Genomic DNA, 57,671 nt, shown 5'->3' with positions numbered 1-57,671 from the left:
GACGCCAGCCCTGCGGGACCATCTGTTTTAAGTCGTGAAAGAGATCAGGTCTCGGGTTCCTGATAAACCCCCTGCTCCTTCAGTGCGTCCATGACTTCCTTGGGCATATAGGTTTCGTCATGTTTCGCCAGGATTTCAGTGGCTTCGAACACTCCGTTCACGTAGCTGCCAGTGCCGACCATGCCCTGGTTCTCTTCAAACAGGTCGGGCAGAACGCCGGTATAGGCCACCTGCACCGTGGCGCCGCCGTCGGTGACGGCAAAGCGCACGGTCTCGCCCTGGCCGCGTTGCAAGGTGCCCTCTGCGACCAGCCCGCCGATGCGGAACACCTCGGACGGTTTCGGCGGTGCCTCGGCCACCTGGCTGGGCGAGCGGAAATAGTTGATCCCGTCCCGCATGGCATAGCCGATCAGGGCGGTGGCTACGATCAGGGCCACCGCGGCTACCGCGATGACCTGGATACGGCGCTGTTTCTTCAGGTTCTTCATGGTGTCCTCATATCAGGCCCAGGCCAGCGCCGCCCCCGTTTACGGGAACAGCGGCGCCATCATCAGGCCCTCGGTTTCTTCCTCACCTAACATCAGGTTGGCGTTCTGCAAGGCCTGGCCGCTGCTTCCTTTTGTCAGGTTATCCAGTGCCGCAAAGACGATGGCGCGGCCTTCGATCCGGTCCTGCGCGACGCCGATATGGCAGAAGTTGGAGCCGCGCACGTGGTGGGTGCTCGGCGCTTCGCCAAAGGGCAGCAGCTCGATGAAGGGCTCATCGGCATAGGCCTTGGCAAAGGTGTCATGAATCGCCCTTGCATCGCCCTTCACATAAACGGTCGCCAGGATGCCGCGGTTGGCGGGCAGCAGGTGCGGGGTGAACTGCACCTTGACCGGCCGGCCTGCGAGTTTGCTGAACTCCTGGTCGAATTCGCCCAGGTGCCGGTGGGTGCCGCCGATGGCATAAGCGTTGTAGCCTTCGCTCAGCTCCGCATGCAGCAGGTTTTCCTTGAGCGACCGGCCGGCGCCGGAGACGGCGCATTTCAGGTCCAGGATGATCTCGTCCAGGTCGATGACGCCAGCCGCGATCAGCGGCCGCAGGGCAAACTGGCCGGTGGCGGCGTTGCACCCCGTTCCGGCAACCAGGCGCGCGGCCTTGATCTCTTCCCGGTAGAACTCGGTCAGGCCATAGACGGCCTCTTCCTGCTGCTCCAGCGCGGCGTGCTTGTTGCCGTACCATTTCTCGTACTCCGCCGGGTCGCGCAGCCGGAAGTCCGCCGACAGATCAACGACCTTCAGGTCTTTGGGCAGCGCCGCGATCACTTCCTGGCTGGTCTTGTGCGGCAGCGCGCAGAAGCAGAGGTCGATACCCGCAAAGTCGATCTCGTCGATCTTGCACAGCACCGGCAGCTCCATGTGGCGCAGGTGCGGGAAAACTTCGGCCATGGTCATGCCGGCCTTGCGGTCGGCGGACAGCGCCGCGATGTCGATGTTCGGATGCTGGGCGATCAGCCGCACCAGTTCGGCGCCGGTGTAGCCGGAAGCGCCAAGAATAGCCACTTTATGGGTCATGTCAGACCTCGTCTTTCGATGTGATATGCCGGTTCCGCAGCCATCTGCGGAGAGAAATAGGGAAAACTGCGCCTGCGCACTTTGACCTGGAACAAGGTTCCGGACGGATGCGGTCAGGCTGCCTGAAAGGTGATTTCCCGTCGGAGAAACTGGGTCGCGCGGTCGCTGACACGGCCCGGGTTTCCGGTGGTGAAGAACCCGCCCGCGCCGTTGCCGTACATGTCCGGGTGGCGGGTCAGATAGTCCGCCAGGCTGTCGGCCACCAGGCTGCCCTGGCTGAACACCTTGACCTCCGGCCCCAGCGCCTCCTGGAAGGTCTGCTCCATCAGCGGGTAATGGGTGCAGCCGAGGATCGCGGCCTCCGGATGCGGCATCTTGCGTTTCAGCGCATCGACGTGGGAGCGCACCAGCGCCTCGGCCAGGATCATGTCGCCGTCCTCGATCGCGTCGACGACGCCGCCGCAGGCCTGCGCCTCGACATCGACGCCGATGGCGCGGAACGCCAGCTCCCGCTGGAAGGCGCGGCTGGCGACGGTGGCCGGGGTGGCAAACAGGGCCACATGCTGCACCGCAACCTCGCGCGGCGGCGAGTTGTCGCCCCACTGCCGCTCGGTCAGCGCCTCGATCAGCGGCACAAACACGCCCAGAACCCGCTTGCCCTGGGGCAGCCCGCCCTCCTGCATCCGGCGCAGAGCGGCGGCAGAGGCGGTGTTGCAGGCGAGGATCACCAGATCGCAGCCCTTGTCCCACATGTCCTGCACCGCTGCCTTGGTCAGCTGGTACACATCCTCGGCATCGCGCACGCCGTAAGGCGCGCGGGCGTTGTCGCCGTAATACAGGAAATTCACATCCGGCAGCCGCTGCTGCGCGGCGTTCAGGACGGTCAGCCCGCCCAGGCCTGAATCAAAGATGCCTACAGCCATTCCGATTTCTCACGCGCGGTGTTTCTCTTCGAACTCAAACCCGTAACCGTAGGATTTGAGAGGTACTGGAGAAAGCTCATACGTCGCTTTGCGCAGGAAATCCATCATTGCTTTTGTGTCTTTTGCCAGCGGCGCCAGAACGTCGCGGCCTATGGGCTCGCCGATCACCACCCGGACCGGCGTATCGACACGCTTGCGGAATTCCTGGATCAACAGCCCCATGCGCAGGGTCGCGTGCAGGTGGCTGGCGATCTGGAACAGGCGCGAGGTGTGCCCGTCAAAGAACACCGGCACCACCACCGCATCGGATTTGGCGATCATCCGGGCGGTGAAACCGCGCCAGCCAGGGTCCATCGGGTGGCCCAGCGGGTGCGCCGCGGTGGACACCGTGCCGCCCGGGAAGATGCCGATGGCGCCGCCCTGCGCCAGATAGCCGAGGGCGTCCTTGCGGGTCTGAAGGTTGGTCTGCACGGCCTCGCGGGTTTCGGCGAAATCAACCGGCAAGATCATCTTGTTCAGGTCCTCGGCGCGGCGGAACACCTGGTTCGCCAGGATGCGGAAATCGCCGCGGGTCTCGGCCAGGATATGCCCCATCATCAGCCCGTCGAGGATGCCGTAGGGGTGGTTGGCAATCAGGATGACCGGCTTGTCCCGCGGGATATTGCTCAGCGCGCCGCCGGCCACGTCCAGCGTCAGCCCGTAGCGCTCTGCCATGACCGACCAGAAGCTGCGGCCAGCCGCCACCTCTTGCTCATAGCCTGCGGCGCGGCGGATCAGCTTCAGCCGCCCGGTGGAGTTCTCCATCAGCCGGATCACCGCGCGGCCTGCGCGGGTGGAGGCCGAATGGGCATAGGAAATATCACGGGCGAGGCGGTGTTGCGCGTGCATCTTGGGGGGAGACTCCGACTGGCATTCACCGGCGGTATAAGGCCGGGAGCGCAGTGTGCAAGACGGCTGTAACAGCCGCGTGACAGGCCGGTTCCCGGCAGACGGCCGACCTGTTCTGGCAGTTCAGGCTGCGGCAGTCCGCTTGCCGCCCATCAGCGGCAGGCCCGCCAGCCCGGCACCGCGCCACAGGACATAGGTCAGGATCGGCTGCGCGCTGGTATTCATCGCATGCGGCTGCCAGCCGCCGTGCAGGCGCGTGGCGCTGGCGCCCAGCCAGCTTTCATCCCCTTCGGTCAGGAACTGCGCGCCGCCGCCCAGCACCACGTACAGTTCCTCGGCCTCGTGGCTGTGCCAGTCGTATTTTAACCCGGCGCCCCAATAGGCGATATAGCCGCGCAGCTGGGTGGTGCGGAAATGGCCGGTTGGTCCGAACAGCTCGAAATAGCCGTAGTTCTGCAGGAAATGCGCCCCCACCTCTGCCTCGGTGTAGGTCTGCGTCCAATGCGCCTGGCCCGCCGCGCTGCGCAGCGCGTCAATCAGGGGTTGGGTCTCGGGCGTGCCCGGCTGGCTGAACCCCGCCACCTGGTCTTGCGCAGGCATCGCCGCGGGTGCCAGCGCGGCGGGCTCCAGATCGCTGGGCCAGGGCGCGAACTCCTGCAAGGCGGGCAGTTTTGTGTGCAGGTCGCGGGCAGCCTGCAAGGCCTGTGAGAGGGACATCGGGCGGCTCCTTTCCGGTGCAGCAAGGACATGCAATCCGGGCAAAGCCTAGCGTCGGCACGCCAAAGCGCGCGCCGCAATCGCTGAAAAATGCGCTGAAAACGACCGCTGCAGCAGAAATCTGCAGACTGCGGCGCAAAATGCTGGCCGCCGCACCCCGGCCGGCCAGAAGCAGCGGAACGGCAAACGCCGCGCGTCAGCGCGGCGCCGGGCCCAACTGTCTTGGGCCTTTCTTCGAAAGGATCAAGGCGGGCGGGAGTACCCGCCCTGCCCCGGTATTACTCTGCAGTGTTATTCTGCGGCCTGCTTGACCGGCACGCCGCCCTGGCGCAGTGCGGCCAGCAGCTCCTCGCGGCGCTTGGCGGCCTTCTGCTCGTTGGCCAGCTTGACCGGGCCGAATCCGCGGATCTGCAGCGGCAGCTCTGCCAGCGCCATCAGCGGCTCCATGATCGCCGGGCTGGCCTTGGGCAGCCACTCCTGCATGTCGGCCTCATACTGCTTGATCAGCGCGCGCTCCATCTTGCGCTCGTCGGTGTAGCCGAAGACGTCCAGCGGCGTGCCGCGCAGGGACTTCAGCTTGGCCAGCAGGCGGAACCAGCGCTCCATGCCCGCGCCGAACTTGCGCTTCTTCGGGCGGCCGTCAGGGTCGGTGCCTGTCATCATCGGCGGCGCCAGGTGGTACGAAAGCTTGAGGTCGCCCTCGAACTCCGCCTCCGCCTTGGCGCGGCTGTCGAGCAGCAGCCGGGCTACTTCGTATTCGTCCTTGTAAGCCAGGAGCTTATGGTAGCCCTTCGCCACCGCCTCCTTCAGCGCGGGATCGCTGATGCCGTCCAACAGCTTGCCATAGCGCTTGGCCAGGCCCTTGCCCTGGTAGGCGACCAGGTGATCGGCGCGGAAGGCGATTTTTTCCTCCAGCGTCTTCGGCGCTGCCGCGGCCTTGGGCTGGATCAGCCTGGCGGCCTCTTCCGGGTGCAGCACCGCCCAGCGGCCGATGTCGAAGGCGCGCTTGTTGCGTTCCACCGCGGCGCCGTTCATCTCGATTGCCTGTTCGATCGCCTCGTGGCTGACCGGGACCAGCCCCTTCTGCCAGGCGCCGCCGAACACCATCATGTTCGAGAAAATCGAGTCGCCCATGGTGGCGCGGGCCAGCTCGGACGCATCGAACAGGTCCAGCCGGTCGCGCAGACGCGCCTGCAGCGCCACTTCCAGACGGTCGACCGGCACCTTGAACTCGGTGTTCTTGGTGAATTCGCCGGTGATGATCTCGTGGCTGTTCACAACCGCGCCGGTTTGGCCGGAGGTGGTCAGGCCCAGGGTCTTGGCGCCGGCGCTGACCACCAGGTCGCCGCCGATCAGCGCATGCGCCTCGCCGGTGGCGACGCGGATCGCCGAGATGTCCTCGGGGTTGTTGGCAATCCGGCAGTGGATATGCACCGCGCCGCCCTTCTGGGCGAGGCCGGCCATTTCCATCAGCCCGGCGCCCTTGCCGTCGATCTGCGCCGCTTGCGCCAGCACCGCGCCGATGGTCACCACGCCGGTGCCGCCGACGCCGGTGATCACCACATTGTGGGTGCCGCTGATCTGCGGCAGCACCGGCTTGGGCAGATGCGGCAGGTCGATGTCGGCGGTTGCTTCCTTGCGGATCTTGGCGCCTTCGACGGTCACGAAGGACGGGCAGAAGCCGTTGAGGCAGGAGAAGTCCTTGTTACAGGACGACTGGTCGATGGCGCGCTTGCGCCCCAGTTCGGTGTCCTTGGGCACGATGGAGACGCAGTTCGACTGCACCCCGCAATCGCCGCAGCCCTCGCAAACGTCGGTGTTGATGAACACCCGCTGGTCCGGATCCGGGAACTGGCCTTTCTTGCGGCGGCGGCGCTTCTCGGCGGCGCAGGTTTGGATGTAGATGATGGCGGAGACGCCTTCGACCTGTTCGAACTCGCGCTGGATCTTCATCATCTCGGCGCGTTCATGCATCCGCATGCCGGCCGGGAACAGGGCGGCGTCCACGTCCTCCTTCTCGTCATAGACCACGGCCATGGTCTTGACGCCCATCGCCTTCAGCTCATGCGCGATCTGCTGCGCGGTGAGGCCGCCCTCGGCCTGCTGGCCGCCGGTCATCGCCACCGCGTCATTGTAGAGGATCTTGTAGGTGATGTTGGTGCCCTCGGCGAGCGCGGCGCGGATCGCCTGCACGCCGGAGTGGTTGTAGGTGCCGTCGCCCAGGTTCTGGAACACATGCTTGCGCTTGGAGAACGGTGCCTCGCCGACCCAGTTAACGCCCTCGCCGCCCATATGGGTGAAGCCGGTGGTTTCGCGGTCCATCCACTGCACCATGAAGTGGCAGCCGATGCCGGCATAGGCGCGGGAGCCGTCCGGCAGGCGGGTGGAGGAATTGTGCGGGCAGCCGGAGCAGAAATACGGCAGGCGGGTGGCGATTTCCTCGGCGTTGTCGGCGCGGCGGGCTTCGCCGAGCGCCTCCATCCCGGCGCGGATCGCCTCGGTCTCGCGGCCCTCCTCGATCAGGATTTCGCCCAGCTTCTCGGCGATCATGATCGGGTCCAGCGCATAGCGGGTCGGGAACAGCTCCTCGCGGTGCATGCTGCCGGCGCCGCCCTTGTACCAGCCATAGACGCGGCGGCCCTGGCGGTCGTCAAAGATCGCTTCCTTGATCTGGATCTCGATCAGCTTGCGCTTTTCCTCGACCACGACGATCAGGTCCAAGTCCTGGGCCCAGTCGTGGAAGCCCTTCATGTCCATCGGCCAGGTCTGGCCTACCTTGTAGGTGGTGATGCCCAGACGCTCGGCCATGTTTTCGTCGATGTTCAGCAGCTTCAGCGCGTGCACCAGGTCGAGCCAGTTCTTGCCCGCGGCGACAAAACCGATCTTGGCGCCGGGCTTGCCCCACATGCGCTTGTCCATCTTGTTGGCATGGCTGAACGCCTCTGCCGCAAAGCGCTTGTAGTCGATGATGCGGTTTTCCTGGCGGAAGCGGTCGTCATCCAGGCGGATGTTCAGCCCGTCGGCCGGCATGTCGAATTCCGGGGTGACCAGCTGCATGCGTTCGGGGCGGGCATCGACAACCGAGGTCACCTCGATGGTGTCCTTCATGGTCTTGAGGCCGACCCAGAGGCCGGAGAACCGGCTGAGCGCGTAGCCGTAGATGCCGTAGTCCAGGATCTCCTGCACGCCGGCCGGGCTGACGATCGGCAGGTAGCAGTCCAAGAGCGACCATTCCGACTGGTGCAGCACGGTGGAGCTTTCGCCGGTGTGGTCGTCGCCCATCGCCAGCAGCACGCCGCCGTGCTTGGAGGAGCCGGCCATGTTGGCATGGCGGATCGCATCGCCGGAGCGGTCGACGCCCGGACCCTTGCCGTACCACAGGCCGAAGACGCCGTCGTATTTGCCTTCGCCGCGGACCTCGGCCTGCTGCGCGCCCCAGAGCGCGGTGACGGCCAGATCCTCGTTCAACCCGTACTGAAAGGTGACGTCAGCCTCTTTCAGCTGCTTTTCGGCGCGGGACATCTGCAGGTCCACTGCCCCCAGGGGCGAACCGCGGTAACCGGTAACAAGCCCGGCGGTATTGAGACCCGCCGCCATGTCGCGGTGCTTCTGCATCAGCATCAGCCGCACCAGCGCCTGGGTGCCGTTCAGCAGAACCGGCGATTTAGTCAGGTCGTATTTGTCGTTCAGCGAGATTTTCGGCGTGCTCATCGTGGCCTCCTCAACCGGGATTAGCTTGCACTTTCTGGCCGCAATAATAGGTCATAAATGCTGACCTGAATAGCCGCATTTTTTTCGATTTTGCTCGCTTGCGCCGCGAAAACTGATACATAACTAAGATTTCATACAGTCGGCCCCGAACGGACAGAAAGTAACGCATATGGATTGGGATAAGCTCAGAATATTTCACGCAGTGGCCGATGCGGGCAGCCTGACCCATGCGGGCGACAAGCTGAATCTGTCGCAGTCGGCGGTCAGCCGCCAGATCCGGGCGCTCGAGGAAAGCCTCAATGCGACGCTTTTCCACCGCCATGCGCGCGGACTGATTCTTACGGAGCAGGGCGAGCTGCTGTTTGACGCCACCCAATCCATGTCCGCGCGGCTGGAGGCGGCCTCTGCCCGCATCCGCGACAGCGAAGAGGAAGTGTTCGGCGAACTGCGTGTGACCACCACCGTGGGCTTTGGCACCCTGTGGCTGGCACCGCGGCTGACCAAACTGTATGAGCAGTACCCCAACCTCAAGATCGACCTGATGCTGGAGGAACGGGTGCTGGACCTGCCGATGCGCGAGGCCGATGTGGCGATCCGCATGAAGGAGCCGAGCCAGGCCGATCTGGTGCGCAAGCGGCTGATGACCGTGCGCATGGGGCTCTATGCAACACCTTCTTATCTTGAGAAGCACGGCAACCTGGAAACCTCCGCCGACATTTCCAATCACCGTCTGATCTGCCAGAACCAGCGCTCCGCGCAGGTCGGCTCCGCTGCGGTGCTGGGCAAGAAGCTGATGGCGCAGGACCCGGGATCGCTGCTGACGGTCAACAACTACTTCGGGGTGCTGCAGGGGGTGTTGCACAATCTGGGCATCGGCATTCTGCCGGATTATGTGACGGAAGAGTTCCCGCAACTGGTCGAGGTGCTGCCGGACGAGGACCAGAACGAGGTTCCGGTCTATCTCGCCTACCCCGAGGAGCTGCGCCACTCCCAGCGCGTGGGCGCCTTCCGCGACTTCGTGCAGAGCGAAATCATGGCCCACCGCAAACACATGAAGGAACTCGGCAAGCTCTGAGTTTTCGGCTTCATAGTGTGCAGCCCGCCGCCTTCCGGCGGCTGCGCCGCAGGCCCGGCGCGCGGCAGGGGATTGCGCACTGCGCGAGCCATGCAAAAACCGCATAGCAGCATTGATGGTCTTTTAGCGTTAATCCTCTTGAAGGGTCAGGCCCGGAGCCCTAAATGATCCTCATGAAGGCGGCGGCGCTGCCCCCCTTCATACCTCCCTGTTGGACTTCGGCCGAGCTTAGTGCTCGGCCTTTTTTTTGGCCGGACGGCAACCTTTGGGGCAACGTCCGATGCTGCATCCTGCACTGAAAACACGATTTTCTTTGACCTGAATACAACTCGCCGGTTCAATTGGCCCAGGGATTTTCCCTGTCTGGCCTGTTTTTTTGGTGCGCGAGGTTAATATGAAGTCCTTTTTCCACCGCTTTGCCCGCATTTTCGGCATCGTTTTGACGGTTGTCCTTCTTGGAACCGCCTGGCAGGCGCCTGCAAGGGCGCAGACTACTGAGGCACCTGCCCTGCCCGACCCGCTGACCGAGGAGGCCATACACGAGATGGTTGCCCGGATGTCCGACGATCAGGTCCGGGCACTGCTGCTGGAGCGGCTGGATGCGGTGGCAGCCCGTCAGGAGGCTGAGGCGCAGCCTGCGACGCTGACAGGGCGGGCCGTGCAGCTGTGGACCGCCTTCACGCTGCCGGTCACGGATGCGGTGCGCAAGTTGCCGGTGCTGCCGGAGGGCCAGTCCCGCGCCATTGGCAATTTTGTTCAGAAACACGGCGGACTGGGCGGCGTGCTGACGATGTTCGGTCTGATAGCCCTGACGCTCGCCATTGGCCTGGCGGCGGAATACGCCGTGCGCCAGCTGATCGCCCGCTGGCGCAACCTTGAAGTGGTCAGCGGCGATGCGGACACGCTGGCCGGCGCGCTGAGCTTTCTGGGCCGCCGTTTTCTGCGCGAGATGGTCGGCCTTGTGGTGTTTTATGTGGTGATCCGCGCGGTGGGCCGGACATTGCTGGACGCGCAGATGCTGCAATTTGCGGCGCCGATGGTCACCTATCTGATCTGGCTGCCGCGGGTTGGCGCGGCGGCGTCCCGCTTCATCATGGCGCCGGAGCGGCCGGACCGGCGGCTGGTCAACGCCAGCGACCGCTGGGCCGATTTCCTGCATTTGCACACCATCGGCCTTATCTTTCTTGCCGGCCTGGCCATCTTCTCGGTCAGATTCAACACGGCCAACGGCGTGCCGCCGGAATCGATCCGCCTGGCCTATTGGCTGGACAGCCTGGTTTATGTCTACATCATCTGGATCGCCTGGACCGCGCGCGAGGGCCTGACCGACATGATGCGCGGCACCGATCCGGACCGCACCCGCTATGACGAGGTGGCGGCCCATTACTATCCCTATTTCGCGATGGCAGTGGCGGCGCTGACCTGGGTTGCGGTCGGCACGCTTGTCGGCCTCGGCAAGGTGGCGCAGCTGATCCACGGCGCCCATTACATCACCATGTTCTGGCTGCTGGCCGCGCCGGCCCTGGACACGGCGATCCGCGGGCTGGTCAAGCATCTGGTGCCGCCGATGTCCGGCGAGGGGCAGCTGGCAGCGGAGGCTTACAAGTCCACCAAGCGCAGCTACATCCGGATCGGCCGCGTGCTGGTGGCCGGGATCGTGCTGATGATCATTTCCAACGCCTGGGATGTGGACCTGATGGCCATTGCCTCCGGAGCTGAGGGCATTGCAGGCAATATCATCGGCTGCCTGATGACCATCGCGGTGGGCTATGTGGTTTACGAGGGCGTGTCGCTATGGATCAACCGGCGGCTTGCCAAGGAGCAGACCTCCGGCGAAGAGGGCGAGGTTGGCGGCGAAGGCGGCGGCGCTGGCGGCTCGCGGCTGGCGACGGTGCTGCCGCTCTTGCTGGTCACCGCGCAGATCGCCATCGTGGTGATCTTCGGACTGCTGGCGGTCGGCGCGCTGGGCATCGACATCACGCCGCTTCTGGCCGGTGCCGGGATTCTGGGCCTCGCCATCGGCTTCGGCGCGCAAAAGCTGGTGTCGGACGTGGTCTCCGGCATCTTCTTCCTGGTCGACGATGCCTTCCGGGTCGGCGAATATGTCGAGGTCGAAGGCACCCGCGGCACGGTCGAGAAGATCTCGATCCGCTCGATGCAGCTGCGCCACCACCGCGGGCCGATCAACACCATTCCCTACGGCGAGATCCCCAAGCTGACCAACTACAGCCGCGACTGGGTGATCATGAAGCTGCGCTTCACGGTGCCGTTTGATACCGACCCCAACAAGGTGAAGAAGATCTTCAAGAAGATCGGCGCCTCGATGCTGGAGGATGAGCTTTACAAGGACGACTTCCTGCAGCCGTTCAAGAGCCAGGGCGTCTTTGACTTCGACGATGTCGGCATGATCATCCGGGGCAAGTTCATGGCCAAGCCGGGCACCCAGTTCACCATCCGTAAGGAGATCTACAACCGGGTGAAGGCGGCCTTTGCCGAAAACGGCATCGACTTTGCCCGCCGCGAGGTCCGGGTGGCGATTCCGGGGCTGGAGGATACCGACCAGCTGAACGACACCGAAAAGGCCGCCATCGCCGCCGCCGCCGGCAGCGCCGCGCAGCAGCAGGCAGCCGAAGAGGCCGAAGACGGTGCCGGGCAGAAGAAGTAACTGCCTGTGCCGTGCCATCAGGTCCGCCGCCCTGGCGGCGGGTGTGGCGGTGCTTGCCTCTGCCGCGCTGGCCGCTGGGCCCGAGCAAACCGAGCGGCACCTCGGCCATATCGAGACGGCGCAGAAGGCTGAGGGCTATGGCTTCCGCAACGGCTCCGTCGTGGTTGCGCCGGTGCCGTTTTCCAGCCCAATGATCGGCTCCGGTCTGGCGCTGGGCGCCGGGTATCTGTTCAAGACCAGCCCCGATGCCAATACCTCGGTGATCGGATTGGGCGGGCTCAGGTCCGACAATGGCAGCCAGGCGGCGGCTGGTATGGTCAGCCTCGCCTTGCCCGGCAACCGCTGGCAGATCAAGGCGCTCGCGGCGCGGGCAGATGCGGCTTATGACCTGTATACAGGAGTGGGCGTACTGCCGGTCCGCCAGGACGGGTCACTGGTGCGGATCAATGCCGCCTACGGGTTTACGCCAGATCTGTCGGCCGGGATCGTGCTGCGCTATCTGGAAACGGAGGTCATGCCGGATGCCGGCCTGCTGCCGTCCGAGCTGCAGCCCGATGCCAGCCTGGAGATCGGCACCTTCGGCCTCAGCCTGGACTGGGACCGCCGCGATGACAGCGACTATCCGACCCGGGGTACCCGGCTCACCGCCTTTGCCACCCGCTCCCATGCGCTGGGCGGGCTTAGCCGCCGGTACGACAGGGGCTATGCCATTCTCGACGGCTATCGCCCGCTGGGGCGCCGCGGCGTCCTGGCCCTGCGCGGCACCATCTGCGCCGCCTCCGCCAGCACGCCGTTCTTCGACCAATGCTCGATCGGCGCCACCGACAACATGCGCGGCTTCAACAGCACCCAGTTCATCGGCCCGCGGTCCGCCTCACTGCAGGCCGAGTACCGCAGACGGTTCAGCAAGCGCTTGGGCGGCGTGGTCTTCGCAGGCACCGGCTGGACCGGGGCGGAGTTCGGCGATTTGACGCAGGGCGGCAGCCACAGCGCCGCCGGTGCCGGCATCCGCTACCGGGTGTCCAAGAAGTTTCCGGTCGATTTCTCCATTGATCTCAGCCGCAACAACCAGCAGGAAACCCAGCTTTATGTCTATGTCGGGCAGCGGTTCTGACCCTGCGGCCACTCTGCGTGCATCCGTTTGCGCAACCCCTCTTTCCCAATGGCAAAGCTTGCTCTAAAAGGCGCGCAATCGCAGCCATTGGGGACGTTTACGGATGCAGGAACCCGCCATCACGCCTGAACTGATCGCAAACCACGGGCTGAAGCCCGATGAGTACGATCTGATCCTCGAAATTATCGGGCGGGAGCCGACCTTCACCGAGCTGGGCATCTTCTCGGCGATGTGGAACGAGCACTGCTCCTACAAGTCCTCCAAGAAATGGCTGCGCACCCTGCCGACCGACGGCCCGCAGGTGATCTGCGGCCCCGGCGAGAACGCGGGCATCGTGGACATCGGCGACGGCGATGCCGTTGTGTTCAAGATGGAAAGCCACAACCACCCCTCCTACATCGAGCCCTACCAGGGCGCGGCAACCGGGGTTGGCGGCATCTTGCGCGACGTCTTCACCATGGGCGCGCGCCCCATCGCCTCGATGAACTCGCTGTCCTTCGGCGAGCCGTCGCACCACAAGACCCGCCAGCTGGTCAACGGCGTGGTCGAGGGCATCGGCGGCTACGGCAACTGCTTCGGCGTGCCTTGCGCGGGCGGCGAAGTGCGCTTCCACCCCGCCTACAACGGCAACTGCCTGGTGAACGCCTTTGCCGCGGGCCTCGCGCGCACTGACGCGATCTTCTACTCCGCCGCATCCGGCGTAGGCATGCCGGTTGTGTACCTAGGCGCCAAGACCGGCCGGGACGGCGTTGGCGGCGCCACGATGGCGTCGGCAGAATTCGACGACACCATCGAGGAAAAGCGCCCCACCGTTCAGGTTGGCGACCCCTTCACCGAAAAGCGCCTGATGGAAGCCACGCTGGAGCTGATGCAGACCGGCGCGGTGATCTCGATCCAGGACATGGGCGCGGCGGGCCTCACCTGCTCTGCCGTGGAAATGGGCGACAAGGGCAAGCTGGGCGTGCGCCTGGACCTGGAAAAGGTGCCGCAGCGCGAAGAGAATATGACCGCCTACGAGATGATGCTGTCGGAATCCCAGGAGCGGATGCTGATGGTGCTGAAGCCGGAGCTGGAAGCCGAGGCGCGCGCGGTGTTCGAGAAATGGGACCTGGATTTTGCCATCGTCGGTGAGACCATTGCCGAGGACCGCTTCCTGATCATGCACAACGGCGAAGTGAAAGCCGATCTAGTGCTGTCGAAACTGTCCTCCACCGCGCCGGAATACGACCGCCCGTGGGTGGAAACCCCGGCAGCGGAGCCGCTGACCGACGCGGATGTGCCGACCATTGACCCGATCGACGGGCTTAAGGCGCTGCTGTCCTCGCCGAACTATGCCGGCAAGCAGTGGGTCTATGAGCAGTACGACACCACCGTGATGGGCGACACCCAGCGCCGTCCGGGCGCAGGCTCCGGCATTGTCCGGGTGCACGGCACCGACAAGAAGCTGGCCTTCACCTCCGACGTGACCCCGCGCTACGTCAAGGCAAACCCGTTTGAGGGCGGCAAGCAGGCAGTGGCCGAGGCCTACCGCAACCTGACCGCCGTGGGCGCCAAGCCGCTGGCCACCACCGACAACCTGAACTTCGGCAACCCCGAAAAGCCGGAAATCATGGGCCAGTTCGTCGGCGCCATCAAGGGCATCGGCGAGGCGGTTGCCGCGCTCGACATGCCGATCGTCTCCGGCAACGTGTCGCTCTACAACGAAACCGACGGCAAGGGCATCCTGCCGACCCCGACCATCGGCGCCGTGGGCCTGATTGCCGCGGGCGAGGAGCCGATCATCGGCGAGGCGCGCGACGGCCATGTGGCGCTGCTGGTGGGTGAAACCACCGGCCACCTGGGCCAGTCGGCGCTGCTGGCAGAGGTCTTCAACCGCGAGGACGGCGACGCCCCGGCGGTGGACCTGGAAGCCGAGAAGCGCAACGGCGAATTCATCCGCGCAAACCGCGAGCTGATCAAGGCCTGCACCGACCTCGGCGACGGCGGCCTGGCGCTGGCCGCGTTCGAGATGGCCGAAGAGGCCGGCGTCGGCGTGCAAATCGACGCAGGCGACACCCAGACCGTGTTTGGCGAGGACCAGGCGCGCTACCTGATCGCCTGCAACTTCGACCAGGCCGAGGCGCTGATGCTGGCCGCAGGCCAGGCCGGCGTCCCGGTCGCCACTGTCGGAAAATTCGGCGGCGACATGGTGAAGATCGGTGGCTCCGAGGCGCCGCTGGCAGAGCTGAAGGACATCTTCCGCTCCAGCTTTGCCGCTGCCGTGGCTTGACCAACAGCGCAAAGCGTTGAGACTAAACGGGCGGGATGGCGCAGCTGTCCCGCCCTTTCCTTTGACCGGAAACCGGCCGATGACTTTTCCTGAGCTGACAGAGGATTGCAGCCGCTGCGCGGGCCTTTGCTGCGTGGCCTATCCGTTTGAGGCGCATGAGGATTTCGGCCTCTTGAAGGCGGCAGACACGCCCTGCCCCAACCTCGCCCCCGATTTCCGCTGCTCCATTCATTCCGATCTTGCCAAATGCGGCTTTGGCGGCTGTGTGGCCTATTCCTGCGCCGGCGCCGGCCAGCGGGTGACGCAAAACCTGTTCGAGGGCGAGACCTGGCACGACGACCCGGATCTGCTGACCCATATGACTTATGCCCTGCGGGTGCTGCGGCCGATCCACGAGGCGCTGTTGGTGCTGCAGGAAGCCGCCGCGCTGCCGCTGCCCCAGGACCTGCGAAACCGCTGCGCGGAGCTGACCGCGGCGCTGTGCCCCGACGCCCCGTCCTCGATCTGGGATTTCGAGGAAGACAGCGTGCAGGAGGCCCTGGCGGCAGTGCCGGATTTTGTCGAGGCCATCGCGCCTTTTGCGCCGGACAGCCGGTAATCCTGCTTGCACAGCCCCAGCCGCCCACCTACATTTTTGGCAAACAAGACAAAGGACTTCTCCGGATGCCCATGCAAGCCCACGAAATCGAAGAACTGCTGCGCGAAAGCTTCCCCGACGCCGAAATCCAGGTGGCTGGCACCGACGGCGTGCACATGTCGGCGATGGTTGTCGACGAAAGCTTCCGCGGCAAAAACCGCGTCCAGCAGCAGCGCGCCGTCTATGCCGCGCTGAAAGGCAAGATGGACGGCCCCGACGGCGAATTGCACGCGCTGGCGCTGACTACCAAGGCGCCGGAATAACCCGCTGCACCGGCTGCTTGAGTTTGCGGCAGAACAAGTTTCTCCTGCTGCGGCCCTTTTAATGCTGCCCATTGTAACGTATCTCGCACTCAAAGACTTCCTGCCGGTCCATCCACGGCGGCACGACGAAAAGGACCTGAGTAAATGACCGACGCAAAGACCCGCATCGACGAAACTGTCAAAGCCAATGACGTGGTGCTCTACATGAAAGGCACCAAGGAAATGCCGCAGTGCGGCTTCTCCTCGCGCGTGGCCGCGGTGCTGAACTACATCGGCGTGGACTACACCGACGTGAACGTGCTGGCGGATGAGGAAATCCGTTCGGGCATCAAGGAATACTCCGACTGGCCGACCATTCCGCAGCTTTACGTCAAGGGCGAGTTCGTCGGCGGCTGCGACATCATCACCGAGATGGCCCTGTCGTCGGAGCTGGACACGCTGTTCGAGGACAACGGCATTTCCTTCAACAAGGAAGCCGCCGACAAGATCCGCGAAGCCAACGCCTGACCCCAGGCGCCATCCGCGGCAACAAAAAAAAAGGCGCCCCAGCGGCGCCTTTTCCTTTTTCTGCAGCGACTTGCGGGACTTCCCTCAGCTTGCCGCCTGTTCCTCGACCTGCTGGGCCAGCGCCTCGGTGCGGGCGGCCAGCTCGGCCAGGCTTTCCGTGACCTGCGGAGGCACCACAGGGATTTCGATGCGTTCGGGCTCCGGCGCCGGGGCGTTTTTCAGCGCTTCCAGTTCCTGCATGCGTTCGGCCAGTTCGGCCTCCACTTCCTTGATCCGGTCCTCGACCGCGGCGGTCTTGTCCGCCAGCATCAGGCCGGCCATCAACAGCATCCGCGCCTCAGGCATGCGGCCGATCTGGTCCGACAGCACTTGTGCCTCGTCGTCCAGCATCTTGGCGGCGGAATGCAGGTAGTCTTCCTCGCCTTCCTGGCAGGAGACCTCAAAGCCGCGGCCGCCGATATGAATGGTCACTTCGGGCATCAGACTTCCTCTCCTTCCGGCAGGTTGCGGGCATTGGCCAGCAGCGGCTCCAGCTTGGCCAGGACGGCGTTGACCTGGGCCTGATCGCTGGCCTGGGCCGCGCGCAGGCCCTGAATTTCAGCTTCCATGGAGGCGTTGATCAGCCCGGCGTCGCCAAGGCTCTGGGCATTGGCCTCGCGCAGCGCCGTGTTGGAGGCGCGCAGCTCCTCGTTGGCCATACGCAGCTCCTGTAGCTCTGCATCGAGCTGCACCAGGGCATCATTCTGGCGCGCAAGCTCTGCGGCGGTGTCCTGCATCCCCGGCGAACCGGCGCCGTCGCCGCTGTCCGCTGCGGCCAGCTGCGCTTTCAGGGTGTCGTTGGCGGCCTGCGCTTCGGCAAGCTGATCCTCCAGCGCCTCCCGGGCATTGGCCGCATTGTTGGCCGCCACTTCCAGCTCGCCCTTGAGGCGTGCCACTTCGGCCCGCAGCGCCTGCTTTTCAGCCGGGTCGCCGGCCTCGTTGCGCAGCAGCTCCAGTTCCGCCTGCATCGCGGCGACGTCTTCATCGCTGGCAGTGCCTGCGGGGGCGCTGCTTTCCGCTTCCTTGAGACGCGCGTGCAGCACCTTCACCCGCTCTTCCAGCTGGGCATTGGCGGTGCGCTCCTCGTCAAGCGCCTGTTCCAGCTCCGCATTTGCAGCACCTGCCGCGGCCGACTCTGCAGCCTTGGCGGCTTCTGCAGCCGCGTCCTCCGCCCGGGCCTTGTCCGCTGCGCGCGCCTCCTGCAGCGCCGCAGTGCCGGCGCTGATCCGTTCCAGCGCGGCCTGAATGCGGCCTTGCAATTCTTCAATTTGGTTCATGCCTGTTCCTCACCCGCACCCTGCCGTTCCGTTATCTGCCCGCCGCCCGCCCGAATCGTGCAGACGCCGCCGGCATGGGCCAGTTCTTCCCTTTCAGGGATAAAACACCCCCCTTTGCGTTTCAACCACTTGCCACGCCTACTTCGTGCTGATTGACGGCGATCGGCGCAACCACGCTTGATCTTTGGCTCATCGCTGTTATTGAGCGCAGCAATTGCCTGTAACGCCAAAGGAACAATCCCAGTGGACCTGACAGCCCTGCGCACCGCCAACCCTGAGCATTGGAACAAGGCCGCCGCCATCCGCGCGCTCGCCCTCGACGCCGTTGCCGCCGCCAACTCCGGGCATACCGGCATGCCGATCGGCATGGCCGATGTGGCTACCGTGCTGTTCGAAAAACACCTCAAATTCGACGCATCCAATCCGGCCTGGCCGGACCGCGACCGGTTCATCCTGTCGGCGGGCCACGGCTCGATGCTGATCTACTCGCTGCTCTACCTGACCGGCGACAAGCAGGTCACCCTGGATCAGATCAAGAACTTCCGCCAGACCGGCGCGATCACCGCGGGCCACCCGGAGAACTTCCTGATCGACGCGGTCGAAGTCACCACCGGCCCGCTGGGCCAGGGCATCTCCAACGCTGTCGGCTTCGCCATGGCAGAGGAAATGCAGCGCGCCCATTACGGCAAGAAGGTTGTCGATCACTACACTTATGTGATCGCCGGCGACGGTTGCCTGATGGAAGGCATCAGCCAGGAAGCGATCGGCCTGGCCGGCCGCCACCAACTGGGCAAACTGATTGTCTTCTGGGACAACAACAACATCACCATTGACGGCACCGTTGATCTGTCCGACCGCACCAACCAGGTGCAGCGCTTCAAGGCGTCGGGCTGGCAGGTGCTGGAAATCGACGGCCACGACCCCAAGGCCATCGACGAGGCCATCACCGCGGCGAAGAAATCGAAGAAGCCGTCGATGATCGCCTGCAAGACCCACATCGCCCTAGGCCACGCAGCGCAGGACACCTCCAAAGGCCACGGCGCGCTGACCGACAAGGACCAGCTGCAGGCGGCCAAGGACGCCTACGGCTGGACCGGCGGCGCGTTCGAGGTTCCGGCAGAGATCAAATCCCAATGGGAAGAGATCGGCGCCCGCGGCAAGTCCGAGCGCGAAGCCTGGGAAGCCCGCTTTGCCGAGCTGTCGCAGCAGAAGCAGGACCGTTTCAACCGCGCCTACAACCTGGACGCGCCCAAGAAGCTCTCCGCCGCCATCAAGGCGCTGAAAAAGCAGGTGAGCGAGGAGCAGCCCAAGGTCGCGACCCGCAAGTCGTCGGAAATGGCGCTGGCCGTCATCAACCCCTTGATGCCCGAAACCGTAGGCGGCTCCGCTGACCTCACCGGCTCCAACAACACCAAGACCGGCGACCTGGGCGTGTTTGACACCGACAACCGCAAGGGCCGCTATGTCTACTGGGGTATCCGCGAGCACGGCATGGCCGCGGCGATGAACGGCATGGCGCTGCACGGCGGCATGCGCCCCTACGGCGGCACCTTCTTCTGCTTCACCGACTATGCCCGCCCGGCGATGCGCCTGGCCGCGCTGTCGAAGATCCCGACCGTGTTCGTGATGACCCACGACTCGATCGGCGTCGGCGAAGACGGCCCGACCCACCAGCCGGTGGAGCATCTGGCGATCTGCCGCGCCACCCCGAACACCTATGTGTTCCGTCCCGCTGACACCGTGGAAACCGCCGAGGCCTGGGAAATCGCCCTCACCGCCAAGGAAACCCCGTCGGTGATGACGCTCACCCGTCAGAACCTGCCGACCGTCCGGACCGAGCACAAGCTGACCAACATGGTCGAAAAAGGCGCCTATGTTCTGGCCGAGGCCGAGAGCAAGCGCCAGGTCATCCTGATCGCCACCGGCTCCGAGGTCTCTGTCGCGATGGATGCCAAGGCCAAGCTGGAAGCCGAAGGCATCGGCACCCGCGTCGTCTCCATGCCCTGCATGGAGCTGTTTGCAGCACAGGACGAAGCCTACCGCCGCAAGGTCCTGCCCGCAGGCCCCGTCCGCGTCGGCATCGAGGCCGCTGTCCGCGACGGCGGCTGGGACCGCTGGCTCTTGGGCGAGCGCGGCCAGGAGAAGAAAGCCGGTTTCGTCGGCATGGACCGCTTCGGCGCCTCTGCGCCTGCAGGCGAGCTGTTCGAACGCTTCGGCATCACCGCCGAGGGCACCGTGGCAAAGGTGAAAGAGCTGCTGGGCTGAACCCGCCGTTCAAACAAACACAAAGGGCACCCAACCGGGTGCCCTTTTCGTTTCAGTTGCTACGCGGGACAAGCGGACGTACGAACCATTCTGCTCGGATTCGCAGCCGCGCGGCTCTTGCCGATAGTTTGCAAGCTGCCCTTTTCAGCGGGGTCCATTTCGCGATCGCCTATACGGACGTTTGTCCGAAAATTCCTAATCTGACCTTCTCGGCACCTTCGACATTTCCCGAATAACCAACTGTAGATTATGCTGAATTTCTGGCGGTGAAGGGTCTATTTCTGCGGCACGCTCAAACGCTTTCCTGGCGCCTGCCAGATCGCCTTGCTGGTACCGGGTATTGCCTAGACCATATGCCCAAATCCAATTTCCGGGCCAACGAGTCCCTCCATTGACATACACTTTTGCCGCAGCCCGGGTGTGGCCCAGTTGTTCCAGCGCCGCTGCTGCCCTTAGAATTTCCCACTGATTATCTGTCACTGGCAATTGGCTTGGCGGCAAAACGGCCATCGCCCAGTAATCCCCCCGCTTCCATGTTCGCATGAACAGACGAAGGCCCATCGTCATTTGCTGGTGTTCACCTGAGTGGAGGGTGATTTGGCCGCTGTTCAAATCATAGCCAACGACAACCGCATAGTGCCATCTCGGCGCCCATTTCAAGCCGAGGTTTTGGAAGATGATAACGGGGTTTCCCGCGGCAACCTCCTCGAGCACCTCTTCCAAAGTGGAAAGGCGCACAGCAAGCATTGCATGCCTGCGGGCGGCCCCAGCCATATCAGCGAGATAGGTTCCTTTCGCACCAGGCGTAAAGGATTGAGCGGCGACCTCGGCCTGGGTGACATTGAGCCCCGACCATTGAAAGACCATTGCCAGCGATGCTGGTCCGCAATGGAATTCGTTTTGTTTGATAAGCGGAACCCCGGCCACCATCGCACGCTGCGGGGCATCAATTCGGGGTGGTATTTGCCCCTGTGGCTGCGAGCAAGCAACCAGTAGAACTGGCAAAAGGGCGGTAAGCCAAACAGGACAACGAAGACCGCGAGTGAAGATCAGCGGCCGGCGCACCGCGTAAAGGGAAACGCTTTCGTCAGGCACAAAAGATCCGTTACAAGCAAGATGATGAACACGGTTAGCAGTGCGCCTACAACCCCGTTGCCGCCGGCGGTGTCGCTTTCCATTTGTGCAATTACCGACGCAATTTCCTCATTCGATAGCGCCGCAAGACGCGTTTCGGCTTCATTCGGGTCTACCCCCCTCGCGACAAGTTCGTCATGAACTTCTTGTTTCTTGAGTTCACTCAACAAAAAATCGCGGTCGGCATGTGCCGCATATCTTGAAATTACCTCTCCTGTACTGAGCATCTCTGCCTGCGCCATCGTGCTCATTTGCATCGACAGCAGCATTTGCACGGCCGAAAACGTCACCAGGCTACCCCGCACTATTCGCTGAAAGCACATCCTTTGGCATCCTCCTCGTTACGACGTCGTTTGGGCCACCCCTTAGGCAAGCACCTCAATGCTCATTGTTTAGTAGCAGGCAACTGAATGCAACCGTCCGAAATCTTCTCTGAAATCTTGGATGCACGCAAATTTCGGATGCAGGTAAAAAGGGTGATGGACTGCGTAGAACGCCTGGTGCCCTTTTTAAGAAGGCCAAGGTATCGCTGAAGTGCCCGCTCTGGTCAGGAATTGTCATTCAGCCAGTTCGGCACACGCTGGTTCAGCCCCCGGCTTTTTCGCCCGCAACAGCCGCGATCACCTTGGTCGCCAGCGGGATCAGCATCAGCCCCAGCGCGACGCCGAACACCCCGTCCATCGCCGCCTTGGCGGTCCACTCGGCAAAGCCGGTCCAGCCCTCAGGCACCGCATGGCCCACGGCATAGGCCCAGTCGTGGATCAGATGGCCCAGCCAGCCAAAGCCCAGCACTTCCAGTCCGTGGATGATGATGGAGCCGCCCACCCACAGCATCGCTGCGGTACCGACCACCGACAGGATTTTCATCAGCACCGGCATGAACTTGACCAGCCCGCGCCCCAGCCCGCGCCCCACCGGTGTCGGTGCATTCTGCGCCAGGTAGAGGCCCACATCGTCCATCTTAACGATCAGCGCGACAGAGCCGTAGACCGCCAGCGTGACGCCGATCGCCACCACCGCCAGGGTCGCTGCCTGCATCCACACCGTCGGCGCCTCGATGGCGGCAAGCGCGATGGTCATGATCTCCGCCGACAGGATGAAATCGGTCTTGATCGCACCCCTGACCTTCTGCTCCTCCAGGTGGCCGGGGTCCTTGATGCTCATGTCCTCGTCGATGGCGTGGCTGGCGTGGGGGAACAGCACGTGAAAGACCTTCTCTGCCCCCTCGAAACACAGATACCCGCCGCCCAGCATCAACAGCGGGGTGATAAGCCAAGGGGCGAAATTCGCCAGCAGCATCGCCACCGGCATCAAGAGGATCAGCTTGTTGAACAGCGATCCGCGGGTGATGCGCCAGATGATCGGCAGCTCGCGGGCAGGTGCGAACCCCTGCAGGTACTTGGGCGTCACTGCCGCATCATCGATGATCACGCCCGCGGTCTTAGCGCCGGCCTTGCCCGCCGCCGCCGCCACGTCATCGACCGAAGCCGCCGCCACCTTGGCAATTCCGGCCACGTCATCCAGCAGCGCCAGCAATCCGCTCATGCCAATTTCCTCAATCCCTGTTCGCGTCTGAGTGGCAATCTGCCCGCTTCCGCGCCGCAGCACAAGCGTTAGCGCCACCGCGCCGGAGGCGCGGATTTCCGTTACCGCCACCGGCTGAAACCGTTACCGCCACCATGCGCTTTTTGCGCTAACAGTTTCATTTAATGACGCTTTTACCCCTTTAGACCACAGGGCCTCCGGTCTATATGGCGGCCAAAGGTTTTGCTCGCTTGGAGACGTACTCATGACCATCAAAGTCGGGATCAACGGTTTTGGCCGCATCGGCCGCTGCACCCTGTCGCACATCGCCGCCTCGGGCCGCGACGACATCGAAGTGATCAAGGTGAACGCCACCGGCCCGCTGGAAACCGCGGCGCATCTGATCAAGTACGACTCCGTGCATGGCCGTTTCCCGGGTGAAGTGACCATCGGCGACGGCACCATGAACCTGGGCCGCGGCGACATGCAGATGTTCTCCACCTACGACATGAACGAGCTGGACTGGTCGGGCTGCGACGTGGTTCTGGAATGCACCGGCAAGTTCAACGATGGCGAGAAGGCCAAGGCGCACCTGGAGCGCGGCGCCAAGAAGGTGCTGCTGTCCGCCCCCGGCAAGAACGTCGACAAGACCATCGTGTTCGGTGTCAACGACGACCAGCTGGAAGCCGGCGACACCATGATCTCCAACGGTTCCTGCACCACCAACTGCCTGGCGCCGCTGGCCAAGGTGCTGGACGAGGCGTTCGGCATCGAGCACGGCATCATGACCACCATCCACGCCTACACCGGCGACCAGCCGACCCTGGACCGCCGCCACAAGGACCTGTACCGCGCCCGCGCCGCTGCCATGTCGATGATCCCGACATCGACCGGCGCCGCCAAGGCCCTGGGCGAAGTGCTGCCGAACCTGAAAGGCCGCCTGGACGGCTCTGCCATCCGCGTGCCGACCCCGAATGTTTCCGCCGTGGACCTGACCTTCCGCGCCGGCCGCGACGTGACCGCCGAGCAGGTCAACGCCGCCGTCAAGGAAGCCGCCGAAGGCCCGATGAAGGGCGTGCTGGGCTATGAGCCGGCGCCGCTGGTCTCCACCGATTTCAACCACACCCCGGAAAGCTCCATCTTCGCGCCGGACCAGACCCGCGTGGTCGAGGACCGCATGGTGCGCGTGCTGGCCTGGTACGACAACGAATGGGGCTTCTCGGTGCGTATGGCCGATGTGGCCGTGGCCATGGGCAAGCTGGGCTAAACGCCCTCACCCCCTTGAGAATTCACGCCCGCTCAGGTTATCTGGGCGGGCGTTTTCCTTTGCGGCGGAGCTTTCATGACCAACCGGATTGCACTCTATTTGGGACTGTTCCTGATTGCCGCTGCCGTCATCGACATTGCCCTGGCGGGCGACCGCCACATGATTTTCCTTGGCAAGAAACTGTTTGCCCTGATCGACTGGCTGGCGTTCTGGCGCTGACCCGCCCTTCCCCGGCCGCCGCTTCGGCGGGCTCCCGGCCCCTTCTCTGAAATTTTCCGGCGGCGCCAGCCGCCGCCTGCGCGCGCAGCGCGCCACCGAAAGCACAAAGCCGGGCGTCAGCCCGGCTTTGCCTGTGTCCGTCAGTGCGAAGGCGGGTGTCAGCCGGACTTGCCCAGCCGGTGCAGCAGCTTGTCCTTGACCAGCGGCGTCACGAATTTCGACACGTCGCCGTCCAGCCGGGCGATTTCCTTGACCAGCTTGGAGGCAATCGCCTGATGCCGCGCCTCGGCCATCAGGAACACCGTCTCGACCGAGCTGTCCAGGGCCCGGTTCATGCCGACCATCTGGAATTCATACTCGAAATCGGCCACCGCCCGCAGGCCGCGCACGATAATCTGGGCGCCGACATCATGGGCGCAGTCGATCAACAGGTTTTCGAACGGATGCGCCACGATTTCAGTGCCGGTCTCATCGCTCAGCTTGGCGCATTCCGCTTCGATCATCGCCACCCGCTCCTCGAGGCCGAACAGCGGCCCCTTGTCACGGTTGATCGCCACGCCGATGACCAGCTTGTCCACCAGCGCGCTGGCGCGGCGGATGATGTCGATGTGCCCGATTGTGATCGGGTCGAAGGTGCCGGGATACAGACCCACGCGCATGGGCGGCCTCCTGCCTTGTCAGAAATTTCTGCACACGCAAACATATTTGCTGCCGCCAATGCAAGGGGGCAGAAATACGGACGCCGCGCCTGCGGCTCAGTGCCCCATGATCATGTCTTGCAGCGCGTCTTTCTCCATCGCCACCTGCGCCAGCTGCGCCTTCACCGCGTCGCCCAGCGTCACGATCCCGACCAGCTTGCCGTCTTCGACCACCGGCATGTGGCGGAAGCGCCCGTCTGTCATTTGCTTCAGAACCTCGCCGACATTGGACTGGTTGGTGCAGGTGACCAGTTTCCGCGTCATGTAGCTGCTGACCGGCTGATCCAGGCAGGTGGCCCCTTCCTTAGACAATTCCCTTACAATGTCGCGCTCTGACAGGATGCCATCCGGCGTTTCGCCATCTGCGGAAATAACCACGGTGCCAAAACGGTTGTCCGACATCACTTTTGCCGCCTCGGCCACGCTTGCATCCGGCTTGACTGTCACCACACCGGAGCTGGCCTTGGACTTCAAAATGACCTGAACAAGCATACAGCAAACCTCCGAAATTTTATTGCGTTACAGCAAGGTTTGCCGCAACGCAGCTTCAAGTCAAGGCTTCCAGCCGGGCCACCTCGTCGCGGATGCCTTTCGACAGCGCCTGGGCAAAGCGGTTCAGCCGCTCGCTGCGCTGGTCGCCCTGGTGCCGCACTAGGTGGAAACTGCGCGTCAGGCTGACCTTGTCGGTCAGGATCTTGCGCAGCATCCGGTGGGCCGGCAGGCTGAAATCATGCGCCACGCAGATCGCGGTGCCCTGTGCTGCCATCTTGATCTGCACCGAGACGGAGTTGGACGCCAGCGCCACCCGCTCGACGCCGATATCGTTCAAATAGTCCAGTTCCTTGTCGAAAATCATGTCGGGAATATAGCCGATCATCTTGTGGCCCTTCAGGTCCTCCAGCGTCTCGATCTCCGGGTGTTCTTTCAGGTAATGGCGCGAGGCGACAAGGTGCAGCTTATAGTCGCAGATCTTTTGCACCAGCAGTTTGCCCGCGGTCGGCGCACTGACCGTGACCGCCATATCCGCTTCGCGGCGGCTGAGGTTGATCACCCGCGGCAGCGCCACGATCTGGATGTCAAGATCCGGATTCTCCTCGGCGATCTGGGCGCAGACCTGCGGCAATATGTAGTTGGCGCTGCCGTCCGGGGCGCCGATGCGGATCTGCCCGGACATAGTGTCGCTGGGGCCGCTCAGCGCTTCGGTCCCTGCCCGCATCGCCTGTTCGGCCGCCTCGGCATGCACCAGCAGCCGGTCGCCGGCCGCGCTCAGCGCATAGCCTTGCGGCGATTTCACGAACAGCGGCGTCTCCAGCGCCGCCTCGAACCGGGCAATACGGCGGCCGACGGTTGCAGGATCCATTTTCAGGATACGGCCCGCGCCGGACAGGCTCGCCTCCCGGGCCACCGCCAAAAACACTTTCATATCATCCCACTGCGGATCCATTGGCCCCGGGTCCTCCGTTTTCCTGCGAACGCCGCGTTAACCTTTTGCGTTCCTGCAAAGCCTCTTTGAAATGTTTCCTCTTTTCCGACGTTTTTTGCAAGCCTACGATAAGGGCAAGATGAACAGAGGAGGATCCGATGAAAGAACTCGGCCACTTTATCAACGGCAAACTGGTTTCCGGCACCTCGGGCCGCTTTGACGATGTTTTCAACCCCGCAACCGGCGAAGTGCAGTACCAGTGCCCGATGGCCAGCGCTGCCGAGACCACCGATGCGATCGAAAAGGCCGCCGCGGCGCAGCCCGCATGGGGCGCAACCAACCCGCAGAAGCGCGCCCGCGTGATGATGGCGATGGTTGGCCTGATGAACCGCGACATGGACAAGCTGGCCGAGGCGCTGTCGCGCGAGCACGGCAAGACCATCCCGGACGCCAAGGGCGACCTGCAGCGCGGCCTGGAAGTGATCGAATACTGCGTCGGCGCGCCGCAGATGCTGAAGGGTGAATTCACCGACAGCGCAGGCCCCGGCATCGACATGTACTCCATGCGCCAGCCGCTGGGTGTTGTCGGCTCGATCATGCCCTTCAACTTCCCCGCCATGATGCCGCTGTGGCACGTCGGCCCGGCGCTGGCCTGCGGCAACGCCGTGGTGCTGAAGCCCTCCGAGCGCGACCCCTCCGTGCCGCTGATGCTGGCCGAGCTGTTCATCGAGGCAGGCCTGCCCGAAGGCGTGTTCCAGGTCGTGAACGGCGACAAGGAAGCTGTCGACACCATTCTGGACAGCGAAATCATCCAGGGCGTGTCCTTCGTCGGCTCCACCCCGATTGCGCAGTACATCTACTCCCGCGCCACCGCCAACGGCAAGCGCGCCCAGTGCTTCGGCGGCGCCAAGAACCACATGATCATCATGCCCGACGCCGATCTGGACCAGGCCGCTGACGCGCTGGTCGGCGCAGGCTTCGGCGCGGCCGGCGAACGCTGCATGGCGATCTCGGTTGCGGTGCCGGTCGGTGAGGAAACCGCCGACAAGCTGATCGAGAAGCTGATCCCGCGCATCGAAACCCTGAAAGTCGGCCCCTACACCGCCGGCGATGACGTGGACCTGGGCCCGGTTGTGACCGCGGCCGCCAAGGAGCGCATCCTGGGCCTGATCCAGTCCGGCGTCGACCAGGGCGCCAAGCTGGTGGTCGACAACCGCGACTTCAAACTGCAGGGCTACGAGGACGGCTTCTTTGTCGGTGCCCACCTGTTCGACCATGTCACCACCGACATGGACATCTACAAGCAGGAGATCTTCGGTCCGGTGCTTTCCACTGTGCGTGCAGGCACTTACGAGGAAGCCCTGAAGCTGGCGATGGATCACGAGTACGGCAACGGCACCGCGATCTTCACCCGCGATGGCGACACCGCGCGCGACTTCGCATCCCGCGTCAACATCGGCATGGTGGGCATCAACGTGCCGATCCCGGTGCCGCTGGCCTACCACACCTTCGGCGGCTGGAAGAAGTCGATGTTCGGCGACCTGAACCAGCACGGCCCGGACAGCTTCAAGTTCTACACCCGCACCAAGACCGTGACCTCCCGCTGGCCCTCGGGCATCAAGGAAGGTGGCGAGTTCAACTTCAAGGCAATGGACTAACCTACTGCTCCTTAACAGTAAAAGGCCCCGGGAATCCCGGGGCCTTTTTCATTTCCTGCCGTTCTCCGTTCGGTCGGCAGCACCGCCGCTAGCAGGCTGTCCAGCCAGATCCGGCGGTTTTCCGGGTGATTCATGCGTTGTTCGAACTGCCGGTACGGCGCCGCAACCGGCAGCTTCGGATTGACCGGATTGCCGTTTGGGCCGCTGGCAAGGCCAACTTCAGGTTCCTGGCAACAGGGAACGCCAGCGGCTTGTGACTCGCTGCCGCCAAAAGCGGCCTGCGCCCTGGGGGTGCGCTGCGGCCATTTCCGCAGAGCGCCGGCGCAAAAGGACCGGGAATGATGGCGATCCTGCAATGGCACCGGATTTTTGCCGGAAAAGCGGCGGTGGAAGCCGGTTTTTGCTTGTTCCGCGGCGTAACTCGTCTATCCGGTCTGCAACAGACAGACAAACGGCAGGCGCATGAGCAAGACTTCCGAACCGAACCAGCCGCTGGCGGCGGCACGACCCGCGCGCGACTGGGTCAAGATCCTGGCCCAATACCGCGATCCCAGCCCACTGCGCAGCAGCTTTGAGCTGGCGGTGACTGTTGTGCCGTTCCTGCTGCTCTGGGCGCTGGCCTGGTGGTCGCTGTCGGTCAGCTACTGGCTGACGCTGGCCATTTCGGTGCTGATCGCCGCCTTCCTGTTGCGCCTGTTCACCATCCAGCACGATTGCGGCCACGGGTCCTTCTTCAACAACCGCCATGTCAGCGACTGGGTGGGCCGCATCATCGGGGTGCTCACCCTGACCCCCTATGACGTCTGGCGCCGCACCCATTCGATCCACCACAGCACCCACGGCAACCTCGGCAAGCGCGGCATGGGCGACATCCACACGATGACCGTGGCCGAATACCGCGCCGAAAGCCGCTGGGGCCGTCTGATGTACCGGCTCTACCGCCACCCTGTCACCCTGTTCGGCATCGGCCCCGGCTACCTGTTCTTTCTGCAGAACCGCATCCCCTACGGTTTGACGGGGCAGATGCGTTACTGGGTCAGCGCCATGGGCACCAATGCCTCGATCCTCGCGGCGCTGGGGCTGATCTGGTATTTCGGCGGGCTGATGCCTTTGCTGCTGATTTTCCTGCCTGCCACGCTGATCGCCGCCACCGCGGGCCTGTGGCTGTTCTATGTCCAGCACCAGTTCGAGAACACCCAGTGGCAGCAGGACAGCGAATGGCAGCTGCATGACGCCGCCCTGCACGGCAGCTCGCACTACGTGCTGCCGCCGGTGCTGCAATGGCTCAGCGCCAATATCGGCATCCACCACGTGCACCACCTCTACAGCCGCATCCCCTTTTACCGGCTGCCGGAGGTGCTGCGCGACCATGCCGAGCTGGCCGAGGGCAACCGGATGACCATCCGCGAAAGCCTGGCCAATGCCCGCCTGCACCTGTGGGACGAGGACAGCAAGCGTCTTTTGTCCTTTGCCCAGGCCCGCAACCTGCCGGCCTGATGCGCGATCGATACCGGGGCGGCGGCGTTCCGCCGCCCGGCGCAACACAAGCTTGTGAGGCGGTGAAATTCCGCTATGCCGCCCCTAGGAAAACCCGCAGCGATGATTATCTTGCGGAGGAGTTTTCGAGCAGCACGGTAGAGGCAACATGACCAAACTCCGCATCACCCGCCGCGCAACCCTGATGGGCCTTGGCGCCACGCTGGCCACCCCGGCCCTCCTGCGCGCGCAATCCACCGACGCCTTCCCGCAGAACGAACCCGCCATCCGCGACGAGGTGCCGGTTCAGCGCAACCTGTCCGCCTTCACCCAGCAGAACTGGCAGGACCATTTCGAGACCCTGGGCGTCGGCTGCCTGCTGGCCGACATCAGCTCCCGCGCGCTGCATTACTGGGGGCCGGACGGCGAAACCTACAGGCTGTTCCCGTCTTCGGTGCCGATGACCGAGGATCTGACCAAGCGCGGCCACACCGAGGTCGTGCGCAAGAAAGAAAACCCCAGCTGGACGCCGACCGCCTCCATGCGCGAGCGCGACCCGACGCTGCCGGTGACAATCGAAGGCGGCGTGCCGAACAACCCTCTGGGCACCCGCGCCATGTATCTGGATTGGCCTGCCTATCTGGTGCACGGCACCCATGACACCCGCAAGATCGGGCGCCAAAGCTCCTCCGGATGCATCGGCCTGTACAACCAGCACGTCGAGGAACTGTACGAGCTGGTGCAGATCGGCACCCAGGTGCGGCTGCTGTAACCGCGGCCTGCCAGGCGGTCAGATCCCACTGCAAACGGCATAGGGCGCGGCAGATGCCGCGCCCTTTTGCTTGTTGCAGTTGGCCTTACGCCAGGCCGATGTGGTCCGGCTTTTGGCCTGCGTCATAGCGCTCCAGGGCTTTTTCCATCAGCGCCTCGAAGCTGCGGGTGAAGCTTTCGGTGTCATAGAGCGGGCCGGACTGGATGCCGTCCTTCAGGCGGGTTTTCACCTCTGCCAGATAGGCCGGATCGCGGGCCAGCTTCAGGGCCTGCGCCTCATACTGTTGCGGCGTCGCGGCTGTCAGGTCATCCAGTCCGACGGCATGCAGCAGGCTGGCCGCAACCCGGGCGGCAAACTGCTTGCCGGCTTTCGTGACCACCGGCACCCCTGCCCACAAGGCGTCGCTTGCGGTTGTATGGGCGTTGACATTGAACGTGTCGAGGAAGAGATCGGCGTGGCGCAACCGCGCCAGATGCTCTGCCTGCGGAAGCGTATCGGCAAACACGATCCGTTCCGCCGCGATACCGCGCTGCTCCGCTTCCTTGGCGATGGCCGCGCGCACGGTCTCCTGGTTGGCATAGAACCACAGCACGCTGCCCGGCACACTGTGCAGCAGGTTCATCCAGATATTGAATTCCGCCGGAGACACCTTGTATGGCCCGTTGAAGGAGCAGAAGACAAACGCATCCTCCGGCAAGCCGAGTTCGGCGCGCGACGGAACATGGCTGGCTGCCTGACGGGTGTTGTCATTCACCTGGTAGCAGTCAGGCATATAGATGATCTTTTCGGTGTAGTGCTTCCTCAGGTTGGCCGGAATGGTGACCTGATCGGCCACCATGTAATCCATTGCCTGGATCCCGGTTGTTCCGGGATAGCCAAGATAGGCAACCTGCACCGGCGCCAGCCGGGACTGGAATACATTGACCTTGTTGCCCCTGGTGTAGCCCTTCAGGTCGATGGCGATATCCAGTTCGTCGGCGCGGGCGGTCTCGACGATTTCGGCATAAGTCTTGTCCGCAACATGGCGGTAAACATCGGCAGCTCTCTCCGCCCGCAGGCGGCCTGCCTCGTGGGTCGCCTTGCCGTAGTCGTACAGGATCACCTCGAACCGGCCGCGGTCGTGCAGCTCGAACAGGCGGCCGATCAGGAACATGGTCGCGTGATCGTGGAAATCGCTGGAAAAGTAGCCGAGCCTGATTTTACCGAGCTGCCTCTGGGGCCGGACGAAGGGCTCATCTTGAAGAGAGGCTTTTGCCGCTCTTGCAACCTTTACCGAGCAGCTTTTCTGAAACGCAGGGTCATCGGTTACGGGCAGCATCGCAAACGGGTCCACGTTGCTCGCTGAATTCTTGATGACCTTCAGGGTCTTGCTGAGGTTCTTGAAGGCAGACCAGTCCGCGTGCCGGAGCTTCAGGAAAATCATCCGCACCAAAGCGATGGCATTTTTCGGATCCGTCTGGGCAGCCAGCTCAAAAAAACCGATCGCCTCCTGTTCTCGGTTCAGCCGCATCAGGTAGGTCCCGATGTTGCACTGGTACTGGGCGTTGCCCGGGTCGAGCTTCAGGGCTTCCAAATGGGACAGGATAGCCATTTCGGGCCGCATCATCAGCTCAAGCGTTTCGCCCAGCATGAAATGCAGTTCAGCGTTCCGAGGCTCGATCTGAATGGCCTGCTGCACCAGCGGCACCGCGGCCTGCAGTTCGCGGCTGATGATCAGCTTGCGCGCCTCGGCAATCAGCCGTTTGACCTGCCCGGCCGCATCGTCTTGGGAAATGCCCGACTGCCCCGGCTGTACATCCAGCGCGACCCTCGCGTGCGGGCTTGCCGGGTTGGGATCTTCGAAATTGCTGGAGACGATGCCGTTGGGGGCGCCGCCGCCCTGGGCCAAGAAATGTTGTGCGCCTGTTCTGGACACGTGAACAGCTCCTTTGTGGAATGCTTCCGCCAGGCTTTGCCTGCGTATTGGGTCTTTGCCCCCGACACTCGGCGAATTTTCTTAAGATTTCCCTCACCCCGCTGCCGCGCTGGCCCGGCATCCGGCGCGGCATTGCTGCACGGCGGCTTTGCATTTGCGCAGCTTGCCTCAGCGTCCGCCGGCCGCTATTAAATAAACAACTGTTCAATTCATCTGAGCGACGGGAGGAGCTGCGCATGGATTTCGCACTGACAGAGGAACAGCAGGCCATTTTCGATATGGCCCATGCATTCGGCCAGGAAAACATCGCACCGCATTCCCGCGAATGGGAAAAGGCAGGCACCATCCCCAAATCCCTGTGGCCGCAACTGGCAGAGCTCGGCTTTGGCGGGCTTTACGTGTCAGAGGAATACGGCGGTTCCGGCCTCACGCGCCTGGACGCCACGCTGGTCTTCGAAGCGCTGGCCATGGCCGACCCCGCCGTCGGCTCCTTCCTGTCGATCCACAACATGTGCGGCGGCATGATCGACAAGTTCGGCTCCAAGGAGACCAAGCAGAAATGGCTGCCAGCGCTTTGCACCATGGAGAAGATCTTCTCCTACTGCCTGACCGAACCCGGCTCCGGCTCCGACGCCGCGGCGCTGAAAACCCGCGCCGAGCGCAGCAATGAGGGCTACATCCTGAACGGAACCAAGGCGTTCATCTCCGGCGGCTCCTACTCCGACGCCTATGTCGTGATGTGCCGCACCGGCGAGGACGGCCCCAAGGGGATCTCCACCGTGGTGGTCGAGGATGGCAACCCGGGCCTCTCCTTCGGCGCGCTGGAGGATAAGATGGGCTGGAAGGCGCAGCCCACCTCGCAGGTACAGTTCGACGATTGCGCGATCCCTTCGGACAACCTGATCGGCGAGGAGGGCAAGGGCTTTTCCTACGCGATGGCGGGCCTCGACGGCGGCCGCCTGAATATCTCCGCAGGTGCTCTGGGCGGCGCCCAGGCGGCGCTGAACCAGACCGTTCAATACATGTCCGAGCGCAAGGCCTTCGGCAAATCCATCAACCAGTTCCAGGCGCTGCAGTTCCGGCTGGCGGAATATGAAACCCGCCTGCAGGCCGCCCGCACCTTCCTGCGCCAGGCCGCGTGGAAGCTGGACACCGGCGCCCATGACGCCACCAAGTTCTGCGCCATGGCCAAGCTGATGGTCACCGACACCGCCTTTGACGTGGCCAACGGCTGCCTGCAGCTGCACGGCGGCTACGGCTACCTGGCCGACTACGGCGTCGAGAAGATCGTGCGCGACCTGCGGGTGCACCAGATCCTGGAAGGCACCAACGAGATCATGCGCCTGATTGTCGCGCGCCAGCTGATTGCGGAGTAACCTGCAATCGGCAGACTGCACGCGGCGCAAATATTGATGGAGCACGCCCGATGAGTGATATCCATATCCGCAAGTCCGGCCACGCCGGCCGCATCACCTTCACCCGTCCCAAGGCGCTGAACGCGATGAGCTACGGCATGTGCATGGCGATCGACGCCGCCATGCGCGAATGGGCCGGCGATGACACCGTCAAGCTGGTGGTGATCGACGCCGAGGGCGACAAGGCCTTTTGCGCGGGCGGCGACATTGCCGAGCTTTATGACACCGGCACCAAGGGCGACTATTCCTATGGCCGCACCTTCTGGCGCGACGAGTACCGGCTGAACGCGCGGATCTTCGAATACAAGAAGCCGGTGATCAGCTTCATGCAGGGCTTCACCATGGGCGGCGGCGTCGGAATCGGCTGCCACGGAACCCACCGTGTGGTCGGCGAAAGCAGCCAGATCGCCATGCCGGAAGTCGGCATCGGCCTGGTGCCGGATGTGGGAGGCTCGCTGATGCTGGCGCTGGCGCCGGATCGCCTGGGCGAATACCTCGGCATGACGGCCGCGCGGATGGGAGCCGACGATGCCATCCTTGCAGGCTTTGCCGATTATTTCATCCCGCAGGAGGGCTGGCCCGCGCTGATCGCCGCGCTGGAGGAGACCGGCAGCGCCAAGCTGGTGGAGGACGCCGCCAATCCCGCGCCGGAAGGCAAGCTGCGCACGGTCCACGAAGACACCGCCAGGCATTTCGGCAAGGACAGCCTGGAAGACATCCTTGCAGGGCTTGAAGCGGATGACAGCGAATTTGCCGCTGCTGCGCTAAAATCGCTGAAGCGCAACTCGCCGTTGTCAATGGCTTGCACGCTGGAGATGCTGCGCCGCCTGCGCGCCGATGGCCCCGCCATCCGCCGGGCGCTGGACCTGGAATACCGCTACACCTTCCGGGCCATGGAAAAGAGCGATTTCCTGGAGGGCATCCGGGCCCAGATCATTGACAAAGACCGCAATCCGCAATGGCAATATGCAGGCCAGCCGGTGCCGGCACAGGCGGTTGACGACTTGCTGGCGCCGCTCGGCGCCGATGCGCTGACATTTGAGGAGGAACTCGCATGAAGATCGGATTTATCGGGCTGGGCAACATGGGCGGGCCGATGGCCGCCAACCTGGCCAAGGCCGGCCATGAGGTCACCGGTTTCGACATGGCTGATGTCAGCATCGAAGGCGTCAAAATGGCGGCCTCCGGCGCGGAAGCCGCGGCAGGCGCCGATGCGGTGATCACCATGCTGCCCAATGGCGCCATCCTGCGCCTTGTCGCGGCAGAGGTGATCCCGGCCATGGCCAAGGGCGCCGCGCTGATCGACTGCTCCACTGTCGATGTGGACTCCGCCCGCGCGGTCGCGGAACAGGCCGAGGCCGCAGGCCTCCTCTCCGTCGACGCGCCGGTCTCCGGCGGCATCGGCGGCGCTGCCGGCGGCACGCTCACCTTCATGGCCGGCGGCTCGGCTGAGGCGTTTGCAGCGGCGGAACCGCTGTTTGATATCATGGGTCAGAAGGCCGTGCATTGCGGCGGAGCCGGCGCCGGCCAGGCCGCCAAGATCTGCAACAACATGATCCTCGGCGTCACCATGATCGCCACCTGCGAGGCCTTTGCCCTGGCCGACAAGCTGGGCCTGGACCGGCAGAAGATGTTCGACGTGGTCTCCACCTCCTCCGGCTACAGCTGGACCATGAACGCCTATTGCCCGGCCCCCGGCGTCGGCCCGCAATCGCCCGCCGACAACAACTACCAGCCCGGCTTTGCGGCGGAGCTGATGCTCAAGGACCTGGGCCTCAGCCAGCAGGCGGCTGAGAGCGCCGATGCCGACACCCCGATGGGCGAACTGGCAATGGCGCTTTACAAGAAGTTCGTCGAGGAGGAAGACGGCAAGGGCAAGGATTTCTCTGCCATGCTGCCCCGTTTCGAAAAACGCAGCCGCGAAGGCTGACAGGCGCTTCTGCGCCTCTGGAGCCAGACCCCCCTTTCAACAATCAGCCGGCCCTGCAACGGGCCGGTTTTTTTCATCTGCGGCCCTTTCAGAAGAATACCGTGAAGCTTCCGGCAATCTCCCGGATTTTGGCGCCTGCCCGCCACATTTCCGTCAAGGTTCAGGGTCATTTGGTAGGGCGAACGATAACATTTTAATAAATACTCTCAGGGCTGCCGGAATGGCCACCGCAACCGAACTGAACATCGACACCACCGCCACCGCCACCCAGATGGCGGAGGAGATCTTTGGCGATGGCGTCACCGTCACCAGCGCGACCTACAGCGGCGACAACCTGTCCTCCGGCATCTACACCGGTGCCGACACCACCACTCCCGGCGTGGCGCCCGCGGATTCCGGTGTCATCCTGTCAACCGGATACGCCCGCGATTTCACCAACAGCGACGGATCCTCAAATACCAATGTCCGCGGAAACACCAGCACCAATACAAGCGGTGTGAACCGGGACACCGATTTCGACGCGCTGGCAGGCGCTAACACCTACGACGCCTCGTTCCTCGAAATCGAGTTCATCCCCGATGGCGACACCATGACCATCGACTTCGTGCTGTCGTCCGAGGAATACCCCGAATTCGCCAACTCCCAGTACAACGACGTGGTCGGTGTCTGGGTGAACGGGGTCGAAGCTCAGGTGTCGATCGGCGACGGCACAGCCTCGATCGGCAACATCAATGACGGCACCGAAAACATCTACGTGGACAATACTGGCGACCAGTACAACACGGAGATGGATGGCTTCACCATCACCCTGACCTTTGTCGCCCCGGTGAACGCGGGCGAGGTGAACACCCTCAAGATCGGCATCGCAGATACTGCTGACAGCAGCTATGACAGCAACCTGCTGATCGCCGGCGGGTCTGTTCAAACTGCGGTCGTCGCCCAGGACGACCAGGAAGACATCGCCGTAAACAAGACCCGGGTGATTGATGTCCTTGAAAATGACAGCACCACCGCCGGCACGCTGACCATCACCCACATCAACGACCAGGCCGTTTCGGCCGGCGATACCGTCACACTGACAACAGGCCAGCAGATCACCCTGAACGCCGACGGCACCCTGACCGTTGTCACCGACGGAGACCTGGAAACCGTCTACTTCAACTACACCGCAGACAACGGCGAGGGGAACTCCGACACCGGTCTGGTGGAAATCACCCAGACCGTGCCCTGTTTCCTGCGCGGCACGATGATCCGGGTGCCCGGCGGCGAAGTCCCGGTCGAGGACCTGCGCCCCGGCATGGAGGTGATGACCTACGACAACGGCCCGCAGGTGCTGCAATGGATTGGCTCCCGCCGCACCGTCTGCACCCCGGACACCGCCCCGGTCCGCTTTGCCGCCGGCAGCTGCGGCAACAGCCGCGACCTCCTGGTCTCGCCGCAGCACCGGATGCTGGTCTCCGGCTTCCAGGCGGAGCTGTTGTTCGGCGAGGACGAAGTGCTGGTCAAGGCAAAGGACCTGGTCAATGACATGACCATCCGCCCGGCGCTGGACCTGGCAGAGGCCGAATACTTCCACCTGCTGTTCGGCAGCCACCAGATTCTCTGGGCCGACGGCGCCCTCAGCGAAAGCTACCAGCCCGGTCCGGAAACCGCGGCCGGCTTTGACGCCGGCACACAGGCGGAAATCCGCGAATTATTCCCGGAAATTTGCGCCGAAACCGGCCGCGGCTACGGCAATGCCGCCCGCCGCGCCCTGCGCAGCTTCGAAGCGCGGGTTCTTGCCGCTGCCTGAACCGCAACTGGCGGCCCGCCGCCGCACTTTTTCCGCTCTCTTGGATTTGGCGTACAGCCCGTTATGTGAAGAGCAGCGAAAAAAGGATTCCCTGTAAATGGTACGCCGTCACCTTGTTCCGTTCACCGTTCTTGCCGCGGCTTGCGCGCTGGCGATTCCGCTGGCTGCGGGCAATGGCGGCAATGAAGAGGCGCGCCTGCAATGCCCCCAGGGGCTGGCGGTGAAAGCCTCCCATTGTGTACCGCCCGGCGTGACCAAGAAATTCTACCGCCGCGGCGATCACATCCTGGACGACTACACCTGGATCGGCCAGCCGGGCCAATGGGCACCCGACCCCTACGGCAGCTATGTCCAGGCCGGCGGCTACGTCTATCAGGTGAACCGGGAAACCCAGAAGGTTCTGCGCCTGATCGGCGCGGCAGGCGACCTGCCGTACTGACGCCTTGCGCGGCGGGCGGTCAGGACCGGGCCATCGCCTCCATCACCTGCCGCGTCTCCTCATCCGCCGGAAACAGCATCTCGATCCTGAGCTCGGACATCATCAGATCGCCGGTGCCGCCGAACTGGGTGATGGTCGAGAAGAACGACAGCACCTGCCCGCCCATCCGGTAGCGCGCCGGGATCACCGCCGGCAGCGCGGCCTCCGGCACCGCCGCGTGCCCCGCTGCATGCTCCTGCAGCCGTGCCACTGCCCGCTCCAGCACTGGATCGGCGCCGAAATGCGCAAGCTCGGTGCGCAGCCGCGCCAGGCTGTGCCGTTCCACTTCCTCCAGATTGTCCAGCGCCGCGCGCAGCGCTGCATTGTCCAGCAGCGCATCGATCAGGCTGCTGCCCTTGGTGACACCGGCGGCGCCCAGCATCAGTTGCGCCGCCTGGTTCACCTCCAGCAGCTGCCAGTGCCGGTCGATCATCATCGCAGGATAGGGCGCGTGGCGCTCCAGCATCCGCTCTGCCGCCTGCCGGAGCGGCGCCAGCTCCGCATCGTCCAGCGCCCGGCTCACGTAGGCCGGCGCAAGCCCTGCAGCCGTCAGCAGCTGGTTGCGGGCCGCCCCTGGCAGCTGCAGTTCATCACTGAGCCGCAGCACCATGCCGCGGCTGGGATGAGAGCGGCCGCTTTCCAGAAACGACAGGTGCCGGGCTGAGACCCCGGCCTCCAGCGCCAGCTGCATCTGGCTCATCCGCCGCAGCCCGCGCCATTTCTTCAGAACCGCGCCAAATGCTTCTGCCATGCTGTGCCTCCATTTTGCGCAGCTTAGGCCGATACACCCGGAAATTCACTTACCTCCCAGGTAATTGTTATACCTCCCTGCCCCGCCGCATCCTGCAGGCGGCACAACACAGGAGCCTTCCAATGACCCACGCCGCCGCAACCCGCATGCTCAAGACCGTCTCGATCCTCTCCGCCGCCTTCGGCCTCGCGATGGTGCTGGCACTGGCCACGCCGCTGGGCGCGGCACTTGGCCTGTTCATCGACCTTGCCTTCCTGCCCGTGGACGGCGCCCAGGCGCTCACCCCCGGGCCGGCCGCGCTGATGACCGCCATCAGCGGCGGGCTGATGTGCGGCTTCTGCGTTCTGATCTATCTGGTGGCAGACCATGTCTACAGCACCGATCCGGCCCTTGGCCGCCGCCTTCTGATTCCGGCGCTGCTCGCCTGGTACATCCTCGACAGCCTCGGCTCCCTTGCTGCCGGTGCTTGGTTCAACGTGGTAATGAACACGCCTTTCCTGCTGCTGTTTCTGGCGCCGCTGATGCTGGCCCGCCCCGCCGCCGCGCAAACCGCATAAGAAAAGGGGGCGCACCCGCCCCCTGTTCACCTTTGCAGAAATACTCCGGGGTGAATTGGCCAAAGGCCAAGAGGGGCAGCGCCCCTCCCACCTCAAACGCTACCCTTATTCCGCCGCCACCTTCCGCGCCGCCAGAATGTCCTTCAGATAGCGCCCGGTATGGCTGCGCGGCTCATCGGCCACCGCTTCCGGCGTGCCGGCCGCAACAATCTCGCCGCCGCCGTCGCCGCCCTCCGGGCCGATGTCGATGATCCAGTCGGCGGTCTTGACCACATCCAGATTGTGCTCGATCACCACCACCGAGTTGCCCTGCTCCACCAGTTCGTGCAGCACTTCCAAGAGCTTCTTCACGTCCTCGAAATGCAGGCCGGTGGTCGGCTCATCCAGAATATACAGCGTCCGCCCGGTGGAGCGTTTCGACAGCTCCTTGGATAGTTTCACCCGCTGCGCCTCGCCGCCCGACAGCGTCGTCGCCTGCTGGCCAACCTTGATATAGCCCAGGCCCACCCGCATCAGGGCGTCCATCTTGTCACGGATCGCCGGCACTGCGGAAAAGAACTGCTGTGCGTCCTCCACCGTCATGTCCAGCACGTCGGCAATGCTCTTGCCCTTGAACTTGATCTCCAGCGTCTCGCGGTTGTAGCGCGCGCCTTTACAGGTCTCGCAGGTCACATAGACGTCGGGCAGGAAATGCATCTCGATCTTGATGACGCCGTCGCCCTGGCAGGCCTCGCAGCGGCCGCCCTTGACGTTAAAGGAGAACCGTCCGGGCTTGTAGCCGCGCGCCTTGGCCTCCGGCAGTCCGGCAAACCAGTCGCGGATCGGGGTGAAGGCGCCGGTGTAGGTTGCCGGGTTCGACCGCGGCGTGCGCCCGATCGGGCGCTGGTCGATGTCGATCACCTTGTCCAGATGCTCCAGCCCCTTGATGCTCTCGCACGGCGCAGGCGTCTGGCGCGCGCCGTTCAGGCGCATCGAGGCGGTCTTGAACAGCGTCTCGATGGTCAGCGTCGACTTGCCGCCGCCGGACACGCCGGTCACGCAGACGAACTTGCCCAGCGGGAATTCGGCCGTCACCTCTTTCAGGTTGTTGCCGGTGGCCTTGACCACCTTGATCTTCTTCTTGTTGCCCTTGCGCCGCTTCGTGGGCACTGCGATTTCCCGCGTACCTGCGAGATACTGGCCGGTGATCGAACCCGCATCAGAGGCAATCATCTGCGGCGTGCCGTGGCTCACCACTTCGCCGCCATGCACCCCGGCGCCGGGGCCGATATCAAAGACATAATCCGCCTGACGGATCATGTCCTCGTCATGCTCCACCACGATCACCGTGTTGCCCTGGTCGCGCAGGTTCTTCAGGGTGCCGATCAGCCGATCGTTGTCGCGCTGGTGCAACCCGATCGACGGCTCGTCCAGAACGTAAAGAACCCCGGTCAGGCCGGAGCCGATCTGGCTCGCCAGACGGATCCGCTGGCTTTCGCCGCCGGACAGGGTTCCGGAGGACCGGGACAGCGTAAGGTATTCAAGACCCACGTTATTCAGGAAGCCAAGACGCTCGCGGATCTCCTTGACGATGGCGCGGGCAATCTCCTGCTTCTGCTGGCTCAGGTGGTTCGGCACATCCTCGATCCAGGCCAGCGCCTCACGGATCGACAGCTGCACCACCTGGCCCACATGCACGCCGGCAATCTTCACCGCCAGCGCCTCGTCGCGCAGCCGGTAGCCCTCGCAGTGATGGCAATGGCGGTTGTTCTGGTAGCGCTCGAACTCCTCGCGGATCCAGTTGGAATCGGTCTCGCGGTAACGCCGCTCCATGTTCGGAATGACGCCCTCGAATGTGCGCTCCACTTGGTAGACCCGCCCGCCCTCGTCATAGCGGAACATGATTTCTTCTTCGCCGGACCCATACAGGAACACCTTCTGCACCTTCTCAGGCAGGTCCTTCCAGACGGTGTTCTTGTCGAACTCGTAGTGCCGCGCGATGGCTTCGATGGTCTGAAGGAAGTAGGGCGACTTGCCTTTGCGCCAGGGCGCCAGCGCGCCGTCATAAACCTTCAGGCTCTGGTCCGGCACCACCAGGCGTTCGTCAAAGAACAGTTCAACCCCCAGCCCGTCGCATTCCGGACAGGCCCCGAACGGCGCGTTGAAGGAAAACAGCCGCGGCTCGATCTCAGGGATGGTGAAGCCGCTGACCGGGCAGGCAAAATTTTCGCTGAAGGTGATCCGCTCCGGCTCGCCCTCCTTGGGCGCGGTTTCCAGAATGGCAATGCCGTCGGCGAGGTCCAGCGCGGTGCGCAAGCTGTCGGCCAGCCGCGTCTCCATGCCCTCGCGCACCACCAGACGGTCGACCACCACGTCGATGTCATGGCGGAACTTCTTGTCCAGCACCGGCGGCTCGTCCAACTCATAGAACGCGCCGTCCACCTTCACCCGCTGGAAGCCCTGCTTGCGAAGCTCCAGGAATTCCTTCTTGTACTCGCCCTTGCGGTCGCGGACGATCGGCGCCAGCAGGTAACCGCGGGTGCCCTCCTCCATCTCCATGATCCGGTCGACCATGTCCTGCACCTGCTGCGCCTCGATCGGCAGCCCGGTGGCCGGGGAATAGGGCGTGCCGGCGCGGGCAAACAAAAGGCGCAGATAGTCATAGATCTCCGTCACCGTGCCAACGGTGGAACGCGGGTTCTTCGAGGTGGTCTTCTGCTCAATCGAGATTGCCGGGGAAAGACCGCTGATATGGTCCACATCCGGTTTTTCCATCATGTCGAGGAACTGGCGCGCATAGGCGCTGAGAGATTCTACATAGCGGCGCTGGCCCTCGGCATAGATGGTATCGAACGCCAGCGAGGACTTGCCCGAACCCGAAAGGCCGGTGATCACCACCAGTTCATCGCGCGGAATATCCACGTCGATGCTCTTCAGATTGTGCTCGCGCGCGCCGCGCACTTCGATGGATTTCAGCTCAGCCATAATGCCCCCGTACCCGCGCCGCCGAACCCTTGGCGGACGCCCGCCCTACAGATAGGGAATGCTGTGGAAAACGCCAAGGGCAAAATGAGAACATTGCGCGAACAGGATGAAGTTTGCTGACAGCAGCTGGCAGCAGGCGGAAAACGCGTGTTTGTCTGCCCGAAATCCGGCGCGATTCCCCCCCCGCCGCGCTCCGCGCGGCGCCCGGCCCAACGGAAGACGGTCCCCAAAGGGGCCGGTGACAGGCGGGAGCGGCGCCTAGGCCCAGGCCCTCCGCCGCGTGGCCAGAAGCTGGTGCACCAGAATGCCCGCCAGGAACAGCACGCAGACCACCAGCATCATGCCGCCGTAGCCCGCCACCCCCAGCGAGCCCAGCAGCAGCGGCGTGCCGATCACATTGCCGGCATTGCCTGCCTGCGACATGGCGCCGTTCGACTCGGCCTGGTCCGCCGCGGTGGTATTCAACTGCGGCACCGAGGCAAAGCTGCCGCTCTGCACCAGGCCAAAGGCTGCGGCCAGCGCAAAGCAGGCCAGCCAGTCCCCCGGCATTGCCCACAGCCACAGGCTCGCCGCGGCGCAAAGCGCAAACCCCAGCTGGATCAGCTGCACCGCCGGCATCACCCGCAGCAGGGCCACACCGATCACCATCGACGAGGCGATGGAGATCAGCGGAAACGCCCCCATCACAAAGGCCCGCTGCCCCTCCGGCACATGCGGCGGCAGCACCGTCAGCAGCGCCACAAAGCAGGTGGTATAGAACAGCCAGCCCGCGGCCGGCGCCAGCTTGAACGGCGAGCGGTAGATGTGCAGATGCAGCGCCGGCAGGTTGGCCAGCTGCGGCATCGGCTGGCGCGGCGGCACCGGCAGGTCCCGCATCGCCCAGTGCAGCAGCACCGCCAGCGCCGCCATCAGCACCGCATGAGCGGCAAACAGCGCCAGCAACCCGCGGGACGCCACCAGCGGCAGGCCCAGCCAATTGAGCAGCGCAAAGGCAACGCCAAAAAACGTGCTCCATACCGTCAGCGCCGTGCCCCGCTGGCGGTCACTGGCCAAAAGCGCCATCAGCGTCGGGCCGGCCACCACGATGCCCAGATGCGACAGGCCTTCCGCCACGCGGGTAACCAGGAACAGCCCGTAGGGCAGATGCAGCACCTGCAGCGCCGACATCGCGGCGCCGGTCCACAGCGCCCAGACCAGCGCGCGCCGGTAGCCGAAGGCAGAGACAAACAGCCCGGCCACCGCGCCCATCACGATGCCCAGCACGCCGGTCATCGACACACTCAGGCTCAGCGCCGCGCCGGCCTCGGGGTAAAGTGCGCCAAGCTGTTCAAAGACAACCGAAACCTTGCCGTATTGCGCCGCCGCGCCAAGGCCGGCAGCCCAGACCGCCAGGATCGCGCCCCAGCGGGTTTTACCGGATGCCATCATGACCGCTGCCTCTGAGTGTTCTTGTTCTGCCTCTGGTTACCCCGGCGCGTGCCGGGAGGCCAGAGCGCAGCGTGAACTAATAGCACATCCCGCAGCCCGGTCCGCGCCCCGCCGCCGGTTCGGCGCGCAAAAAAGGCGGTCCGTTACAGGCCGCCTTTCCAAACTCCGGCTTTGCCGGGGCTGCTTACATATGGATCACCCGGCCGTAGGCGTCGAGCACCGATTCATGCATCATCTCGCTCAGCGTCGGATGCGGGAAGACGGTGTTCATCAGGTCTTCCTCGGTGGTCTCCAGCTGGCGGCCCACCACATAGCCCTGGATCATCTCGGTCACCTCGGCGCCAACCATGTGGGCGCCCAGCAGCTCGCCGGTCTTGGCGTCGAAGACGGTTTTCACCATGCCCTCGGCCTCACCCAGCGCAATCGCCTTGCCGTTGCCGATGAAGGGGAAGCGGCCGACCTTGATCTCGTAGCCCAGTTCCTTGGCCTTGGCCTCGGTATAGCCGACGGAGGCGACCTGCGGCTGGCAGTAGGTGCAGCCGGCAATGCTCTCCGGCTTCACCGGGTGCGCGTGCTTGCCCGCGATCAGTTCGGCCACCATGACGCCCTCGTGGGACGCCTTGTGCGCCAGCCAGGGCGCGCCGGCGATGTCGCCGATGGCATAGAGGCCATCGACGCCGGTGCGGCAGAATTCGTCAGTGATCACATGGGTGCGGTCGACCTTGACGCCCAGCTCTTCCAGCCCCAGGCCCTCGACGTTGCCGACGATCCCCACGGCGGAAATCACGGTGTCGAACTCCTGTTTCTCCACCTTGCCGCCCACTTCGATATGGGCCGTCACCTTGCCCTTGCCGCGGTCCAGCTGCTTGACCATGGCTTTCTCCATGATCTTCATGCCCTGTTTGACAAAGGCCTTCTTGGCAAAGGCGGAGATTTCCGCGTCCTCGACCGGCAGCACCCGGTCCATCACCTCAACCACCGTGGTGTCAGCACCCAGCGTGTTGTAGAAGCTGGCAAATTCGATGCCGATGGCGCCGGAGCCGATCACCAGCAGCTTTTTCGGCATCCGCACCGGCTGCAGCGCGTGCTTGTAGGTCCAGACCAGATCGCCGTCCGCTTCCAACCCCGGCAGCTCGCGGGCGCGGGCGCCGGTGGCCAGAACGATATTCTTGGCGGTCAGCTCCTCGGTGCCCTTTTCGGTCTTGACCGAAACTTTGCCCTTGGCCGGGATCGAGGCTTCGCCCATCACCACGGTGATCTTGTTCTTCTTCATCAGGTGGCCGATGCCGGAGGACAGCTGTTTCGCCACCCCGCGCGAGCGTTTCACCACCGCGTCCAGGTCATAGCCGATGTTTTCAGCCTTCAGGCCGAAATCCTTGGCGCGCTCCATCAGGTGGAACACTTCCGACGACCGCAGCAGCGCCTTGGTCGGAATGCAGCCCCAGTTCAGGCAGATGCCGCCCAGATGCTCGCGCTCGACCACACAGGTCTTCAGACCCAGTTGCGCGGCACGGATGGCCGCAACATAGCCCCCCGGGCCTGCGCCGATTACGATCACGTCATAAGATTGTGCGGCCATGGTGCTCCCTCGCCCTCGAACAGGTTCCAAAAACTAGTTTACCGTTAAACTATATTTTTCCGCACTGCAATAATCCTCTGCTGCGGCATAGCGGCCATGCGTTTTCCGGCAGGTTTCCGCTTGGCAGCGCGGGCACTTCCGGGCCAGCATAGGCCGGAACCCATCCGCAATCCACCGCGCAGGACAGGACCCGCATGACAAAAACCCTGATCGACCTCGCCAAGGCCCTCCTGAACGCCACACTGATCCTGCTGGCGGTCTGCCTGTTCCTGGGGTGGAAGCTGATGGACGCCGCCGGGGGCGTCACTGCCAATGCGGGGGCCATCGCGGACCGTGTGACGCCGCTGCGCACCGCTGTGGCCGGACTGCAGGAAGAAACGGCCAGCCTCCGCGCGGCCCTTCAGGATGGAACAGGCACCGCACCCGCTGCCCGGCTGGAACAGCTGGAGCACCGTCTGGCGCAGATCCAGGACAGCCTGTCGGAGATGCGCGGCCTGCCGCAGCAGGCCGCGGCTGAGGCGGCCCGCGCAGGCGCGGCCGAGCTTGCCGCCCGCCTGATCAGCGCCGTGCCGGGGCTGAAGGACGGCGGCGCGGCCTGCACGCCACCCGGCAGCTGATCCGGTGCAAGCCCGTTCAGGCCCGTGCCCTGCCGCTTGGCAAAAGAAAACGCCGCGCCCGGGTCAGGCACGGCGTTTCAAACTTCTGTCTGCGCCGGTGTCAGCCGGCCGCTTGCATCTGCCGCACGGTCTCACCGTAACCGCCTGCTGTCACATAGTCGATCTCGGGCCCGGTGCTGCTGCGGTGCAGCGCCTCGTTGCGGTAGGGGAAGCGGCCGAACTGGCGGATCACTTCGCGGTGGGCGCGGGCGTGCAGCAGGTTGCTGCCGCCGGTCTCCGGCATCCGCTCCATCATCAGCCGGATGCAACGTTCCTGGTCGCACAGGTTTTCCGAATGCATCAGCGGCAGGTAGAAGAACTGCCGCGCAGGCTCGTTGATTTTCAAGTCCCAGTTTCTGTTGATTGCCACCTTGGCGGCCGACATTGCTGCCCGGTCAGAGGCAAATGCCTTGCCGTTGCCGCGGAACATGTTGCGCGGGAACTGGTCCATCAGGATGATGTACGCCAGCGTGCCGCTCGGGTAGGTCAGCCAGAAGGAGAACTTGCCCTCGCAGGCCTCCTCCCAGGTCTTTTGGAACTTCGCGCGGATCTCCTCATCCAGCGCCTCATCCTGCAGATACCACCCTTTCTCGCCCACTTCGTCGAGCCAGAATGCAAGTATCTCTTTGGGACCAGCCATCGGTCGTAACTCCAAGTTTCTCCTGACCCTATCTTCAGGCCATTTTACATTACCTTTACAAGTAACCTTGGGTCACAAATTGCGACAGACAACCCCAATGGGTGAAATATTCCTCACAATTCTGGCTAGTTAGCGCAATCAGCCCGGTTCCTGGGCAGTTTCTTGCTCTTCCAGCTCGGCTTCGATGGCGTATTCCTGGGCGAATTCCACCGCCACCGGCGACACCGCCGGCGACATCACCGCATAGCTGCCGGTCTCGCCCACCGGGATCGACGCCCGCTGCGTCGCGCGGTAGGCGGCATAGGCGGCCATCGCAAGCATCAGCGCGCCAATGAAGGTGAAGAAGCCCGCCGGGCCGAACACCGCATCCTCCATCAGCCAGCCGGTGATCAGCGGCCCGGCAATGGCGCCCAGGCCGTTGATGAAGATCAGCCCGCCGGAAGCCGCCGCCATGTCGTCATGCTCCAGGTAGTCGTTGGTATAGGCGATCAGCAGCGAGTAAAGCGGGTTCGACAACCCGCCGATGAAAAAGGCCGCGACCAGCAGCATCTTGAATTCGACACCGAACAGGAAGCCGATGACCGCTCCGGCGCCGCCCGCCAGCGCGGCACCCAGGATCAGCACCCGGCGGTCCATGCGGTCCGACAGCCAGCCCAGCGGGTACTGCAGGATCATCGCGCCGACATAGAAGGTGGAGACAAACACCGACAGCTGCCACAGGGTCAGCCCGGCGGCGGAACCGTAAACCGCGCTCATGCCGAACTGGGCCGAGAATACGCCGCCCAGAAGGAACATGCCGACACAGCCCAGCGGCGAGGTTTCAAACAGCTTGCGCAGGGTCATAGGCTTGGTGGTGTCAAAGGCCGGCGTGGGCGAGATCGACAGCAGGATCGGCCCGAAGGAAACGGACACCAGGATCGACGCGATGATAAAGGCCTCGTAACCGGCCGGGTCGCCGATCTGGATCATCATCTGGGCAGCGATGATGCCGATGGTCTGCACGATCATATAGAGCGACAGCGCCTTGCCGCGGTTGGTGTTGTCGGCGGCGTTGTTCAGCCAGCTTTCGGCGGTCACATACACGCCCGAGAAGCAGAAGCCGATGATCATCCGCCCCAGCGCCCAGGCAACGGTGTTGGGCAGCAGCGGATACAGGATCATCACCGCAGAGATGAAGGAGGCTAGCGCCGCGAACACTCGCACATGGCCGACCCGGCGGATCATCTCCGGCGCCAGCCGCGAGCCGCCCAGGAAGCCCACGAAATAGGCCGCCATCACGATCGACATCTGGAAGGTGGAAAAGCCCTCAAGCTCGCCGCGCACACCCAGCATGGTGCCCTGCAGGCCGTTGCCCACCATCAGCAAGCAAACCCCCAAGAGCAGCGCCCATGCGCTCGACAGCACCTGCAGCATTTCATGCCTCCTTCGAAAGCAAAGCAGCCCTCCACAACGGGACGGGCTGCCAACACCTTTGATTGTTATGTCCGGGCGATCAAGCCCGCCGGGCCGGTATCGCCGATTCCGGTTTCAGTTTCATGACCCCGGTGCGCGCACGCGGGGCCTTCAGTTGCGGCGCTTGTCTACGATTTCCTGCCGCATTTCTGAGATGTATTCGCCTATGCCGGGATCAAAAGCGACGCATCGCCATAGGAGAAGAACCGGTAGCCGTTCTCAACCGCATGGGCATAGATCCTGCGGATCTCCTCCTGCCCCATCAGCGCCGAAACCAGCATCAGGAGGGTGGATTTCGGCAGGTGGAAATTGGTCATCAGCGCATCCGCCACCTGGAAGGCAAAACCCGGATAGATGAAGATATCGGTATCGCCTTCCCAGGCGTGGATCTGCCCGTCCTTGGCCGCGCTCTCAATCAGCCGCAGCGCCGTGGTGCCGACCGGGATCACCCTCCCGCCGGCCGCCTTGGTCGCCGCGATCTCCGACGCTGCCTCTGCGCTGACCTTGCCCCATTCCGCATGCATCCGGTGGGTGGTCACATCCTCCACCTTGACCGGCAGGAAGGTGCCCGCCCCCACATGCAGGGTGACATAGGAAATCTCCACCCCGCGCGCCTTCAGCGCGTCCAGCAGCGGCGCATCGAAATGAAGGGAGGCCGTCGGCGCCGCCACCGCGCCCGAATTTTTCGCCCAGACGGTCTGGTAGTCGGTCTTGTCCTGTTCATCCGCAGCGCGCTTTGCAGCAATATAGGGCGGCAGCGGCATTGCCCCCGCCTCTGCCAGCGCGGCGTCGAAATCGGTGCCGCTCAGGTTGAAGCGCAGATGCCCCTGGCCGTCCTCGATGGCTTCCAGCCTGGCGGTCAGATCCTCGGAGAAGATGATCTCCTCGCCGCTCTTGATTTTCTTCAGCGGCTTCAGCAGCGCCGCCCAGCTGCCATCGGCACGCGGCTCCAGCAGGGTGGCCTCGATCCTGGCCGACACCGGTCCTTGGGCGCTGTCGCGGTGGCGCTGCCCGCTGAGCCGCGCCGGGATCACCTTGGTGTCGTTCAGAACCAGCCGGTCGCCGGGCTGCAGCCAGTGGACCAGGTCGGTCACCTGCCCGTCATGCAGATCCCCGCCCGCGGCCACCAGCAGCCGGGCCGAGCTGCGCGGGTTGGCAGGCCGGGTGGCAATCAGATCGTCGGGCAGGTCGAAGTCGAAATCACTCAGTTTCATGGCAGGCGCTATAGGATGTGCGGCAGGGGAAATCTATGGCGTTTTGCATCTTTTGCCAGCGCTACTTGCCGGCGCTGAGCGGCTCCTGCACCTGCGGCTCCTGGTCCTGCGGCTGCGGCGCCTGCGCTGCCGCCCCGCTGCCGGCGCTGAACGCGGGCTGCTGGCCCGGAACCTGCGGCGCCGGCCCGCGGAAGATTTCCCGCAGGAACCCCGGTGCCAGCCCCGCCAGCGGGTTGACGGAGACAGAGGGGTCGGCAGCGGTTCCGCGCAGGGTGAAGGTGAAGCCGAACAGCCCCTCGCCGTCGCGCGGCGACAGCACCCGGCCGATGGCGTTCAGCAGGTAGACCGGCGAAATCACCCCGCGCATGTCCAGGCGGCTGGACCGCAGATCGTAATTGCCGTCCAGCGACAGCCCCATCGACGGCCCCACCGCGCTGCTTTCATGCAGGATCAGATGCGAGGCCCCCAGCCGGAACCGCCCGTCCATGCTGGTGAACAGGATGCCCTGTCCGGTCATCTCATCGAGCAGGCCGACCAGGCTGATCGCGTTCAGGATTGCCGCCATCGACGGCGCATTGCGGACCCGGATGTTGCGCACCGCGACCTTGCCGTCATACTCGCCCGGCGTGCCCGCCGGAATCAGTGTCATGTCGAACGAGCCGCCGCGCCCGTGCTCGAAGATCCCTGCAGAACGGAACACCCCGCCCGCATCGCTGGCCCGGATCCGCGCCGCGGTGCCGCCGTCATGCGGCACCACCGTTCCGGCCACCGGCGTCTGGCCGTTCAGCCTGCCGGTGAACTCGCCGTTCATGCCACCCTGGGTCGAGAACCGGCCCTGGAAATTCTGCAATCCGATGCTTTCGGTGACCTGCAGGTTCTGCAGCCGCAGGCTGACCGGCACCGCCCCGCCGCCGCTGCTGCTGCCGCCTGACGGCCCGTCGGTGGCAAACGGCGACCGGAACAGATCCAGCCTGCCGCCCGTCACCTCGATCCCCGGCGGGGCGTTGCCGCGGCCGCGGAAGGTCACCGCGCCCTGGAACCAGTCACCCGCCCGCGCGGACGAAAACACCGCCTGATCGAGCCCGCCGCCGGGCCGGGTGGCCACCCGGCCGCTGGCCTCCAGCCCCGGCGCCGCCAGCTCCAGCCGTTCCACAGTGGCGCTCTCTCCCAGCACCGCCGACAGCGACAGTCTGCCCCTGGCAGCCTCTGCCTTGCGCCAGCCGATTTCCGGGATCCGCAGGCCGACCCCCGCCAGATCCGACTCCAGCTCCAGCCGCGGCGGCGCCCCCGGCGCCAGTTCCACCGCATAGCGCCCCTGCCCCTTGCCGGAAACGGAGCCGCGCGGCAGGCCGATGTTGAAGGCCTCCACCGTTTCCGCCGTCAGCGCGATGCGGCCCTCGGCGCGGCTGTCCTTGGGGGCATCCTTGCCGATCTGCTGCTGCCAGCTGGCGCTCAGCGGCACCCCCGACAGGCTGCCGTCGCCGCTGATGCGGACATGGCCCTGATCACCCTCGACCGCCAGCACCGGCGCCTTTGCCACATGGCCCGGCACCAGCTTGGCAGTCTCCGCCGCCCGCACCGTGCCGCGGTAATGGTACTGGATCTCCTCCACCTGCACATCTTTCTTCAGCGGCAGCGCCAGCGTGCCCTCCGCCTCCACGAGCCCCGCAGCCAGATCCACCGGCAGCCCGGCCTTGTCCATCACCTGCAAGGGCTCCCGGTTCAGCAGCGACAGCGCCGCGGTGGCAGAGCCGCGCGCCTTGATCCGGGCAATCCCCGGCGTGCCTTCCTTGGCCGACACGTCGGGGATGATGAAGGAGGTGCCCGCCACATCCACCGCGCCGCCCTGCTCCGGCAGCACCGTGCCCCTCGACGCCGTCACCACAAAGCGCGTGCCGTAAAGGCTCAGCTGCCCGGCTCCGCCGCGCACCGGCGGCATGAATTTCTGAAACAGCACCTCGGCGTTGTCGAACCCCAGGTCCAGGCTGACAAACGGCTTGCCCGGGCCGCGGCCGCGCATGTGGAAGCCGACGTCGCGAATCCGCCCGGACCGCAGGTTGTCCCGCACCCATTCCCGCGGCTTGGGCGCCAGCACCGCAGGCCACAGCTCCTTGACCCGCGCCGCGCTGACCGTGTCGACGCTGCCGTTCAGATCGTAGTTCCAGCCTTCCTGACCGGCCCCGACGGTGCCGTCGAAATGAATGCGGCTTTCACCGTCGCGGACCAGCATCTCGCCCAGCCGCAGCCGGAAGGGCCGCAGCCGCAGATCGAAATCCGCATCCACCGCGGGAAACCTGACCGGGGTTTCGAACATCCGCCGCGGGTTCAGCGACAGATCGGAGAACCGCAGCTGCCCCGCCAGCCCGGTAAGCTGGCCGTTCTCGATGCCGGCCAGGCTGGCCTGCCCCTGCATCACCCCCGAGCCCCAGCCGCTTTCGATGCTCAGCTCGGAGAACGCCAGCATCTGCCGCGCGGGATCATAGGTGAAATAGCTGCGTGCGCCGCTGATCGGCACCGGGCGGGTCTGCGCCTCCGGCTGGATCACCCCCTCGCCGATGCGCAGGCTGGCCTGCACCGGCAGCACCGCGCCATCCGCCCCGACCGCGCCGCGCAGGGAGCCGGAGATCGGCGCCTGCAGCACCCCGAGCCAGCCAAGCGCCGGGCTCTGCACCGCAATATCCTCGCTGGCAATGTCAGAGACCAGCACCCCGAACTCCGCCTCCGGGCTGCCGATCTCGGAGCGGTAGCTGGCCTCCACCGTGCCAACGTCGCCGCGCCCGCTCAGCACCGAGAACGCGCCGGACAGCGACACCGCGGCGCCGTCGCGCTGCAGCCGGATGCGGCCGCCGTCCAGGGTCCAGCCGCGGCCCAGCCGGTCATCAGTATAGGACAGCGTCAGCGCGTTGGTCTCCACGCCCGTCAGCGCCGCCAGCACCGGCTTTTCCAGCTGGCTGTCCCATTGCTCGATCAGCTGCACCAGGCTTTCCGCGCGCCGGGCCGGCAGCCCGCCGCTGGCAAAGCTCAGCGCCAATGAGCCGTCCTTGTTGCGCCGGAGCGCCGCAAACAGCCCGCTGAGGGTGATCTGCTTGGGCTGGATCCGGCCGCGCAGCAAGGGCCGCATCGCCAGGCTGGCCTGGGCATCGGCCAGCTGCGCAAACACCGCGCCGTCCGGGTGCCGCAGCACCACGTCCCGCAGGCTTACCCGCGGCCGCCAGCCCCTGTTGACCACCAGGTGGATGGCGCCGAATTCGATCTGCAGCCCGTTCAGGTGGCGCTCGATGCGGGTCTCCACCCGGCTGCGCAGCCAGTCCGGCGCGTCCAGCCGGGTGCCGATCCCGAAGTAGACCGCGCCCGCGCCCAGAAACGACAGCAGCGCCAGCAGCCAGGCCAAACGGCGCAGCAGCCGCAAGCGGCTCCGCCGCCGCGGCCCGGACGGCACCACCCCGGCCCCGGCTCCGGCATCGGTGTCCGGCCCGGGCACCGGCCCGGCCACAGGCACCGCCTCGGCGGCGGCGCGGTTATTCTCGCCGGCGGGTTTGATCTCGGCTTTCCCTTCGCTGTTCATGGGTTATGGTCGCCGCGCAGTGATTTGCGCAACAGACAGGAGACAGGCCAATGCTCGACGTTTCAGATCCCGCCCCTTCCTTTACCCTGCCCCGCGGCGGCGGCGGAGAGGTCACGTTGTCCAGCCTCCGGGGCGCGCCCGTGGTGCTGTTCTTCTACCCCCGGGATAATACCCCCGGCTGCACCAAAGAATCCATCGCCTTTTCAGAGGCTTTGCAGTCCTTCGCCGATGCCGGCGCTCACGTTTTCGGGATTTCCAAGGACAGCCTCAAGAAGCATGAGAATTTCACCGCCAAATACGGGCTGACAACGCCGCTCCTGTCGGATGCGGACAGCACCGTTTGCGAGGATTACGGCGTCTGGAAGGAGAAAAGCATGTACGGCAAGAAGCACTGGGGCATCGAACGGTCCACTTTCCTGATCGGTGCCGATGGCAACATTGCCCGCGTCTGGCGCAAGGTGAAGGTGGACGGCCACGCCCAGGAGGTTCTGGACGCCGTCCGCGCCCTGTAGCCAAAGCGCTCCCGCCAGCCCTGCCCGCGCCCTGGCCGCGCCCTGACGGGCGCAGCCGCAGCTGTTGGGCCCGGCGCCGCCCTTGGGGGCGGCGCGCAGCGCGCGGAACGCCCGGCTGCGGACCCAAGGCAGCCAGGGCGATCAGACCGCTGATCCCCCGCAGGCGCGGGAGCATCCCGGTTTCCGCTCTGGACTCCGCCGCTTAAATCAGGTGAACCCGGCACCGCTGCCCGCCGCAACAGGAGACCCGCATGACCGATCAGCCGCTTTCGCTTGCCGCACGCGCCGCCGAGGTGCTGACCACCGCCGACGGCCGTGCCAAGACGGCCCTGTCGCGCCGCCATGCCGCTGCGTGGTTCGCCAGCCGCAACGGCGAGGCGCCGGAGATCCCCATCGGCACCGCCAGCCCGCCGATGCATCCGGCCCGGCCGGAAAAGCCGGAACTCCTGAACCCGCGCGACGTGCCCAAGCGCAAGCCGGGATCGGAGGCAGGCCGCATCGCGCTCCTTCATGCTGTGGCCCATATCGAGCTTAATGCCGTCGACCTGCACTGGGACATCATCGCGCGGTTTTCCCATGTGCCGATGCCGCTCGGATTTTTCGACGACTGGGTCAAGGCGGTAGATGAGGAATCCAAGCATTTCAACCTGATGTGCGACTGCCTTGAAGCGCTAGGCAGCCACTACGGCGCCCTTCCGGCCCATGCCGGCATGTGGCGCGCCGCCGAGGACACGGCAGACGACCTGATGGGCCGCCTCGCTGTCGTGCCGATGGTGCTGGAGGCCCGCGGCCTCGACGTGACCCCCGGCATGATCGGTATCTTCCGCAAGGCAAACCTGACCCAGGCGGTGGAGGCGCTGGAGCTGATCTATGCCGAGGAAGTCAGCCACGTCGCCTATGGCTCAAAATGGTTCAACTTCCTCTGCGGGCGCGGCAACCTGGACCCCAAAGAAGAGTTCCACGCGCTGGTGCGCAAGTATTTCCGCGGCGCGCTGAAGCCGCCCTTCAACGAGGAAAAGCGCGCCGACGCCGGCCTGCCGCCGGATTTCTACTGGCCGCTGGCCGATCAGGTGAAGCCGCTGCCGGGCTGGTGAACCCGGCGGGCCTCTGCCACGCCCGCAGCCTTTACCTGAGGCCCTTGGCGGCGTAGACTGGGAAGTCCCGGAAAACGGGTGCCCCATGTTCGAGAACGACTTTCCACTGCTGAGCACCGCCAGCCTTGTTGCCCTGATCATGCACAAGGCCGGATCCGGTCCGGTCACGCTGGAGAGCTGCGAAACCGCCCTTGCCGCCCTGTTCCAGCAAGCCAATGAAACCCCCGGCCTGCCGCCGGAGGAGCTGCGCGAGCGGCTGGCGGGCCATCTGGCGGATCTGCAGACCGCCCGCATTCTGGAACCGGCGCCGGACGGCGGCTGGCAGCTGACCCGCCGCGGCCGCCGGGCGCTGGAGCAGCACCCGGAAGGGCTCGACCAGACCGACCTTGCCCGCTACCCGGAATTTGCCGCCCATCTGCGCGACACCGCCCACAAGCCCTGCGGCATGGACCCGCGCGGCGCGCATTTTGACGAGGGCTACCTTGCCTGCCTGAACGGCCTGCCCTTCACCGCCAACCCCTATGCCTTCGACAACGCCGACCACCAGGCCTGGGAAAACGGCTGGACCGAAGCACAGGAGGAACGGGAGCAGGAACCGCCGCGCTGACCCGGCTCCTTCCGGCATTGCAGGCCGCTGGCTGAATAGCTGAAGCCGCCTCTGGCAGCGGCTCAGCCGTCCATGTCCACCCAGATATGAGCAACCGTCTCCGCAGGTGTGCCATCCGGCTGCTTGTCCCGCCCATTGTACTTGGTGAATTCCCCAAATCCTCGCAGGTTTGCCGCCCGGATGTGACCGAAAGCCTCCTGCGAGAAGAAGATTGGCAGCCCGCCGCTGGCCTTATGGCACCACACGGGCAGATGCGACAGGAACCGCGCCCGCCCCAGCGAGTCGAACATTCGTTTTTGAAACGACGGCGTGGCATCCCCGCGCAGCTGGCCGTACTGTTTGTCCTGATCCAGCAGGAACACCGTGCGGCCGCAGACAAAGTGGAAATAGTCCTGGCTCGATATGCGCTGCCCCTTGGTGTTGTACATCATGCAGGGGATGAACTGATGCGCACCATCAGGGTCCGCCGCCAGGATTGCCTGTTTCAAAGAAGCACTGATCACCGGATTGCCCGAAATCGACAGGCAGTCCGGAAGAAATTCAGGCACGCTGTCCCGCGCCAGCCGGACGTTTCCAAACAGCTCCGGACAACCGCTCATGTCCGATGGGCGGCAAACCATCGCTTTCTCAGGTGTCCCCGGCAGCTCCAAAAGATGGGCATCAGTTCTGAAGCCCGCGCGTTTTCGGCTGTAGCTGTAAACATCCGGTTCAAACGTCACCGGAAAGTCCTGCGCATCTCCCAGATCCGGCGCAAACATGAAAATCGTGCGGCAGTTATCCGGTTTTTGCATCTGTTCACTGACGGAAGGAAGCGACGGCATAGGAAGTACTTTCTTGGAAATACCATAACTTGCTATCAACCACGTCCTGGCCGCACAACTCTCCCGCCTTCTGCCGGTCTGGCCCCGGCCTCTGCCGGAAGCCTCAGCCCCGGGAGCCTGGCCGCAGAAACCGACGCGCGCCGCTCGGCAATTTCCCGCCGATCCCCTGCCCCAGACCGCCGCGGCCCGCTGCAATGGGTCAACAGGCTTGCCCAACCGGCCCACCCTGTCTATTGACTTCGGCCAAGGTCCCGGACCCGCCCCGCGGCGGCGCAACGGGACTGCACGACGAGACTGGACAAGGACCGGACATTGCGCACACGGCTCGCGATCAGAATTCACAGTTTTCTCGAACGCCGCTTCCCGGAGCGGCGGGTGTTCCTGAAATCCGACACCGACACCCGTTTCATCCGGCTGCGCTCCGAAACCCAGCTTGTGGCCGTGGCCGGCATCACCCTGTTCACCGCCTGGGCCATCGTCGCCACCGCCATCGTGCTGATGGACAGCATCGGCTCCGGCAATTTCCGCGAGCTGGCCAAGCGCGACCAGCAGACCTACCGCGAACGGCTGAACGCGATTTCCGATGAACGCGACGCCCGCGCCGAAGAGGCGCTGGCCGCGCAGGAGCGCTTCAACGCCGCGCTGGCGCAGATCTCGGCGATGCAGTCGGAGCTGCTGGCCTCCGAAACCCGCCGCCGCGAGCTGGAAACCGGCATCGAGGTGATCCAGACCACCCTGCGCGACACCATGAGCCAGCGCGACGCCGCCCGCGGCGAGCTGGCGCAGCTCAAGGAAGAGACCGGCGGCGGCACCGGCGCCCATGCCGCGATGGCCAGCGCCGAGGCGCAGATGGACCTGCTGGCAAACGTGCTGGCGGACACCGCCACCGAACGCGACCAAGTCCTGGCCGACGCCCGGGGCGCGCTGCAGCAGCGCGACGAGCTGGAGCTGGAACTGCAGCTGATGGATGAACGCAACAGCCAGATCTTCCGCCAGTTGGAGGAAGCGGTGGCTGTCTCCGTAACCCCGCTCGACAAGATGTTCCGCAGCGCCGGCATGCCGCCCGACCGCATCCTCGAACAGGTGCGGCGCGGCTACAACGGCCAGGGCGGCCCGCTCGAGCCGCTGGCGATGTCCACCCGCGGCGAGGAGCCCGCACCGGAAGAGCTGCGCGCCAACGCCATCCTGGCCAAGCTCGACCAGCTGAACCTCTACCGGCTGGCCGCCGAACAGGCGCCCTTCGCCACCCCGGTGAACCTCGGCCACGTGCGCCAGACCTCCGGCTACGGCTACCGCCGCGACCCGAAAACCGGCGGCCGCCGCCTGCACAAGGGGTCAGATTTCGCCGGCAGCACCGGCACCGATATCTTTGCCACCGCCGACGGCGTCGTCACCCATGCCGGCTGGCAATCCGGCTACGGCAAGATGGTCACCATCCGCCATGCCTTCGGCATCGAAACCAGATACGCCCATAACTCCAAGATCCGCGTGACCAAGGGCCAAAGGGTCTCGCGCGGGGATCACATTGCTGATATGGGTAACACCGGACGGTCCACCGGGACCCACCTCCATTACGAGGTCAGGGTCAACGGGCAAGCTGTTAACCCCATGATCTACATCAAGGCTGCGAGAAATGTTTTCTAAGAGCAAAATCAACGAGCCCGGGCCGAAGCAGGCCGACGCAACCCCGGCACCCGCGGCGGCCCCGGCTGCTGCGCCTGCGGCCAGCGACTACACCTCCAGCATGCCCAAGGCCAAGCCCGCCGCATCGCTGCTGAGCTCGGACCTGCACATCACCGGCAACGTCAAGACCACCGGCGACATCCAGGTCGAAGGCACGGTTGAGGGCGACATCCGCGCGCATCTGCTGACCGTTGGCGAAACCGCCACCATCAAGGGTGAAATCACCGCCGATGACGTGGTGATCAACGGCCGCATCGTCGGCCGCGTGCGCGGCCTCAAGGTGCGCCTGACCTCCACCGCGCGGGTCGAGGGCGACATCATCCACAAGACCATCGCGATCGAAAGCGGCGCCCATTTCGAAGGCTCCGTGCAGCGCCAGGACGACCCGCTGAACCCGGGCGGCCGCAAATCCGCTCCGGCAGCCGCCCCGGCTGCAGCGCCGGCCCCGGCGCCGTCGGCTGCGGTCCAGGCCGCCACCAAGGCACACAAGGCAGAAGGCTGAGCCGCCAGCCGGCAGGCCTTCAAAACGGCCGGGTCTGAC

General features: G+C 64.6%; 49 protein-coding genes. 25 read left to right on the top strand and 24 right to left on the bottom strand.

Annotation, left to right across the window (positions count from 1 at the left end; all coding sequences use genetic code 11):
- Positions 1–44: 44 nt before the first annotated feature.
- From ccmE to LHL23_RS00220, 6 genes are all read right to left on the bottom strand, one after another.
- Positions 45–488: a cytochrome c maturation protein CcmE gene (ccmE, locus tag LHL23_RS00245; protein WP_226428370.1), complete on the bottom strand. Its 444-nt coding sequence runs from the start codon at positions 486–488 to the stop codon at positions 45–47.
- 39 nt (positions 489–527) lie between these two features.
- The gene (gene argC, locus LHL23_RS00240; protein WP_226428369.1) at positions 528–1,556 is read right to left on the bottom strand and encodes an N-acetyl-gamma-glutamyl-phosphate reductase; all 1,029 of its coding nucleotides are present in this window, start codon (positions 1,554–1,556) and stop codon (positions 528–530) included.
- A 113-nt stretch (positions 1,557–1,669) separates the two neighbouring features.
- Positions 1,670–2,479 (bottom strand): glutamate racemase, encoded by an 810-nt coding sequence (gene murI / locus LHL23_RS00235; protein ID WP_222475845.1) that lies wholly within the window; start codon positions 2,477–2,479, stop codon positions 1,670–1,672.
- Between the two features lie 9 nt (positions 2,480–2,488).
- Positions 2,489–3,367, bottom strand: coding sequence for a lysophospholipid acyltransferase family protein (locus LHL23_RS00230; RefSeq protein WP_226428368.1), 879 nt, complete (start codon positions 3,365–3,367; stop codon positions 2,489–2,491).
- A 123-nt stretch (positions 3,368–3,490) separates the two neighbouring features.
- Positions 3,491–4,084, bottom strand: coding sequence for a dimethylsulfonioproprionate lyase family protein (locus LHL23_RS00225; RefSeq protein WP_226428367.1), 594 nt, complete (start codon positions 4,082–4,084; stop codon positions 3,491–3,493).
- A gap of 291 nt (positions 4,085–4,375) precedes the next feature.
- Positions 4,376–7,795 (bottom strand): indolepyruvate ferredoxin oxidoreductase family protein, encoded by a 3,420-nt coding sequence (locus LHL23_RS00220; protein WP_226428366.1) that lies wholly within the window; start codon positions 7,793–7,795, stop codon positions 4,376–4,378.
- A 169-nt stretch (positions 7,796–7,964) separates the two neighbouring features.
- On the opposite strand from LHL23_RS00220, the gene LHL23_RS00215 reads away from it, so the two are divergent.
- The 7 genes from LHL23_RS00215 to grxD all read left to right on the top strand — a co-directional run bounded on the left by LHL23_RS00215 (position 7,965) and on the right by grxD (position 16,325).
- Positions 7,965–8,870 (top strand): LysR family transcriptional regulator, encoded by a 906-nt coding sequence (locus LHL23_RS00215; RefSeq protein ID WP_222475851.1) that lies wholly within the window; start codon positions 7,965–7,967, stop codon positions 8,868–8,870.
- Positions 8,871–9,264: 394 nt separating this feature from the next.
- Positions 9,265–11,535, top strand: a complete 2,271-nt coding sequence (locus tag LHL23_RS00210; protein ID WP_226428365.1) for a mechanosensitive ion channel family protein — start codon at positions 9,265–9,267, stop codon at positions 11,533–11,535.
- Between the two features lie 43 nt (positions 11,536–11,578).
- Positions 11,579–12,649 carry a BamA/TamA family outer membrane protein gene (locus tag LHL23_RS00205; RefSeq protein ID WP_226428364.1) on the top strand — a complete coding sequence of 357 codons (1,071 nt, stop codon included), beginning with the start codon at positions 11,579–11,581 and terminating at the stop codon, positions 12,647–12,649.
- Positions 12,650–12,752: 103 nt separating this feature from the next.
- Positions 12,753–14,918, top strand: coding sequence for a phosphoribosylformylglycinamidine synthase subunit PurL (gene purL, locus LHL23_RS00200; protein ID WP_222475854.1), 2,166 nt, complete (start codon positions 12,753–12,755; stop codon positions 14,916–14,918).
- A gap of 79 nt (positions 14,919–14,997) precedes the next feature.
- Positions 14,998–15,516, top strand: coding sequence for a hypothetical protein (locus tag LHL23_RS00195; protein WP_226428363.1), 519 nt, complete (start codon positions 14,998–15,000; stop codon positions 15,514–15,516).
- A 65-nt stretch (positions 15,517–15,581) separates the two neighbouring features.
- Positions 15,582–15,818: a BolA/IbaG family iron-sulfur metabolism protein gene (locus tag LHL23_RS00190; protein ID WP_019297755.1), complete on the top strand. Its 237-nt coding sequence runs from the start codon at positions 15,582–15,584 to the stop codon at positions 15,816–15,818.
- 144 nt (positions 15,819–15,962) lie between these two features.
- Entirely contained in the window at positions 15,963–16,325 is a 363-nt protein-coding gene (gene grxD, locus LHL23_RS00185) for a Grx4 family monothiol glutaredoxin (protein ID WP_222475856.1), read from the top strand.
- An 84-nt stretch (positions 16,326–16,409) separates the two neighbouring features.
- Here grxD and LHL23_RS00180 read toward each other — a convergent pair whose 3' ends face one another.
- Together LHL23_RS00180 and LHL23_RS00175 are read right to left on the bottom strand one after the other, a co-directional pair.
- Entirely contained in the window at positions 16,410–16,805 is a 396-nt protein-coding gene (locus tag LHL23_RS00180; protein WP_222475857.1) for a cell division protein ZapA, read from the bottom strand.
- Positions 16,805–17,641: a colicin transporter gene (locus tag LHL23_RS00175; protein ID WP_226428362.1), complete on the bottom strand. Its 837-nt coding sequence runs from the start codon at positions 17,639–17,641 to the stop codon at positions 16,805–16,807. The genes LHL23_RS00180 and LHL23_RS00175 overlap by 1 nt, the downstream gene beginning before the upstream one ends.
- 243 nt (positions 17,642–17,884) lie before the next feature.
- Here LHL23_RS00175 and tkt point away from each other — a divergent pair, with 243 nt between their 5' ends.
- Positions 17,885–19,906, top strand: a complete 2,022-nt coding sequence (gene tkt, locus LHL23_RS00170) for a transketolase (RefSeq protein ID WP_226428361.1) — start codon at positions 17,885–17,887, stop codon at positions 19,904–19,906.
- 195 nt (positions 19,907–20,101) lie between these two features.
- On the opposite strand, the gene LHL23_RS00165 is transcribed toward tkt, so the two are convergent.
- The 3 genes from LHL23_RS00165 to LHL23_RS00155 form a co-directional block, all read right to left on the bottom strand.
- Positions 20,102–20,836 carry a PA2778 family cysteine peptidase gene (locus tag LHL23_RS00165; RefSeq protein WP_226428360.1) on the bottom strand — a complete coding sequence of 245 codons (735 nt, stop codon included), beginning with the start codon at positions 20,834–20,836 and terminating at the stop codon, positions 20,102–20,104.
- A 119-nt stretch (positions 20,837–20,955) separates the two neighbouring features.
- Entirely contained in the window at positions 20,956–21,330 is a 375-nt protein-coding gene (locus LHL23_RS00160; protein ID WP_319005194.1) for a PA2779 family protein, read from the bottom strand.
- 295 nt (positions 21,331–21,625) lie between these two features.
- On the bottom strand, positions 21,626–22,585 hold the full coding sequence (locus tag LHL23_RS00155) for a DUF808 domain-containing protein (RefSeq protein WP_226428358.1): 960 nt from the start codon (positions 22,583–22,585) through the stop codon (positions 21,626–21,628).
- A gap of 244 nt (positions 22,586–22,829) precedes the next feature.
- Here LHL23_RS00155 and gap point away from each other — a divergent pair, with 244 nt between their 5' ends.
- Positions 22,830–23,831, top strand: a complete 1,002-nt coding sequence (gene gap / locus LHL23_RS00150; protein WP_226428357.1) for a type I glyceraldehyde-3-phosphate dehydrogenase — start codon at positions 22,830–22,832, stop codon at positions 23,829–23,831.
- A gap of 75 nt (positions 23,832–23,906) precedes the next feature.
- Positions 23,907–24,050 carry a hypothetical protein gene (locus LHL23_RS00145; protein WP_226428356.1) on the top strand — a complete coding sequence of 48 codons (144 nt, stop codon included), beginning with the start codon at positions 23,907–23,909 and terminating at the stop codon, positions 24,048–24,050.
- Between the two features lie 158 nt (positions 24,051–24,208).
- Here LHL23_RS00145 and coaD read toward each other — a convergent pair whose 3' ends face one another.
- The 3 genes from coaD to LHL23_RS00130 form a co-directional block, all read right to left on the bottom strand.
- Entirely contained in the window at positions 24,209–24,709 is a 501-nt protein-coding gene (coaD, locus tag LHL23_RS00140) for a pantetheine-phosphate adenylyltransferase (RefSeq protein WP_222475866.1), read from the bottom strand.
- A gap of 96 nt (positions 24,710–24,805) precedes the next feature.
- Positions 24,806–25,240, bottom strand: a complete 435-nt coding sequence (locus LHL23_RS00135) for a CBS domain-containing protein (protein WP_222475868.1) — start codon at positions 25,238–25,240, stop codon at positions 24,806–24,808.
- 55 nt (positions 25,241–25,295) lie between these two features.
- Positions 25,296–26,192: a LysR family transcriptional regulator gene (locus LHL23_RS00130; RefSeq protein WP_222475870.1), complete on the bottom strand. Its 897-nt coding sequence runs from the start codon at positions 26,190–26,192 to the stop codon at positions 25,296–25,298.
- Between the two features lie 137 nt (positions 26,193–26,329).
- Between LHL23_RS00130 and LHL23_RS00125 the strand changes: the two genes are divergently transcribed.
- The 3 genes from LHL23_RS00125 to LHL23_RS00115 all read left to right on the top strand — a co-directional run bounded on the left by LHL23_RS00125 (position 26,330) and on the right by LHL23_RS00115 (position 30,077).
- Entirely contained in the window at positions 26,330–27,829 is a 1,500-nt protein-coding gene (locus LHL23_RS00125; protein ID WP_226428355.1) for a CoA-acylating methylmalonate-semialdehyde dehydrogenase, read from the top strand.
- Positions 27,830–28,291: 462 nt separating this feature from the next.
- A complete protein-coding gene (locus tag LHL23_RS00120) occupies positions 28,292–29,326 on the top strand; it encodes a fatty acid desaturase (protein ID WP_226428354.1) in 1,035 nt (344 codons plus the stop codon).
- A 148-nt stretch (positions 29,327–29,474) separates the two neighbouring features.
- Positions 29,475–30,077: a L,D-transpeptidase gene (locus tag LHL23_RS00115; RefSeq protein WP_226428353.1), complete on the top strand. Its 603-nt coding sequence runs from the start codon at positions 29,475–29,477 to the stop codon at positions 30,075–30,077.
- Between the two features lie 85 nt (positions 30,078–30,162).
- Here LHL23_RS00115 and LHL23_RS00110 read toward each other — a convergent pair whose 3' ends face one another.
- A complete protein-coding gene (locus tag LHL23_RS00110; protein WP_226428352.1) occupies positions 30,163–31,992 on the bottom strand; it encodes an O-linked N-acetylglucosamine transferase, SPINDLY family protein in 1,830 nt (609 codons plus the stop codon).
- 236 nt (positions 31,993–32,228) lie between these two features.
- On the opposite strand from LHL23_RS00110, the gene LHL23_RS00105 reads away from it, so the two are divergent.
- From LHL23_RS00105 to LHL23_RS00085, 5 genes are all read left to right on the top strand, one after another.
- A complete protein-coding gene (locus tag LHL23_RS00105) occupies positions 32,229–33,368 on the top strand; it encodes an acyl-CoA dehydrogenase family protein (protein ID WP_226428351.1) in 1,140 nt (379 codons plus the stop codon).
- Between the two features lie 50 nt (positions 33,369–33,418).
- Positions 33,419–34,465: an enoyl-CoA hydratase/isomerase family protein gene (locus LHL23_RS00100; RefSeq protein WP_226428350.1), complete on the top strand. Its 1,047-nt coding sequence runs from the start codon at positions 33,419–33,421 to the stop codon at positions 34,463–34,465.
- Positions 34,462–35,337 carry a 3-hydroxyisobutyrate dehydrogenase gene (gene mmsB, locus LHL23_RS00095; protein ID WP_226428349.1) on the top strand — a complete coding sequence of 292 codons (876 nt, stop codon included), beginning with the start codon at positions 34,462–34,464 and terminating at the stop codon, positions 35,335–35,337. The genes LHL23_RS00100 and mmsB overlap by 4 nt, the downstream gene beginning before the upstream one ends.
- 220 nt (positions 35,338–35,557) lie before the next feature.
- Positions 35,558–37,129 carry a choice-of-anchor L domain-containing protein gene (locus LHL23_RS00090; protein ID WP_226428348.1) on the top strand — a complete coding sequence of 524 codons (1,572 nt, stop codon included), beginning with the start codon at positions 35,558–35,560 and terminating at the stop codon, positions 37,127–37,129.
- A gap of 97 nt (positions 37,130–37,226) precedes the next feature.
- Positions 37,227–37,568 carry a hypothetical protein gene (locus tag LHL23_RS00085; RefSeq protein ID WP_226428347.1) on the top strand — a complete coding sequence of 114 codons (342 nt, stop codon included), beginning with the start codon at positions 37,227–37,229 and terminating at the stop codon, positions 37,566–37,568.
- A 19-nt stretch (positions 37,569–37,587) separates the two neighbouring features.
- On the opposite strand, the gene LHL23_RS00080 is transcribed toward LHL23_RS00085, so the two are convergent.
- On the bottom strand, positions 37,588–38,358 hold the full coding sequence (locus tag LHL23_RS00080) for a helix-turn-helix domain-containing protein (protein WP_226428346.1): 771 nt from the start codon (positions 38,356–38,358) through the stop codon (positions 37,588–37,590).
- Positions 38,359–38,480: 122 nt separating this feature from the next.
- Here LHL23_RS00080 and LHL23_RS00075 point away from each other — a divergent pair, with 122 nt between their 5' ends.
- Positions 38,481–38,915 (top strand): excinuclease ABC subunit A, encoded by a 435-nt coding sequence (locus LHL23_RS00075; RefSeq protein ID WP_226428345.1) that lies wholly within the window; start codon positions 38,481–38,483, stop codon positions 38,913–38,915.
- A gap of 105 nt (positions 38,916–39,020) precedes the next feature.
- Here LHL23_RS00075 and uvrA read toward each other — a convergent pair whose 3' ends face one another.
- From uvrA to lpdA, 3 genes are all read right to left on the bottom strand, one after another.
- Positions 39,021–41,879, bottom strand: coding sequence for an excinuclease ABC subunit UvrA (gene uvrA / locus LHL23_RS00070; RefSeq protein ID WP_226428344.1), 2,859 nt, complete (start codon positions 41,877–41,879; stop codon positions 39,021–39,023).
- A 258-nt stretch (positions 41,880–42,137) separates the two neighbouring features.
- Positions 42,138–43,307, bottom strand: coding sequence for an MFS transporter (locus tag LHL23_RS00065; RefSeq protein WP_226428343.1), 1,170 nt, complete (start codon positions 43,305–43,307; stop codon positions 42,138–42,140).
- A 184-nt stretch (positions 43,308–43,491) separates the two neighbouring features.
- Positions 43,492–44,886: a dihydrolipoyl dehydrogenase gene (gene lpdA, locus LHL23_RS00060; RefSeq protein WP_226428342.1), complete on the bottom strand. Its 1,395-nt coding sequence runs from the start codon at positions 44,884–44,886 to the stop codon at positions 43,492–43,494.
- A gap of 194 nt (positions 44,887–45,080) precedes the next feature.
- Here lpdA and LHL23_RS00055 point away from each other — a divergent pair, with 194 nt between their 5' ends.
- Entirely contained in the window at positions 45,081–45,503 is a 423-nt protein-coding gene (locus LHL23_RS00055) for a hypothetical protein (RefSeq protein WP_226428341.1), read from the top strand.
- A gap of 100 nt (positions 45,504–45,603) precedes the next feature.
- Here the strand turns inward: LHL23_RS00055 and LHL23_RS00050 are convergent, their stop codons facing one another.
- The 4 genes from LHL23_RS00050 to LHL23_RS00035 all read right to left on the bottom strand — a co-directional run bounded on the left by LHL23_RS00050 (position 45,604) and on the right by LHL23_RS00035 (position 52,413).
- A complete protein-coding gene (locus LHL23_RS00050; protein WP_222475890.1) occupies positions 45,604–46,182 on the bottom strand; it encodes a DUF924 family protein in 579 nt (192 codons plus the stop codon).
- A 138-nt stretch (positions 46,183–46,320) separates the two neighbouring features.
- Positions 46,321–47,595, bottom strand: a complete 1,275-nt coding sequence (locus LHL23_RS00045; RefSeq protein WP_222475891.1) for an MFS transporter — start codon at positions 47,593–47,595, stop codon at positions 46,321–46,323.
- 203 nt (positions 47,596–47,798) lie between these two features.
- Complete coding sequence (gene queA, locus LHL23_RS00040; RefSeq protein ID WP_226428340.1) at positions 47,799–48,848, bottom strand: tRNA preQ1(34) S-adenosylmethionine ribosyltransferase-isomerase QueA; 1,050 nt, start codon at positions 48,846–48,848, stop codon at positions 47,799–47,801.
- A gap of 61 nt (positions 48,849–48,909) precedes the next feature.
- A complete protein-coding gene (locus LHL23_RS00035) occupies positions 48,910–52,413 on the bottom strand; it encodes a YhdP family protein (RefSeq protein ID WP_226428339.1) in 3,504 nt (1,167 codons plus the stop codon).
- A gap of 50 nt (positions 52,414–52,463) precedes the next feature.
- Here LHL23_RS00035 and LHL23_RS00030 point away from each other — a divergent pair, with 50 nt between their 5' ends.
- The 3 genes from LHL23_RS00030 to LHL23_RS00020 all read left to right on the top strand — a co-directional run bounded on the left by LHL23_RS00030 (position 52,464) and on the right by LHL23_RS00020 (position 54,626).
- Complete coding sequence (locus LHL23_RS00030; RefSeq protein ID WP_226428338.1) at positions 52,464–52,925, top strand: peroxiredoxin; 462 nt, start codon at positions 52,464–52,466, stop codon at positions 52,923–52,925.
- A 251-nt stretch (positions 52,926–53,176) separates the two neighbouring features.
- On the top strand, positions 53,177–54,019 hold the full coding sequence (locus LHL23_RS00025) for a ferritin-like domain-containing protein (protein WP_226428337.1): 843 nt from the start codon (positions 53,177–53,179) through the stop codon (positions 54,017–54,019).
- An 85-nt stretch (positions 54,020–54,104) separates the two neighbouring features.
- Positions 54,105–54,626 carry a ribosome modulation factor gene (locus tag LHL23_RS00020; protein ID WP_226428336.1) on the top strand — a complete coding sequence of 174 codons (522 nt, stop codon included), beginning with the start codon at positions 54,105–54,107 and terminating at the stop codon, positions 54,624–54,626.
- Positions 54,627–54,688: 62 nt separating this feature from the next.
- On the opposite strand, the gene LHL23_RS00015 is transcribed toward LHL23_RS00020, so the two are convergent.
- A complete protein-coding gene (locus tag LHL23_RS00015; RefSeq protein WP_226428335.1) occupies positions 54,689–55,663 on the bottom strand; it encodes an imm11 family protein in 975 nt (324 codons plus the stop codon).
- Positions 55,664–55,759: 96 nt separating this feature from the next.
- On the opposite strand from LHL23_RS00015, the gene LHL23_RS00010 reads away from it, so the two are divergent.
- Together LHL23_RS00010 and LHL23_RS00005 are read left to right on the top strand one after the other, a co-directional pair.
- The gene (locus tag LHL23_RS00010) at positions 55,760–57,091 is read left to right on the top strand and encodes a M23 family metallopeptidase (protein WP_226428334.1); all 1,332 of its coding nucleotides are present in this window, start codon (positions 55,760–55,762) and stop codon (positions 57,089–57,091) included.
- Complete coding sequence (locus LHL23_RS00005) at positions 57,081–57,632, top strand: bactofilin family protein (protein ID WP_222475903.1); 552 nt, start codon at positions 57,081–57,083, stop codon at positions 57,630–57,632. Before LHL23_RS00010 ends, LHL23_RS00005 begins: the two co-directional genes overlap by 11 nt.
- Positions 57,633–57,671: the final 39 nt, after the last annotated feature.

It is taken from the genome of Leisingera sp. McT4-56, from assembly GCF_020514995.1.
Taxonomy (GTDB): Bacteria; Pseudomonadota; Alphaproteobacteria; order Rhodobacterales; family Rhodobacteraceae; genus Leisingera; species Leisingera aquaemixtae_A.
This window is presented reverse-complemented; position numbering and strand designations above follow the sequence as displayed.

Bases quoted from the DNA above. Each gene is read 5' to 3' on its own strand.
- ccmE (WP_226428370.1), bottom strand. From the start codon at position 488: ATGAAGAACCTGAAGAAACAGCGCCGTATCCAGGTCATCGCGGTAGCC.
- argC (WP_226428369.1), bottom strand. From the start codon at position 1,556: ATGACCCATAAAGTGGCTATTCTTGGCGCTTCCGGCTACACCGGCGCC.
- murI (WP_222475845.1), bottom strand. From the start codon at position 2,479: ATGGCTGTAGGCATCTTTGATTCAGGCCTGGGCGGGCTGACCGTCCTG.
- LHL23_RS00230 (WP_226428368.1), bottom strand. From the start codon at position 3,367: ATGCACGCGCAACACCGCCTCGCCCGTGATATTTCCTATGCCCATTCG.
- LHL23_RS00225 (WP_226428367.1), bottom strand. From the start codon at position 4,084: ATGTCCCTCTCACAGGCCTTGCAGGCTGCCCGCGACCTGCACACAAAA.
- LHL23_RS00220 (WP_226428366.1), bottom strand. From the start codon at position 7,795: ATGAGCACGCCGAAAATCTCGCTGAACGACAAATACGACCTGACTAAA.
- LHL23_RS00215 (WP_222475851.1), top strand. From the start codon at position 7,965: ATGGATTGGGATAAGCTCAGAATATTTCACGCAGTGGCCGATGCGGGC.
- LHL23_RS00210 (WP_226428365.1), top strand. From the start codon at position 9,265: ATGAAGTCCTTTTTCCACCGCTTTGCCCGCATTTTCGGCATCGTTTTG.
- purL (WP_222475854.1), top strand. From the start codon at position 12,753: ATGCAGGAACCCGCCATCACGCCTGAACTGATCGCAAACCACGGGCTG.
- LHL23_RS00195 (WP_226428363.1), top strand. From the start codon at position 14,998: ATGACTTTTCCTGAGCTGACAGAGGATTGCAGCCGCTGCGCGGGCCTT.
- LHL23_RS00190 (WP_019297755.1), top strand. From the start codon at position 15,582: ATGCCCATGCAAGCCCACGAAATCGAAGAACTGCTGCGCGAAAGCTTC.
- grxD (WP_222475856.1), top strand. From the start codon at position 15,963: ATGACCGACGCAAAGACCCGCATCGACGAAACTGTCAAAGCCAATGAC.
- LHL23_RS00180 (WP_222475857.1), bottom strand. From the start codon at position 16,805: ATGCCCGAAGTGACCATTCATATCGGCGGCCGCGGCTTTGAGGTCTCC.
- LHL23_RS00175 (WP_226428362.1), bottom strand. From the start codon at position 17,641: ATGAACCAAATTGAAGAATTGCAAGGCCGCATTCAGGCCGCGCTGGAA.
- LHL23_RS00165 (WP_226428360.1), bottom strand. From the start codon at position 20,836: ATGGTGGCCGGGGTTCCGCTTATCAAACAAAACGAATTCCATTGCGGA.
- LHL23_RS00155 (WP_226428358.1), bottom strand. From the start codon at position 22,585: ATGAGCGGATTGCTGGCGCTGCTGGATGACGTGGCCGGAATTGCCAAG.
- gap (WP_226428357.1), top strand. From the start codon at position 22,830: ATGACCATCAAAGTCGGGATCAACGGTTTTGGCCGCATCGGCCGCTGC.
- LHL23_RS00145 (WP_226428356.1), top strand. From the start codon at position 23,907: ATGACCAACCGGATTGCACTCTATTTGGGACTGTTCCTGATTGCCGCT.
- coaD (WP_222475866.1), bottom strand. From the start codon at position 24,709: ATGCGCGTGGGTCTGTATCCCGGCACCTTCGACCCGATCACAATCGGG.
- LHL23_RS00135 (WP_222475868.1), bottom strand. From the start codon at position 25,240: ATGCTTGTTCAGGTCATTTTGAAGTCCAAGGCCAGCTCCGGTGTGGTG.
- LHL23_RS00130 (WP_222475870.1), bottom strand. From the start codon at position 26,192: ATGGATCCGCAGTGGGATGATATGAAAGTGTTTTTGGCGGTGGCCCGG.
- LHL23_RS00125 (WP_226428355.1), top strand. From the start codon at position 26,330: ATGAAAGAACTCGGCCACTTTATCAACGGCAAACTGGTTTCCGGCACC.
- LHL23_RS00120 (WP_226428354.1), top strand. From the start codon at position 28,292: ATGAGCAAGACTTCCGAACCGAACCAGCCGCTGGCGGCGGCACGACCC.
- LHL23_RS00115 (WP_226428353.1), top strand. From the start codon at position 29,475: ATGACCAAACTCCGCATCACCCGCCGCGCAACCCTGATGGGCCTTGGC.
- LHL23_RS00105 (WP_226428351.1), top strand. From the start codon at position 32,229: ATGGATTTCGCACTGACAGAGGAACAGCAGGCCATTTTCGATATGGCC.
- LHL23_RS00100 (WP_226428350.1), top strand. From the start codon at position 33,419: ATGAGTGATATCCATATCCGCAAGTCCGGCCACGCCGGCCGCATCACC.
- mmsB (WP_226428349.1), top strand. From the start codon at position 34,462: ATGAAGATCGGATTTATCGGGCTGGGCAACATGGGCGGGCCGATGGCC.
- LHL23_RS00090 (WP_226428348.1), top strand. From the start codon at position 35,558: ATGGCCACCGCAACCGAACTGAACATCGACACCACCGCCACCGCCACC.
- LHL23_RS00085 (WP_226428347.1), top strand. From the start codon at position 37,227: ATGGTACGCCGTCACCTTGTTCCGTTCACCGTTCTTGCCGCGGCTTGC.
- LHL23_RS00080 (WP_226428346.1), bottom strand. From the start codon at position 38,358: ATGGCAGAAGCATTTGGCGCGGTTCTGAAGAAATGGCGCGGGCTGCGG.
- LHL23_RS00075 (WP_226428345.1), top strand. From the start codon at position 38,481: ATGACCCACGCCGCCGCAACCCGCATGCTCAAGACCGTCTCGATCCTC.
- uvrA (WP_226428344.1), bottom strand. From the start codon at position 41,879: ATGGCTGAGCTGAAATCCATCGAAGTGCGCGGCGCGCGCGAGCACAAT.
- LHL23_RS00065 (WP_226428343.1), bottom strand. From the start codon at position 43,307: ATGATGGCATCCGGTAAAACCCGCTGGGGCGCGATCCTGGCGGTCTGG.
- lpdA (WP_226428342.1), bottom strand. From the start codon at position 44,886: ATGGCCGCACAATCTTATGACGTGATCGTAATCGGCGCAGGCCCGGGG.
- LHL23_RS00055 (WP_226428341.1), top strand. From the start codon at position 45,081: ATGACAAAAACCCTGATCGACCTCGCCAAGGCCCTCCTGAACGCCACA.
- LHL23_RS00050 (WP_222475890.1), bottom strand. From the start codon at position 46,182: ATGGCTGGTCCCAAAGAGATACTTGCATTCTGGCTCGACGAAGTGGGC.
- LHL23_RS00045 (WP_222475891.1), bottom strand. From the start codon at position 47,595: ATGCTGCAGGTGCTGTCGAGCGCATGGGCGCTGCTCTTGGGGGTTTGC.
- queA (WP_226428340.1), bottom strand. From the start codon at position 48,848: ATGAAACTGAGTGATTTCGACTTCGACCTGCCCGACGATCTGATTGCC.
- LHL23_RS00035 (WP_226428339.1), bottom strand. From the start codon at position 52,413: ATGAACAGCGAAGGGAAAGCCGAGATCAAACCCGCCGGCGAGAATAAC.
- LHL23_RS00030 (WP_226428338.1), top strand. From the start codon at position 52,464: ATGCTCGACGTTTCAGATCCCGCCCCTTCCTTTACCCTGCCCCGCGGC.
- LHL23_RS00025 (WP_226428337.1), top strand. From the start codon at position 53,177: ATGACCGATCAGCCGCTTTCGCTTGCCGCACGCGCCGCCGAGGTGCTG.
- LHL23_RS00020 (WP_226428336.1), top strand. From the start codon at position 54,105: ATGTTCGAGAACGACTTTCCACTGCTGAGCACCGCCAGCCTTGTTGCC.
- LHL23_RS00005 (WP_222475903.1), top strand. From the start codon at position 57,081: ATGTTTTCTAAGAGCAAAATCAACGAGCCCGGGCCGAAGCAGGCCGAC.